At 36.9% G+C, this 57671-nt stretch carries 59 protein-coding genes and 4 tRNA genes (1 of these 63 cut by a window edge); 54 read left to right on the top strand and 9 right to left on the bottom strand.

Going from position 1 to position 57671, the window contains the following annotated elements; translation table 11 throughout:
* The 10 genes from GPK90_RS04815 to GPK90_RS04770 form a co-directional block, all read left to right on the top strand.
* Positions 1-134, top strand: the 3' portion of a protein-coding gene (locus GPK90_RS04815) for a hypothetical protein (protein ID WP_215702315.1). The gene continues 58 nt to the left of window position 1, outside the view; only the last 134 of its 192 coding nucleotides appear in the window; its start codon lies off the left edge, out of view; its stop codon occupies positions 132-134.
* Between the two features lie 54 nt (positions 135-188).
* Positions 189-437, top strand: coding sequence for a GIY-YIG nuclease family protein (locus GPK90_RS04810; protein WP_215702314.1), 249 nt, complete (start codon positions 189-191; stop codon positions 435-437).
* A gap of 40 nt (positions 438-477) precedes the next feature.
* Positions 478-1113 carry a helix-turn-helix domain-containing protein gene (locus GPK90_RS04805; RefSeq protein WP_215702313.1) on the top strand — a complete coding sequence of 212 codons (636 nt, stop codon included), beginning with the start codon at positions 478-480 and terminating at the stop codon, positions 1111-1113.
* Positions 1114-1123: 10 nt separating this feature from the next.
* On the top strand, positions 1124-1768 hold the full coding sequence (locus tag GPK90_RS04800; protein ID WP_215702312.1) for a ClpP family protease: 645 nt from the start codon (positions 1124-1126) through the stop codon (positions 1766-1768).
* A 48-nt stretch (positions 1769-1816) separates the two neighbouring features.
* Positions 1817-2080 (top strand): hypothetical protein, encoded by a 264-nt coding sequence (locus GPK90_RS04795; RefSeq protein WP_215702311.1) that lies wholly within the window; start codon positions 1817-1819, stop codon positions 2078-2080.
* A gap of 17 nt (positions 2081-2097) precedes the next feature.
* Positions 2098-3291: a metallophosphoesterase gene (locus GPK90_RS04790; RefSeq protein ID WP_215702310.1), complete on the top strand. Its 1194-nt coding sequence runs from the start codon at positions 2098-2100 to the stop codon at positions 3289-3291.
* A 518-nt stretch (positions 3292-3809) separates the two neighbouring features.
* Positions 3810-4133, top strand: a complete 324-nt coding sequence (locus GPK90_RS04785) for an HU family DNA-binding protein (protein WP_215702309.1) — start codon at positions 3810-3812, stop codon at positions 4131-4133.
* Positions 4134-4150: 17 nt separating this feature from the next.
* Entirely contained in the window at positions 4151-4786 is a 636-nt protein-coding gene (locus GPK90_RS04780; RefSeq protein WP_215702308.1) for a hypothetical protein, read from the top strand.
* Between the two features lie 142 nt (positions 4787-4928).
* On the top strand, positions 4929-5882 hold the full coding sequence (locus GPK90_RS04775) for a tyrosine-type recombinase/integrase (RefSeq protein WP_215702307.1): 954 nt from the start codon (positions 4929-4931) through the stop codon (positions 5880-5882).
* Between the two features lie 95 nt (positions 5883-5977).
* Positions 5978-6062, top strand: a tRNA-Ser gene (locus GPK90_RS04770).
* Between the two features lie 58 nt (positions 6063-6120).
* Here the strand turns inward: GPK90_RS04770 and GPK90_RS04765 are convergent.
* Positions 6121-6393, bottom strand: a complete 273-nt coding sequence (locus GPK90_RS04765) for a hypothetical protein (protein WP_215702306.1) — start codon at positions 6391-6393, stop codon at positions 6121-6123.
* A 47-nt stretch (positions 6394-6440) separates the two neighbouring features.
* Here GPK90_RS04765 and GPK90_RS04760 point away from each other — a divergent pair.
* The 22 genes from GPK90_RS04760 to GPK90_RS04655 all read left to right on the top strand — a co-directional run bounded on the left by GPK90_RS04760 (position 6441) and on the right by GPK90_RS04655 (position 28779).
* Positions 6441-6527, top strand: a tRNA-Ser gene (locus GPK90_RS04760).
* A 195-nt stretch (positions 6528-6722) separates the two neighbouring features.
* A complete protein-coding gene (locus GPK90_RS04755; protein ID WP_215702305.1) occupies positions 6723-7694 on the top strand; it encodes a GIY-YIG nuclease family protein in 972 nt (323 codons plus the stop codon).
* A gap of 58 nt (positions 7695-7752) precedes the next feature.
* Entirely contained in the window at positions 7753-9018 is a 1266-nt protein-coding gene (locus tag GPK90_RS04750) for a hypothetical protein (protein WP_215702304.1), read from the top strand.
* Positions 9005-11059: a hypothetical protein gene (locus GPK90_RS04745; RefSeq protein WP_215702303.1), complete on the top strand. Its 2055-nt coding sequence runs from the start codon at positions 9005-9007 to the stop codon at positions 11057-11059. Before GPK90_RS04750 ends, GPK90_RS04745 begins: the two co-directional genes overlap by 14 nt.
* A gap of 12 nt (positions 11060-11071) precedes the next feature.
* Complete coding sequence (locus GPK90_RS04740; protein WP_215702302.1) at positions 11072-12643, top strand: hypothetical protein; 1572 nt, start codon at positions 11072-11074, stop codon at positions 12641-12643.
* 238 nt (positions 12644-12881) lie between these two features.
* A complete protein-coding gene (locus tag GPK90_RS04735; protein ID WP_215702301.1) occupies positions 12882-14516 on the top strand; it encodes a hypothetical protein in 1635 nt (544 codons plus the stop codon).
* A gap of 80 nt (positions 14517-14596) precedes the next feature.
* A complete protein-coding gene (locus GPK90_RS04730) occupies positions 14597-15070 on the top strand; it encodes a hypothetical protein (protein WP_215702300.1) in 474 nt (157 codons plus the stop codon).
* 26 nt (positions 15071-15096) lie between these two features.
* On the top strand, positions 15097-16152 hold the full coding sequence (locus tag GPK90_RS04725) for a hypothetical protein (RefSeq protein ID WP_215702299.1): 1056 nt from the start codon (positions 15097-15099) through the stop codon (positions 16150-16152).
* A 71-nt stretch (positions 16153-16223) separates the two neighbouring features.
* Positions 16224-16766 (top strand): hypothetical protein, encoded by a 543-nt coding sequence (locus GPK90_RS04720; RefSeq protein ID WP_215702298.1) that lies wholly within the window; start codon positions 16224-16226, stop codon positions 16764-16766.
* 15 nt (positions 16767-16781) lie between these two features.
* Positions 16782-17237 (top strand): hypothetical protein, encoded by a 456-nt coding sequence (locus tag GPK90_RS04715; RefSeq protein WP_215702297.1) that lies wholly within the window; start codon positions 16782-16784, stop codon positions 17235-17237.
* Positions 17238-17239: 2 nt separating this feature from the next.
* On the top strand, positions 17240-17611 hold the full coding sequence (locus GPK90_RS04710) for a hypothetical protein (protein ID WP_215702296.1): 372 nt from the start codon (positions 17240-17242) through the stop codon (positions 17609-17611).
* Positions 17589-18839, top strand: coding sequence for a hypothetical protein (locus GPK90_RS04705; protein WP_215702295.1), 1251 nt, complete (start codon positions 17589-17591; stop codon positions 18837-18839). Before GPK90_RS04710 ends, GPK90_RS04705 begins: the two co-directional genes overlap by 23 nt.
* A 10-nt stretch (positions 18840-18849) precedes the next feature.
* Positions 18850-19488, top strand: a complete 639-nt coding sequence (locus GPK90_RS04700; RefSeq protein ID WP_215702294.1) for a hypothetical protein — start codon at positions 18850-18852, stop codon at positions 19486-19488.
* 4 nt (positions 19489-19492) lie between these two features.
* Positions 19493-20320 (top strand): hypothetical protein, encoded by an 828-nt coding sequence (locus tag GPK90_RS04695; protein WP_215702293.1) that lies wholly within the window; start codon positions 19493-19495, stop codon positions 20318-20320.
* 68 nt (positions 20321-20388) lie between these two features.
* Entirely contained in the window at positions 20389-21180 is a 792-nt protein-coding gene (locus GPK90_RS04690; protein ID WP_215702292.1) for a hypothetical protein, read from the top strand.
* 58 nt (positions 21181-21238) lie between these two features.
* Complete coding sequence (locus tag GPK90_RS04685; protein ID WP_215702291.1) at positions 21239-21613, top strand: hypothetical protein; 375 nt, start codon at positions 21239-21241, stop codon at positions 21611-21613.
* 323 nt (positions 21614-21936) lie between these two features.
* The gene (locus GPK90_RS04680; protein WP_215702290.1) at positions 21937-22233 is read left to right on the top strand and encodes a phage holin family protein; all 297 of its coding nucleotides are present in this window, start codon (positions 21937-21939) and stop codon (positions 22231-22233) included.
* The gene (locus tag GPK90_RS04675) at positions 22234-22686 is read left to right on the top strand and encodes a DUF1064 domain-containing protein (protein ID WP_215702289.1); all 453 of its coding nucleotides are present in this window, start codon (positions 22234-22236) and stop codon (positions 22684-22686) included.
* Positions 22686-23300, top strand: a complete 615-nt coding sequence (locus GPK90_RS04670; RefSeq protein WP_215702288.1) for a hypothetical protein — start codon at positions 22686-22688, stop codon at positions 23298-23300. The genes GPK90_RS04675 and GPK90_RS04670 overlap by 1 nt, the downstream gene beginning before the upstream one ends.
* A 10-nt stretch (positions 23301-23310) precedes the next feature.
* Positions 23311-23490, top strand: coding sequence for a hypothetical protein (locus tag GPK90_RS04665; RefSeq protein WP_215702287.1), 180 nt, complete (start codon positions 23311-23313; stop codon positions 23488-23490).
* Positions 23491-23951: 461 nt separating this feature from the next.
* Entirely contained in the window at positions 23952-24557 is a 606-nt protein-coding gene (locus tag GPK90_RS04660; protein ID WP_215702286.1) for a hypothetical protein, read from the top strand.
* A gap of 10 nt (positions 24558-24567) precedes the next feature.
* Complete coding sequence (locus GPK90_RS04655) at positions 24568-28779, top strand: phage tail tape measure protein (RefSeq protein ID WP_215702285.1); 4212 nt, start codon at positions 24568-24570, stop codon at positions 28777-28779.
* A gap of 554 nt (positions 28780-29333) precedes the next feature.
* Here the strand turns inward: GPK90_RS04655 and GPK90_RS04650 are convergent.
* Entirely contained in the window at positions 29334-29504 is a 171-nt protein-coding gene (locus GPK90_RS04650; protein WP_215702284.1) for a hypothetical protein, read from the bottom strand.
* A 357-nt stretch (positions 29505-29861) separates the two neighbouring features.
* Between GPK90_RS04650 and GPK90_RS04645 the strand changes: the two genes are divergently transcribed.
* From GPK90_RS04645 to GPK90_RS04635, 3 genes are all read left to right on the top strand, one after another.
* On the top strand, positions 29862-30107 hold the full coding sequence (locus tag GPK90_RS04645; protein ID WP_215702283.1) for a flagellar export protein FliJ: 246 nt from the start codon (positions 29862-29864) through the stop codon (positions 30105-30107).
* A 116-nt stretch (positions 30108-30223) separates the two neighbouring features.
* On the top strand, positions 30224-30424 hold the full coding sequence (locus GPK90_RS04640) for a hypothetical protein (protein WP_215702282.1): 201 nt from the start codon (positions 30224-30226) through the stop codon (positions 30422-30424).
* A 310-nt stretch (positions 30425-30734) separates the two neighbouring features.
* Positions 30735-31013: a hypothetical protein gene (locus GPK90_RS04635; protein WP_215702281.1), complete on the top strand. Its 279-nt coding sequence runs from the start codon at positions 30735-30737 to the stop codon at positions 31011-31013.
* On the opposite strand, the gene GPK90_RS04630 is transcribed toward GPK90_RS04635, so the two are convergent.
* The 3 genes from GPK90_RS04630 to GPK90_RS04620 all read right to left on the bottom strand — a co-directional run bounded on the left by GPK90_RS04630 (position 30997) and on the right by GPK90_RS04620 (position 32077).
* On the bottom strand, positions 30997-31299 hold the full coding sequence (locus tag GPK90_RS04630) for a hypothetical protein (RefSeq protein ID WP_215702280.1): 303 nt from the start codon (positions 31297-31299) through the stop codon (positions 30997-30999). The genes GPK90_RS04635 and GPK90_RS04630 overlap by 17 nt on opposite strands.
* A 77-nt stretch (positions 31300-31376) precedes the next feature.
* Positions 31377-31703 carry a hypothetical protein gene (locus tag GPK90_RS04625; protein WP_215702279.1) on the bottom strand — a complete coding sequence of 109 codons (327 nt, stop codon included), beginning with the start codon at positions 31701-31703 and terminating at the stop codon, positions 31377-31379.
* Between the two features lie 23 nt (positions 31704-31726).
* Positions 31727-32077: a hypothetical protein gene (locus GPK90_RS04620; RefSeq protein WP_215702278.1), complete on the bottom strand. Its 351-nt coding sequence runs from the start codon at positions 32075-32077 to the stop codon at positions 31727-31729.
* Between the two features lie 97 nt (positions 32078-32174).
* Here GPK90_RS04620 and GPK90_RS04615 point away from each other — a divergent pair, with 97 nt between their 5' ends.
* From GPK90_RS04615 to GPK90_RS04575, 9 genes are all read left to right on the top strand, one after another.
* On the top strand, positions 32175-37568 hold the full coding sequence (locus tag GPK90_RS04615) for a hypothetical protein (protein ID WP_215702277.1): 5394 nt from the start codon (positions 32175-32177) through the stop codon (positions 37566-37568).
* Positions 37569-37777: 209 nt separating this feature from the next.
* Positions 37778-38563, top strand: a complete 786-nt coding sequence (locus tag GPK90_RS04610; protein WP_215702276.1) for a phage tail domain-containing protein — start codon at positions 37778-37780, stop codon at positions 38561-38563.
* Positions 38563-41583: a phage tail family protein gene (locus tag GPK90_RS04605; protein WP_215702275.1), complete on the top strand. Its 3021-nt coding sequence runs from the start codon at positions 38563-38565 to the stop codon at positions 41581-41583. The genes GPK90_RS04610 and GPK90_RS04605 overlap by 1 nt, the downstream gene beginning before the upstream one ends.
* Positions 41584-41590: 7 nt before the next feature.
* Positions 41591-42220 (top strand): hypothetical protein, encoded by a 630-nt coding sequence (locus GPK90_RS04600; RefSeq protein ID WP_215702274.1) that lies wholly within the window; start codon positions 41591-41593, stop codon positions 42218-42220.
* Positions 42221-42281: 61 nt separating this feature from the next.
* Positions 42282-43334 carry a BppU family phage baseplate upper protein gene (locus GPK90_RS04595; RefSeq protein WP_215702273.1) on the top strand — a complete coding sequence of 351 codons (1053 nt, stop codon included), beginning with the start codon at positions 42282-42284 and terminating at the stop codon, positions 43332-43334.
* Positions 43335-43365: 31 nt separating this feature from the next.
* Complete coding sequence (locus GPK90_RS04590; RefSeq protein ID WP_215702272.1) at positions 43366-44424, top strand: hypothetical protein; 1059 nt, start codon at positions 43366-43368, stop codon at positions 44422-44424.
* A 433-nt stretch (positions 44425-44857) separates the two neighbouring features.
* The gene (gene xerA / locus GPK90_RS04585; RefSeq protein WP_215702271.1) at positions 44858-45865 is read left to right on the top strand and encodes a site-specific tyrosine recombinase/integron integrase; all 1008 of its coding nucleotides are present in this window, start codon (positions 44858-44860) and stop codon (positions 45863-45865) included.
* Positions 45866-45894: 29 nt separating this feature from the next.
* Positions 45895-46749 (top strand): DUF3849 domain-containing protein, encoded by an 855-nt coding sequence (locus GPK90_RS04580; protein WP_215702270.1) that lies wholly within the window; start codon positions 45895-45897, stop codon positions 46747-46749.
* Between the two features lie 95 nt (positions 46750-46844).
* The gene (locus tag GPK90_RS04575) at positions 46845-47111 is read left to right on the top strand and encodes a hypothetical protein (protein ID WP_215702269.1); all 267 of its coding nucleotides are present in this window, start codon (positions 46845-46847) and stop codon (positions 47109-47111) included.
* Between the two features lie 2 nt (positions 47112-47113).
* Here GPK90_RS04575 and GPK90_RS04570 read toward each other — a convergent pair whose 3' ends face one another.
* Entirely contained in the window at positions 47114-47686 is a 573-nt protein-coding gene (locus tag GPK90_RS04570; protein WP_215702268.1) for a hypothetical protein, read from the bottom strand.
* A gap of 47 nt (positions 47687-47733) precedes the next feature.
* On the opposite strand from GPK90_RS04570, the gene GPK90_RS04565 reads away from it, so the two are divergent.
* The 9 genes from GPK90_RS04565 to GPK90_RS04525 all read left to right on the top strand — a co-directional run bounded on the left by GPK90_RS04565 (position 47734) and on the right by GPK90_RS04525 (position 55457).
* The gene (locus GPK90_RS04565) at positions 47734-48162 is read left to right on the top strand and encodes a putative ABC transporter permease (protein WP_215702267.1); all 429 of its coding nucleotides are present in this window, start codon (positions 47734-47736) and stop codon (positions 48160-48162) included.
* 15 nt (positions 48163-48177) lie between these two features.
* Positions 48178-49101, top strand: a complete 924-nt coding sequence (locus tag GPK90_RS04560; RefSeq protein WP_215702266.1) for a peptidoglycan recognition protein family protein — start codon at positions 48178-48180, stop codon at positions 49099-49101.
* Between the two features lie 605 nt (positions 49102-49706).
* Positions 49707-50597, top strand: coding sequence for a ComEC/Rec2 family competence protein (locus tag GPK90_RS04555; RefSeq protein ID WP_215702265.1), 891 nt, complete (start codon positions 49707-49709; stop codon positions 50595-50597).
* Between the two features lie 123 nt (positions 50598-50720).
* A complete protein-coding gene (locus GPK90_RS04550; protein WP_215702264.1) occupies positions 50721-51362 on the top strand; it encodes a hypothetical protein in 642 nt (213 codons plus the stop codon).
* 37 nt (positions 51363-51399) lie between these two features.
* Complete coding sequence (locus GPK90_RS04545) at positions 51400-52242, top strand: hypothetical protein (RefSeq protein WP_215702263.1); 843 nt, start codon at positions 51400-51402, stop codon at positions 52240-52242.
* Positions 52243-52320: 78 nt separating this feature from the next.
* A complete protein-coding gene (locus GPK90_RS04540) occupies positions 52321-53733 on the top strand; it encodes a hypothetical protein (protein WP_215702262.1) in 1413 nt (470 codons plus the stop codon).
* A gap of 57 nt (positions 53734-53790) precedes the next feature.
* Positions 53791-54342 carry a hypothetical protein gene (locus tag GPK90_RS04535; protein WP_215702261.1) on the top strand — a complete coding sequence of 184 codons (552 nt, stop codon included), beginning with the start codon at positions 53791-53793 and terminating at the stop codon, positions 54340-54342.
* A gap of 10 nt (positions 54343-54352) precedes the next feature.
* On the top strand, positions 54353-54739 hold the full coding sequence (locus GPK90_RS04530; RefSeq protein WP_215702260.1) for a hypothetical protein: 387 nt from the start codon (positions 54353-54355) through the stop codon (positions 54737-54739).
* 121 nt (positions 54740-54860) lie between these two features.
* The gene (locus GPK90_RS04525; RefSeq protein WP_215702259.1) at positions 54861-55457 is read left to right on the top strand and encodes a hypothetical protein; all 597 of its coding nucleotides are present in this window, start codon (positions 54861-54863) and stop codon (positions 55455-55457) included.
* Between the two features lie 3 nt (positions 55458-55460).
* Here the strand turns inward: GPK90_RS04525 and GPK90_RS04520 are convergent, their stop codons facing one another.
* Positions 55461-55730, bottom strand: a complete 270-nt coding sequence (locus GPK90_RS04520; RefSeq protein WP_215702258.1) for a hypothetical protein — start codon at positions 55728-55730, stop codon at positions 55461-55463.
* Positions 55731-55923: 193 nt separating this feature from the next.
* Here GPK90_RS04520 and GPK90_RS04515 point away from each other — a divergent pair, with 193 nt between their 5' ends.
* Complete coding sequence (locus tag GPK90_RS04515) at positions 55924-57201, top strand: site-specific integrase (RefSeq protein WP_215702257.1); 1278 nt, start codon at positions 55924-55926, stop codon at positions 57199-57201.
* A gap of 301 nt (positions 57202-57502) precedes the next feature.
* On the opposite strand, the gene GPK90_RS04510 is transcribed toward GPK90_RS04515, so the two are convergent.
* A tRNA-Met gene (locus GPK90_RS04510) sits at positions 57503-57576 on the bottom strand.
* A 4-nt stretch (positions 57577-57580) separates the two neighbouring features.
* A tRNA-Met gene (locus GPK90_RS04505) sits at positions 57581-57654 on the bottom strand.
* Between the last annotated feature and the right edge of the window lie 17 nt (positions 57655-57671).

Raw genomic sequence — 57671 nt, 5'->3', positions numbered from 1 at the left:
CGAAGCAGCTTTTACATAAAGGCAATCCTATTGTAGATCTTCAGAAAAACAAAAAGTTGCAAAATGCCTCTATCTTCTATTTTGAGGAAACAGAAAAATTCAAAAAAGATTTAACTGAATTGACCGCCGAGTAATTGGTGGTCTTTTTATATTCATTAAAAATTCAACGAAAGGACAAAGTGAATAAAATGAAAAAAGAGAAGTTAATAGGTGTTTATCAAATTAAAAATGTTGCGAATGGGAAAATATATATTGGTAGCTCAAAAGACATTTTTACACGTTGGAAACAACATAAAGCTAAGTTAAACAAAAATGCCCATGTAAATGAACATCTTCAAAAGGCGTGGAACAAATACGGTGAAAACAATTTTATATTTTCTATTGTAGAATTATGTGATTTAAATAATCTAAGAAAAAAAAGAACAATATTATATTGATAAATTCAATTGCGTCAACCATGAAATCGGATATAATATTATGCCAACTACTGACATGTCCTTATTATCGGCAGAAACAAAATCAAAAATCTCTAATACATTAAAAGGTAAATATATTGGAGAAAATTGTTTTTACTCAAAGTTATCAGAGCAACAAGTAAAAGATATAATTAACGATTTAATAAGTGGCGAACTATCTTATACTGAAATATCTCAAAAGTATAATATTAACAAAAGTGTTGTTTCAAGTATAAAAATCGGTCATTCATGGAATTATTTGACGAGAAATATTGACTTTCCAGATACAAAGGGGAAATGTAATGGTCTAAATAAACTTAGCAATGAGAATATATTTGATGTAATTAATTGCATAAAAAAAGGATTTAGTGACACAGAGATAGCTAATAAATTCAATGTGAATCGGAAAACTATTTCTGATATTAGAAATCACAAAACATGGGTAAAATTCACGAAAGATTTAATTTTCCAAAAATCAAACGGTATGACAAAAGGAGAAAATAATAACAAATCAAAACTCACTTTGAAACAAGTTGAAGAAATTAAAAAGAAATTATTATCTTCTTGTATATCTATGACTTCTCTTGCTCGTGAATACAATGTAAGTTCGACAACCATTTCAAATATTAAAAACAATAAAATATATAAATATATCTGAGGAACATCATATGACGAATAAAAAAAATCTGGAATCAACTTATCTTGATATTTCAATCCCCACCAATGTAGAAAATTTACAGTTACCAGATCCAAGCTTACTTCAATTTTATAAAAATTACGAGGACCGAATCATTTGGATCGATGACGAAATTACAACTATGACTCTTGAATACGCAAAGATGATTATGCAGTGGAATTTAGAAGACAAAAAAGCTAACTTACCAGCAGAAAAGAGAAAACCGATTAAAGTTATTTTCTTTAGTCCTGGCGGTGATCTTGAAGTCAATAATTGCCTTGTTGATACAATTTCTTTAAGCGCAACAAAAGTTATTGGAATTAATGTTGGTATGGCTGCATCCAGCGGATGCTTTATCTATCTTTCATGCCATGAGCGTTTGACTTTTCCGACTGCCGAATTCTTATTACATAAAGGGGCTGGGCAGTTCAGTGGAGATTATAATAACGTCGTTGCCGCCATTTTAAATTATCAGCGCCAGATTGATGAACTCGGAAAATTTGTTTTATCGAGAACAAAAATTCCAGAGGATATTTTCAATGAAAATTTTGAAAATGACTGGTATCTTTCTGCAAAGGAAGCTATCGAATACGGCGTAGCAGATAGAATCATCAATAGTTTGGACGAAATCATTTAAGAAGAGCGCCGCTCTTCTATTTTTATTGGACAAAAAGGAGTAAATAAAATGAGTAAAAGTAAACTTAACTTTACAAGAACGACCACAGATAAATTAACAGTAAAAGCCGGTGTATTATCTGAGGATTGCACAGAAATTGCTTATACTGATGAAAACGATTGCGAGCAGGTTGTGCGCGTAGCCGATCTTCTTGCAGCGTTCAAGAATCAGGTAATTGATTTCTCTGTTGCGCTTAAGACAGATGAAGATCTTGAGGTTCTTGGATCAGATTCCGAATATGACTCTGAAATCGATGACTCTGATGACATGTAAAGAGAGTTGGTGAATGATTGGACGTAAAGAGGCAACCAACTGAAACGGAGTCGGCATATATCTGGCGGCTCGGTCAGGCAAAAGATAACGGAATTCTTGATCTGACATGGACAGAAATTGCTAATCTTATTAACAAAGAGTTTCGAGAGGATGTATCCGAATACAGATCCGAAAGCGCATACCGAAAAAAGTATGCGATTGCAAAGGAATTTGCCGAGGGAAATGTGTTTAAATCGACAAGCTCTTCTTCTGATATTTCGCAGCAAATTCAAGAATTACAGAAAGAACGAATCAAGTTATCCGACGCAAGAACTGATTATAACAGATTAGTACGTCGAGAAGCAAGAAAAGAATCTTATGCTGATATGGTGAAAAATATTATCTGCGAAAATGTCAATCCAATTAAAATTGGCACACAAAGCAGAGATCAATATTATGGACACGGTGACAATGATCTTTTAATTCATATTAGTGACATTCATACCGGTATTGAGATCCATAATTGGAAAAACGATTTTGATGAGAATATTCTAAAAACACGTCTTGAGAAATATGTCTCTGAAATTATTAAAATCCAGCAAAGACATTATTCAGAAAACGCTTTTGTAGTAATCGGTGAAATCATTTCTGGTATTATTCATAACAATCTGCGTCTCCAGAACAATATGGATATGATGGAGCAATTTAAGTATATTTCTGAGTTGCTATCAAGTGTACTTGTAGAGTTGTCTGGTCGTTTTAAGCAGGTTTATGTATATGTAACACCTGGCAATCACTCTCGTATTTCCCCTAAAAAAGAAGATGCTTTAGATGGAGAAAATATGGATGTATTGTTAGGGTTCTATCTCAGAGCAAGATTACAGAACTATAAAAATATTTCTATTTGCGAAAATATTATTGATCCGGAAATTGCGAGTTTTGTAATTCGCGGACAAAAGGTATTTGCGGCACATGGTCATAAAGATTCTCCTCAAAATGTTGTGCAGAATTTTACATTGATGTTCGGAATGCGACCAGACATTGTATTGCTTGGCCACCGACACACAAATGGCATGATTACGGTATCCGATGTAAAAGTAATTGAGTCCGGATGTTGTTCAGGATCCGACCAATATGCCGTATCAATTAGAAAAACAAATAGACCAGAGCAGACTGTATCTGTTGTTGACGATAATGGATTAGTTTGTCTATACGATATCCAACTGGACTGAGGTATTATATGCCGGAACCAACAATAATGGATATGGAACTTTGTGCGGACTTCATTGTGAATCGCACAGGAATAGATAAAGAAATAGTAAAACAGGTCCTTAAAACCGAGACCGATTATTGGATGGAGTTGGATCCATCTTATTAAGATGATGGCTGCTAGTCACAAGAAATGCAGGATTTTCATGAGAGTTTGATCCTGACTTCAAGATGAACGATTATAGACTACCTACAAGGCAATCTCCGCCAATGCGAACGAACGTGTTCGAATCTTCCGAAACGAAAACGCCAGTACGCCCTGACATGCACTACGAATGGGTATATGCACTCAAACATAGCACCACCGTCCTTCCTTTAGACTTATCTAACATCTTTGGGAAAACTGGTAGCCGAGAATGTGGGAGAACCCCACAAAAATTATTATAACAGAATAATACAAATATAACAAGCATGAGGGATATGATCGATCCGGCATATACCCTCTTTTACTATTTTTATGATTAAAAGGAGTATTTAAAATATGTTAAAAGATGAATTATTAAAGAATGTTGCAGAATTAACCACTGATATTCTTGTAGAACAGGCAGAAACCGATGAGGCGAAGGCTAAGGTAAAGGTGTCCAGAAAGTTTGTAGCAGCCGTTTTAGAGGCTTTTGAGGGTGTTATTGTAGATTCTATCAGTGCTGATATTACAGATACTATTACCTTTGGCAAGCTTGGTAAATTTATTGGCAAGGAAGTTCCAGAGAAACATGGAGTTACTGCGCTTAATGGCAAGGAATGGGTAAAACCGGCACATCGGGAAATTGGTTTCCGTGTAGGCAGTGCGGTTAAAGATCTGTAATGTTGGGTGGTGATTTTGTGAATAAGAAGAAAAATATTTATGAAGATCTTGACATTATTGAGCTTGAAAATATGGACGATATGGCAGACATTTTCTTTGAATCTTGGTATGATGCGCCAAAGAGAAAATCTATTGCTCTGGTGGCTGACAAAGAGCTTGTGACTTACGTGATGGATGTCATGATGGATTCTGATGAAACTGCTGTTAAGTTTATTGATTTAACTGCAGAGCCAGAAGATTACGAAAAATATGAAGAGTGGATGATTCTGATAGATCAGGACGGTAACCTCACTGTCAAAGAGGTTGAATGGTACGGAGACGTTACTCAGGCCGATGTAATCTATATTTCCATGGAAGGCGAGGTAAGCCAGTTCTGTATTGATTATTGCCTTGACTCTGATAAGGAAGTTCATCTTTTTGGATACGAAGACGACGAGGATCTTCCGGAAGCCGATTGGTGTCTACATGAATGCTGCAAGGACTGCGATCGCAAGGAAGATTGTAAAGATACTGATGACTGTGGCGACGATGACATGCATGGTTTTACGGCATCTAAATCTACCAGTAATGGCACTGTAACCTATTCTTTCTACTCTTCTGAGAAATTATCTCAGGACGACATTGGAAAAATGTTAAAGAATTTTGGATTTTAATATTTTCACGCACATACAGAAATGTGTGTGCGTGTTTATTATCGCGCTCGTAGTGTAGCTGGTTCAGCACCTGGATCTCCAGAATCTATAACCTCCGTTCGAATCGGGGCGAGCGTGTTCTATATGGGAAGGAAGTGAATAAATGGCAGAGAAGAGCAAAAGAATTTTAATGCATGATGAAGAAAAATTAAAACATATTAATCCGGAAACATTAAGGTTATTTCAGAAATATCAGGTTGATATGTCATTAAGAGATTTATCTAAAAATACAGTAGAGCAATATAATTCAGATTTACAACAGTGGTTTATATATATGTATGATAAGCAATTCAATCTGTCTGTACTCGAAGCAACAGAAGATGACATTACTGAATATTATTACTGGAGAAAACAACAGGGAAATAATGTAAACCGGCAGAAAAGAGTTATGGCATCAGTTTCTGCCTTTTATAAATTTCTTAGAAAAAAGAGATTGATTCAAGAATCTCCTGTTGAATTTATTGACCGTCCAAAAGCTGGGCAACCAATTACGGTACAGACATATTTGACAAAAGAACAAGTTCAGTTAATGAGAGAAAAATTGGAAGAATATGGTGATATTCAGTTACAAGCATATGCCTTTATGTCACTTACTACTATGGCTCGCGTTCATGCTATTGCCAATTTACGTTGGGAACAAGTAGATCTTGAAGAGAGAATTTGTTCTAATGTACTCGAAAAAGAAGGGAAAATTGTTGAATTAAGTTTTAGCGAGGAAACCAGAGATTATCTTAAGAAACTCATCGAATACCGAAAAGAAAAAGAAATTGACGATCATGGATGGTTGTTTGTGTCGGCATTTGTTACCGATGATAAGCCTATTAAAGATAGTACATTAAATGAATGGTGTAAGAAAATCGGGAAAATGATTGGCGCTCCAACATTACATCCGCATGATTTTAGACATAGTTATGCAACATTATTGAAGAACGAAAATGTACCGTTAGAGGATATTTCAACCATGCTAAATCATTCCGGAACTGACGTTACACGCAAGTTCTATATTAAAATCGACACTTCAAAGGTAAGAAAAATTAAAGACAGTATTGTTATTTGATATCTGTCTATAAACTTGTGCTTCGCTACGTCAATGCGAACCTTTACTTAGGACTGGCTGCTGGGCGGCCTGGCAGCCGGAAAGACGGCGAATCTGCAGAGATACCCAAGTGGTAAAGGGAGCTGTTTGCTAAACAGCCAGGGTATAACAGCCGCACAGGTTCGAATCCTGTTCTCTGCGCTTCTTGCGGAGCGACCGCGCAATTTGTGATCACATATAAGGAGGAAATCATTATTTCCTACTGTTTAACACGTCTTACTTTCCCATCGCGGTATTCAAGACCTGTTGCTGGACCAGTACATTCTACCGGATCAACGATGTTTCCATCCTCGTCTTCGCACCAACCCTTTGCGATGCAAAGCTTTCTGTCACCAGCATTCCACCAAAGACCAGTCTCAGGTCCTGTATATTCTGCAATAAGGTCGATTGTTTCATCAGAGTCTACACCAGAATCGTCGATAGCGGCATTAATTTCAGCAGTGTATTTTTCGATATCTTTTACGTTTAACATAATGATTTTATCAGGAGAGTGGTTTTGCGCTACTCTCCTATTTTATTGGAGAGATATCGAAGTTGGTCATAACGAGGCGGTCTTGAAAACCGTTTGTCCATAAGGGCGCGTGGGTTCGAATCCCACTCTCTCCGCTATAATTATGGATTGCTCTGATAAAGAGAATAATTATATGGTCATAGCAATATTGCTGAATTCTGTTAAAGGAATATGACTAATTTAAAGAGGGAAATAATAGAGAGTTGCAAACTCTATGAATGGTTGTACTCCATATCCGACCGCTTCCCTCTTCTATTATTTTAGATATGGAGGGAATAGAGAACTGATAGATGATTGGAATTTACAAAATTCAAAATATTGTTAATAATAAAATTTATATTGGGCAAAGTATTGATATTATTACTCGATGGTACAATCATAAAAACGAACTTAATGGCAATAGACATTGCAATTCTCATCTTCAAGGTGCATGGAACAAATATGGGGAATCTAATTTTACATTTGAAGTAATTGAAGAATGTACGGTTGAAGAAATTGATAATCGTGAAACATATTGGATAGATCTTTATAAAAGTATAGATCCAAATTTTGGTTATAATTTAACAGCAGGAGGACAAGGAATACATGGATATGCTTGGAGCAATGAGAAGAAATTATTCTTATCAAAGTTGCGAAACCCAAGACCTGTTTTACAGTTGAATTTATCCGGTGAACTTGTAGAGAGATGGAGAAGCGCTTCTTATGCTGCCAGAGAATTAAATATACCAATAAGCGGTATTATGAATTGCCTCAAACCAGATGGAGATCAATATCAATGTCATGGATACATATGGATATATGAAAACACATACCATGATGAATCTTTTGATATCGAGACTTATATAGAAAAGCATATTACACCAAGACCTAAAATTGTAGAATATGATTTATATGGAAATGTAGTAAAAATTTGGAATAATGCTGCTGATATTATGTATGAATTTGGTGAAAAGTCTGTCATCTATAAGAGCTTAACTTGTGTTTTAAACCATACAAGAAGATCAATTAAAGGTAAAATATTTTTGTACGAGAATGACAATTTTAAATTAACAGAGGACTACTTGCGAAACATACGAATTAAAACAGCTACATACAAAGTAAATCAATTTGATAAATTTAGAAATCTTGTGAAAACTTGGAGTCAAGAAGAGTTAAAAAATAGCAACTATAAATTTTCTTCTATAAGACATTTTTGTACGCAAGCATATGTTGGAAATTTCATAAATAAGCCTTTGTATAATTATATATGGGAATATGAATAAATAGAAGCCTTATTATATTTGGCTTCTATTTTTTTTGATCAAAAGGAGGTGACTGCCTTTGGCAGCCGAAATAAAAGAACCTGTCAAAATGACAGCATCCCAATTAAAAATAAAAGTTGCTAATTTAGAAGATAAGTTAGAAAAACTCAAAAATGGAGCTTGGTGCTATTTATGTGATAAACATAAGGCGCGAGATAATTTTTATATGACAACAGATCCGATGAGCAAAAGTGGACTAACTCCAATTTGCAAAGATTGTGCTCGTAAAATTGCTTTAAAAATTGATAAAAAGGGCATTGAACACGAACCTGATAAAGACTCGGTGCGTTTAGCATTGAGGTATTTGAATAAGCCATTTCTCGAAAGTGTTTGGGATTCCAGTATTGAAGAAGTTCAAAATTTAGCATCAGGAAAGATGAAATCAAATGTCTGGAACGCATATATTCGGCAGATTTCTATGGGGCAATATAATGGGAAAACTTATTTTGATAGTGATGGGCTTATTCCCAATGCACCGGAAGAAAATTCCAAATCAGAAACTACTCGTAAAGAAATTGTCTTACATGATGATTTTAAAAAAAATAAAGCAGACGTTATTAAGTTACTCAATTACGATCCTTTTGAAAAAGAAGATGTATCTGATCAGCCATTTCTTTATTCTCAACTATTAGGTCTTCTTGACGCAAGCAAGGACGCAAACGAAGATATGATGAGAACAGCTTCTGCAATTTCCGTCGTCAGAGGTTTTTTGCAACAATCAAAGCTGGACGATGCAATTGCGAAACTTATGTCTGACGTATCTAATATCGAAAGAAATTCAGCAACAATAAAATCTCTTCAAGATAGTAAAAATAAAATTTCTTCAGTAATTACATCTTTGGCTCAAGACAGTTGTATATCGCTTAGATATAACAAAAACGCCAAAAAAGGCGAAAATACTTGGACAGGGAAAATTAAGCGAATTAAGGGTCTCAACCTACGTGAAAGTGAAGTCAACGGATTTGATATCGATACGTGTAGAGGTATGCGCCAAGTACAAGAAATTAGCGATGCATCTATTATGAAGCAACTGGCATTAGACGAATCAGAATGGTCTGATATGGTTGCAGAAATGCGAAAAGCAAATACTACTCTCCGAAGAGAAAAAGATGCATATCAGGAAATTAACAGAATACTTCTTCGAGAAAATTTAGATTTAAGGGATACGTTAAAGGAAGAAAACTTACTTGATGAATCTCAGCTAAAAAATCTTAAAGATTTGTATTCCGTATTTGGTGATACAGACGATTCTTCCAAAAAGGAGGAATCTGATGATAAACAGTAAACAGATAATTTTAAATTATTATTCTCAGGAGTTATTAAATTACGATAAAGATGTTTATGATCAATATGGCATTTATGTAAAACCTCATGGCTATTCAATTTCTTCAAGGAAAATCGATTCTTATATTCAAATCGCCAATATTCAAAAGTATTTACAGTGCAATCCGGTACGAGCAATAGATTTATTTTTTAATATAGAACTTCTTGATGGGCAATCATTGTTAGTAGAACGTAGTTGGATTTGCCCAAATGTTCTTGCAGTATGTACTCGTGGTTATGGTAAGAGTACCGTAATTGATCTTGAGATTATGGCAAAAGATATGTGCTTTTGCAACGTATGGACATATATTGCAAGTGGAACCGGCGGACAGGCAGAACAGACTTTCACTACTCTTGAACGTCTTGCAAATGATAGTATAGATACTTTTTACGGATCAACAGGATCTATTTTTAAAAATGAAATCGAGATAAAAAATGCTGCCGGTGATGGATTTTCTCATTCGTCCAATGGCTTTTCCTATTCTTGTTATAACGGTGCAATGACGAAGACTTTAAACAGCAATATAGATGCAAAAAGAGGTAGTCGTGGTTCTGTTCTATTTGATGAGAGCGGGTTCTTGTCTGATGAAATGATGAATGTATATGGAGCATTCGCAGCGGTAAATAGGAGTTTGAAAACAGGTAAGGATGCAAACGGTAATTCTATTGACCCTATTCGACAAAGATGTATTCCGCGTGATCTTTCTTATCAAAAATTCTATATAAGTTCTGCATCATCAACTGACACACAGTTTTGGCGCTTATACAGAGACTTTGCAAAACGACAAATTATGGGGGATCCTGATTATTGCGTTTTACACATCGATTGTGAGCAAGCGTTTAAACCCACATTAAAAGGTGAACTGGTCACTCCTCTTCTGTCTCGCAGCACGGTTGAGACAGAAATGAGGACAAATCCAGAGAAGGCAAGGCGTGAATATTATTGCCAATTCAGTACCGACGCTGGCAACGATGCGATCATAAAACGCGGTGTTATTACCAGAAATGAGGAAGTTCGGAAACCGCTTTTATATAACGATACCGGTGATAAAAAATTTGTTATTACATATGATCCAGCCAGAAGCAGAGATAATTCTGTAATTCTTGTCGGAGAAATTTATGATTTTGAACAAGTTGATGGTAGTCTTGATACACGTATGCGTTTGGTTAATTGTATTAACCTAATAGACGTTGGAAAGAAAATCAAATCTCCAATGCAAACACCAGACCAAATAGAATATCTTAAAAAGGTTATTTTAGATTATAACGCTGGTGCTGATGCTTATGGAAATATTGTTGGAATATACATCGACGCAGGATCAGGGGGCGGCGGAGTAAATATCGCTGACTATTTGATGCCGGATTGGACTGACGCAGCAGGTATTGTTCATAGGGGATTGATTGATAAAGAGTATTCGGAAGAATATGTAAAAAAGTTTCCAAATGCTGTTGATAAAGTTCATTTAATGTCTCCATCTGCTTATAAATCAGAAATGTATGAAGCAATGATCGAGTTAATGAATCAGGACAAAATCAGCTTTACTGCTTCATATGATAACAAAGATTATTTAACAGTGTTCGATGTTGATGAAGACCTTTTAAAAAAAGAGCGAGATCGTATTTCAAAGGAATTAAAAGGCGAAAATCTCAATGAAAAAGAATTCGAGAAAAAACTTTCGGAGAAAATGGATAACATTCAATCTATTAAGACAAAAATGATAAAACTTGATTGGCAAGACAAGATTGCTTTGGCAAATATGGATGCATTAAAAGAAGAACTTGTAAACATGGTGAGAAAAAAGAGAGATTCTGGAAAAGACTCTTTTGAGCTTACCCCAGAAAAATCAAACAAGCTTCATGATGACAGATCGTACACATGCTGTATGGCCTCTTTCGCTTTAATGTGCGAACGTAGAAAAAATATCACACAGCGTAAACGTCCGCAATCTGATGCGTCTGATTTTGTCAACTCTCTCACTATCCGTAAAGCCCGTTATAACTAAGGAGGTGCATTAATGCCCAGAACAAAAAAGACAACGGCAGGTGCTAATGCACCTACTACTACAAAAAATACTTCTCCTTCTACCACCGAAAAAAAACAGCCAACAGCGAATCAAATACGCGAGTGGTACGAGAAAAATAAAACAAAATTAGAACGCTACGAAGACGCCACGAGCGCAATTACGAATCTTCGTGACATTCAAAAATCCACGCGATATACTACCATCAATAACTATTCAAAGGAAGATGTAAAGAGTTATATTCAAAGCATTTCTTCTAATGAAAAGAATTTACGTAGCTTATCTCGTTATCTATATTATAGATCAGAAATCTATTATCGTCTTTGTAAATATTATGCAAATCAGATTGATCTTTCCATTCGGAATGTAATCCCCAAATTTGATATTACGGAAGATAACGATGTTGATTCGACATTAAAAAATTATCAGGAAACACTCGATGTTCTTGAGACTTTGAGTCTTAATTATGAATTCAGAAAAGCCGCATCCATTTCATTGCGCGAAGATGTATTTTATGGTTGCTGTTATTATACGGAAGGCGAAGGGATGTTTATCCTCCCACTGGATCCTGATTATATGAAAATCGCCGGATGGTATGCAAAAGGCGATTACGCCCCAGCTATGGACATGTCTTATTTCAGAAGTAGACAGGAACTTTTGGAATATTGGGGCGAGCCATTTCAAAGCATGTATAACACAAGCCAAAGTACCGGTGAAAAATATCAAGTATTCCCAGAAGAGTATGGTGTATGTATTAAATTCAGATCTGAGGATTGGGAAACAGTTGTTCCGGTTCTTACACCAATTTTTCTATCTGTTATCGATCTTTTAGACATGGCAGATTATCAGGCTGTACAAGAGGCTGCATCTATTTACAAAATGATTTGGCTTGAAATGAAAACCCTTGGAAACGATGTGGACGACTGGGCCGTAAACCCAGAAATTATGATTAAGTATTTTAATCGTATGCTGGACGATGCTCTACCCCCATACATTTCAGCAGCCATTGTTCCTGGCCAACTGCATGAGATTAGTTTCCCAGACGATTCCAGTTCCGATGTTACAAAGATTGAAAAGGCAACCAAGGAAATTTTAAACACCGCCGGGGGAGCACAGATTCTTAACCTCAATTCAGCTTCCAACTCTACGGCATTCACATACGGTGTTCTTGCAGACTCTACATTCTCCATTTCAACATTAATTCCACAGATTCAGGCAATTGTAAATAGATTACTATCCAGTTGGATTAGTGATTCATGCATGGTTAAATTTTTTGACGTGTCGATTTATCAGAAAGACGATTTTAGAAAGGCTATTTTGGAATCTTGTCAAAATGGACTTCCAAACAAAATTTTATATAACACACTAAATGGAGTTTCCGAAAAAGAAACATTGGCAATGAACTTCCTCGAAGAAGATTGTTTACAGCTCAGTTCCAAGCTCAAAGCTTTATCTACCTCTTATACCCAATCTGGAAATAATGATAATGGAAAACCTGAGAAGAACCAGTCTGAATTATCTGATGAAGGGCTAAAAACCAGAGACCAGGATAAAAACAATAAATAACAGGAGGTACGTATGAATTATAACTTCCTAAAAACTTCAGATCAGGAGACTATCACTATTCTCTTATCTCAAGGATATAAATTACTTCAAAAAGATGGAGACGTAGCAACATTTCTAAATGACCATACGCTCCGTTTTGATGATAAAAATTATAAGGTACAGTATTCCAATATACTGACATTTTAGTCGTCCTCCTGGGCGGCTTTTATTATGCAAAGGAAGGAGGAAACGACAAAAAATGAATCGAAAAATAATGACGATTGATGAATTATATTCATCTTGCTTAAAAGAAAATTTTGTAAAATTCGATAGTAATGATTCTGGGAAAGAATTATTGGTTCAAATGCTGGGCAGTTTTTCAAAATCAGATGATGATCAAGATAAACTCACAGAGGGTATGACACCCTTTGTAAGTAAAGCGTTTCATGACCATGTGAACCTGAACAAGTCTCAAATCAAAACAAAAGCATTTAAGGATAATGTTCCATCATCTCATCTTCGTCCAATTTTAGCAAATATAAAAAAAGATGAAGAAACAGGAGAACTTGATTTTGGTTCTCATGATTTTCATATTGAAAAAGTCACTGAAACAGATGAAAACGGCAATATAGTCGAAAAAGATAAAGTAGTTTATGATGAGCGTCCTATTGGGGTTATTGATGGTTCAAAGACCACAATCGAATACGATAAGGAAGCAAAAGTAAACCGCGCAGTATTACATGGTTTTTTATACAACGAATACTGTCAGGATGCTATTGATATTCTAAATAGACGCGGAACGGTCGATTGTTCTGTGGAACTTGCTATTCGATCAATGAGTTTTGACACATCTTCAAAAACACTTGTATTAGACGATTTTTATGTATCAGGTCTGACACTTCTTTCAGCTAATACAAAACCAGGCATGGCTGGTTCGAACTTCAAAATTGAAGATTTTAGTGTTGATGAAGGTTGTGCAAAATTTGACAAAGATGAAAAAATCATTGAATTACTGGAAAACATGAATAAACTACTTACTAATTTCAGTGATGATAAAAACAATCAGAAAGGAGGAACTACAGGAAAAATGTTTGAAGAACTTTTAAAGAAATATAATAAAACAGTTAAAGATATTACTTTCGAATATGAAAACTTATCTGATGAAGAATTAGAAGCAAAATTTGCGGAAATATTTGAAAACGACAATACTGGAACTGACAATGGTGATGAACCATCTGGCGAAGGGGATAACGGTGACAATTCTGATCCAGAAGGAAATTCTAACGGTGAAGGACAGACATTTGAAAAAATGACTCGTACATATGAGATTTCCCATGAAGATATAAAGTATGCACTTTATCAGCTTTTATCCAGCTACGAGAGCGTTGATGGAGATTGGTATTTTATCAACTCTGTTTTCGACGATTACTTTACTTATGAAAATTGGAACGGAGATAAAATCTTCGGTCAGAAATACACCAAAGACGGCGATAATGTAGCTTTTGATGGTGAAAGATATAATCTTCATAGAGAGCTTTTAACTGATTCAGAATTCGCAGAATTACAGTCCATGCGTTCCAATTATGCTGCTCTTAAGGAATTCAAAGAAACTGCCGAAAAGAATGAACTTCGCAATCAACGCGAAGCAATTCTTTCAGACGAGAAGTATTCCGTATTAGCCGATAATTACGCATTTTCAGAACTAAAGAATAATATGGATAACTACTCTCTTACTGATCTTGAAAAAGAGGCAAAAGTTATTTTTGCTGATTATGTGGCATCTGTCGGAGAATTTTCTGCAAAGGAAAATAAAGCAAGCGGTATTAAGATGTTTGGAAATCCAAATAGCGGAAAGAGAAAAACAGGTCGTTATGGCGATCTTTTCACAAAGTAAAAATAAAAAAAATTATTTCAATGTGCAAACACTCACAGAGAGTGTTTTTTTATTGCACAAAAAAATAGGAGGTAAATTAAATGGCGATTAAGTTAAATATTGAAAAATTCCCAGTTGCTTATCCGAGTAAAGTAGTTGCTCGTGAAGGCGGCGCACATATGTACTCACTTCAGCACACAGATGATGCATGGAACGGCGCAGTTGTAGCAAAGGGTGATTATGTAAGCCTTGATCTTTATAAGGCAAAAGATGCGGTAAAGGTAAATGCAAAGATTGTTGATGTTGCGGCAAACGGAAACTTTTATGTAGAAATTCAGGAAGATATTCCTGCGACAGAAGCACTTATCGTTTACAACCCACCGGTTATTGAAGAGGAATATTCTAATGCATTTAAGGTAGAGTCTAACTTCTATATTCCAAAGGAAATGGAAGAAAGAGCATACCCGCTTCGTGAAGGTGATATTTGGGAGCTTTCTAAAGAAGCGTTTACTGGCACACCGGCAGTTGGTTCTACGATTACAACTATCACAGAAAAGAAATGGGTTATCGCCTAATTTTACGAAAGGAGTAAATACATACTATGGAAAGCACAGTAAGAAATTTAATGTTTGATTTAGCTACCGGTCGTAAAATTTTCGACGATAGCGTAAATAGAGAAATTGGCAAAGATGAAGCTAATGACAAATTAAGAAGTATTATGTTTGAAAAGCTCGGTTTAAATGAGTATTCTACTGAAAAACAGATCAATAAAGCTTTAAAAACTGAAAGAGCCACAGAATTCTTCGATGTTATCGAGGAAGTAATTGAGAAGGAAATTGAGTACGGCTGGAAGGATAACGAGTTCTTCAACGATTTTGTTGAAACAAGAAATCTTGCAGACGGCGATAGAACTGACTTCTGGACAGATGAGGATATTATCCTTAATGTCGCTAAAGTTAGCGGAGATCATCATGATTATACCGCTCAGCGCCTTGCTTCTGGTTCCAGCTATACGGTTCCAACAAGTAGATATGCTGTAAAGGTTGGTAGCGATATCCGTCTTTTCTTAACTGGCAGAAAGAACTGGTCTGATTTTATCGATGCGGTTGCAAAAGCATATAGAAAGAAAATTCAGGATGAGCTTTATGCTGAATTTATGAATGCTGCAGCTAAGCTTCCGGTAACAACTGGTTTTACTGGAACTGGCGCCCTTTCCAAAGACAAGAAAGATGACTTTGATAACATTATCTCTAATGTCGCAATGGCTAACGATGTAAGTTCTGTTGTTATTATGGGTACAAAAGCAGCACTCAAGAAGCTTAATGCTCTTTGTGAAGTTGACTGGGCTTCCGACGCTCAGAAACAGCAGATTAATGAAACTGGTATCCTTGGTACATATGAAGGAACAACTCTGTTAGAAATCCCGCAGAGATTCAAGGACAATAAGCTCGCTGAGAAGCTTGTAGACTCCAATGTTCTGCTCATTTTCCCGGTAATTGATTACAAACCAGTTAAGTTTATCGATGGCGGAGAGACAACTCTTGAACGTTCTCAGGCTGGTGACAACATGGATGATCAGCAGACATGGGAGGCTCAGAGACGTATGGGTGTTGCAACAATCATTACCCGTCAATTCGGTCAGTGGAAATTTGCTTAATCTATATTATATTGAGGAGAAGTGCTTCGGCATGTTCTCCTCTTTTTTGAATGGAAGAAAAGGAGTCTGTAATGGCATATACAAAAAAAAATGTTAAACCGGCAGATACAGTAATTGAAGTATCCGAGTCGGTCGAAACAAAACCAGAAAAGAAAAAATTTGATAAAGAAGAGACGATTACTTGTAAATCAATCACAGATGGTCTCTTACTCGTAACCGGTGACAAATCAGGAATTCTTTATAGATGGCCAGATTATGGCGCTACCGAAGAGGTTGAATACCAAGACCTTGTTTATATGGTTAGAGCAAAAAATCCAGCGGTTTTTAAGCCGAGATTTGTTATTGAAAACGAGGATTTTATTGCGGAGTATCCGGAACTCAATAAACTGTACGATACTCTTTATTCTGTTGATGATCTCAAGGATGTTTTAAAACTCCCAGTATCTCAGATGAGAAAAATGATCACAGAACAGCTTCCAGTTGGCGCCGTTGACGCTATTAAGGGTTTGGCTGCATCCATGATTATGGACGGTAGTCTTGATTCTACAGCAAAAATTAAGGCACTCGATGAGATCTTTGGTACTCATCTTCTGCTAACATTAGCACAGGGTTAATAAAGGAGGTGCTTTATGACACTCTCCTATGAAAAAATATTCTCTGCCGCTCGTGGGCTTTATACTGATCCAAAAGAGTTATCTTTGTCCACTGATGATTTAACTGAGATTTATACAGAGCGCCTCAATCGAGTTGTGGGTGATGCTCGTGTTGAAAATACGTTTTTGACGCTTGAAATGGATGATGAAGTTCAGAGAATGGAATTTGCTTTAAATCATCCTGTAAGTGACGGATCAGATATGCGTTTTGTTGTAAGATTACTCTCTCTTGGTATGGAGATTGAATGGTTACAGCCACAGGTTGATTCCATCTTATATTCAGCTCCATTTATTGGGTCTGCTCAGGAAAAGAAAATTTTAGACGGGCATTCTAATATGATTAATCGTCTGGATAGTCTTAAACTACAGTTTAACAAAATGATTCGAGATCATGGATATGTCCATAATTCCTATCTTAAGCAGGAGGGCTGATTATGGATTATCTATATGGTAAGTTTGCAGACCATCAGATTGATGTTGCTGTGTCTATTATGCATGGAGAAATCCATAAATTGCTACTTTACAAGGATAAAAATACCGAAGATACCATCTTTGAAGATAATGAAGATTTTTTTAAATATTTTAAAAATCTGCTTGTACGGTATGGCGCTTTAAATACCCTTATGGGCGAACCGGAACAGATGGTAGCCTTTATGTCTACGCTTGAGGCCGCCTATGAGGAAGTTTTAAAGCCTAAAAACGAATACAGGTTTCGGAGATTTAGAAAACTGATTCTTGATGCACATGGTTATCTTAAAATGATGTTCGAGGAGGTGGACAAAAATGCCGAGTCTATCAACTTCTAAACGAGCATCTTCCATAATCACAAATGGTGCTAAAACGCTGGGGCAAATTCATAAAGAAAATGCGGACTGGGCGATGGAATACACATGGGATACAGACCCACAGAGTAAAGTTTGTTATATTTATGATTATTTTCACGATGATCAGCCACGTCTCAAAGATCATATGACATATCGAAACACAACAAAGACTCGCATCGATGCAAAGTTTATTGTAAAGTCACATCAGTCAATTGATAAGGATCAAGTTGAATATTACCTGCAATTTAAGCCGTCGCAGCCGGTTGAATTTGATCAGAATGATGAACTATATTATTTCGAGACAGAGTATCGGCAGCGCTATGGAGTTGAATTCCCGATAGGCTGTTACGTGGATATTCCTGATGATAAAATGGTATATCGGAAGTGGTTGATTTGTTCTTCTGAGCCAGCTAACCAATTTCCAAAATATTTGATTCTTCCATGTAATTATAATTTAATGTGGGTAGAAAAGAATAAGGATCAGAGAATTAAAAGAAATATGTGGGCGGTTTTACGTCAGCAGAATTCGTATAATTCTGGTCTCTGGAGAGACTATTATTTTCAGACTCAGCAGAATCAGCAAAAATGCTGGTTGCCACTCAATCCAATTTCCGAAAAAATTTGGTACACGACTGATGATAACAAGAATATGCGAGTGCTTCTTGGTGCTCTAACCGAACATCCTGTGGCATGGGTTATTTCCAAATGCGAAAACGCTGCTCCTATTGGAATTCAAAAGCTTACGTTGTATCAGGATACATTTGATCAAACAAGAGATCTGATTGAAAAAGATTCTAAAGGGAATGTCATTGGAATGTATGCTGATTGGTATGATTCTTCTATTGAACCAATTGAGCAACCAAGAATTGATATTCCGACACAAGAAATATATGCAAAAATTTCTGCAAGTACAGCAAAACTGAAAGTCGGAAGTCCATCTTACAAAATGCTTACAGTAAATATTTTTGACAAATCCAATTTGAATATTTCAAAAAATTATTCTACTGCTGTATTTAAATGGACATGTTGTGTTGATGATGAGGATATGACTGATAAAGTAACATGGTTGAAAAATACATCGGACTACAATCAGATAAAGGTTAAGTTCCCAGCAGAAAAAACCTATCTTACTAAGATATTTACAGTAAAGTGTACAATAACTATGGACACAGAGATTGTTAGCTCCATGGCTGATTTCGAACTTTATTAGGAGGCGAGTTATGACTGAACTCATTACAAAGAAAGATCTTCTTAAAAAGCTTGGAGTATATTCGCTCACCCCCGACGATGAAGGAATTCAGTATAAGGCAAAAATCAAAAAAACATTTATGGGGTGTCCTGAGTTATTATACGCATTAAATAATAAAAAGTTTGAGTCCGAATTATTCACGGATAATGGCGATATAAATTGGGACCCACAGACTCATGAACCACATGGCGAATGGGAATTATATTTTGGCGACAATTCTAATATTCGACCATTTTTGTATTTTCCAGAAACTCAGGATTTGGTTATGAACTATCTTTGCTATCAAGTTAATTTTGATGAACTTGCGAGATATAATGATAGGTTAAAGTATACACAAATCACTTTTACAATTTTCGTGAACGGCAAGAATGCAATTGATAAAGAAACAGATATTCCACGTCATGATTTAATTGCTTCTATCATTCGAGAACGATTCAATTGGTCTAATATTTTTGGGATGCAAACACATATCATTTCTTCTAAGGAATCTCTTACTGATAATAATTTTATTACTAAAACCCTCGTCTTCCAGCTTGTTGATACAAATGGTCTGGTTAATACTCCGCATGGAGGAAAGCCGTCTATGAATAACTATCAGTTAAGAAGGTGATTCAATGAATTCTTCCGAAACATTAGATAAACTTCAAGCGGCAGTTATTCAGGAACAAGTTTCAAAAAATTCCTCAAAAGAAGACAAATATCATTTTGACGAGCTAAAGCTATTCTTCGGCGAGGATTATTTTGTCCACGGCATCAAAATATGTCAGCCAACAATCGGTGACATTATTGATATTGGTGAATCCAGGATCTATTCCGCACTTTCTCCCTTTACGAATAATTCTACATCCATTCGACTTTCTCTCTGGAATATGGGTATAAAAAACTGGTGCAGAGTAAAAGACATTGAAGTCTTTGGACTGCTGTCCAATATACCCACTACTGATTTTTCTCCATTAAAAATTGTTTTCCCTGATACGAATATAACAGAATATAAGTTAATTTCATACGCAGGGAACGATGGCGAGAAAACCTTTGGACTTTTTAATAAAAGGACTAAGGATCTGATCGCAGAGGACGAATATATGGAAATTGCAGAGTACATACGAACGTTCATGAATATGCATCCAAAAGTGGAAAAGGCGAAAGGGAAGACGGTTAGGGCTTGGATGATTCAAGAGGATCAGATGAAACTTGCCGCAGAAGATCTCAACAAACAATATAAATCCAGTTTGCTGCCGGTGATTTCAGCGATGATAAATCATCCTGGCTTCAAATATAGATTAAACGAATTAAGGCAAGTAAAAATATATCAGTTCTATGATGCGGTGAAACGTGTCCAAATTTATGAACAAACTCGTGCTTTATTGTCTGGAAGTTATTCCGGATTCTGCGACACGAGCAAGATCGACAAAGAGCTGTTTAACTTCATGAGAAGTGAATAGAAAACGAAAACTTAGAGCGGCGTAATGCCGTTCTTTTTATTTTAATAAACCAATAAGGAGGACTTAAAATGGCATTTAAGTTAGGTGACGTTATCGTCGATAGACTACAGTTTGGCTATGGTGCTACATCCAAAGGTAAGCCACTTTACGCTTTAACACAGCTTTCAGAAGCATCCATTGAGATTACGGCTGATTCTACAGATATCACAGACAAAGATGGTAATCTCGTATATAGAAAGTATTCTGGTAAGCAGGGTACGGTTACTGCAACAAACGCATTCTTAAACCTTGCAGTACTTGAGGCAATTTCCGCAACTGATGCTGAGATTGCAACAGCAGAAAAAGGTATTGTTATGCCAATTTTCACAACTGTCGAAGCTGGAAAAACACTCGACATTGAGGACTATGTAGAAGGATCCGTTGTTGTAAATGCACTTTCAGTAAAGGGATCTATGGGCAAGGAGTATACTCTTGGCACAAGTGAATCCGCAAGTGAATTTAAGGTTGACAAGGAGTCTCATACTCTTACTCCTCCGACAGACACAGAGGAAGTTCAGTATATCGTTAGATATAACAAGACTGTAAAGAGTGGTGCAAAGATTACTATTTCCGGCAATAAGTATCCGAAGGCACACGAGTTATTCTTCAAGGCAATTGTTGTTGACAAGTGTGATACAGAAAACTACAAGGCTGCAGTTATTCATATTCCGTCCTTCATGCCAAGTCCAGAAGTTACTATTGCCCTTCAGGGTGGTGACTCTCAGACAATGGATTACACAGGTGCGATCCTCACAGATACATGCTCTGTTAATCAGACTATGGTTGAAATCTATTACATCGACGAAGAGGAAGACGTTTAATAGAACGATTTTGGCCGTGGGATGAGAAATTGTCCCACGGTTATTTTAGGAGGTCCAATTGAAAGATTATAGAACCTGTGCAGTATGTAGAAAGCAGTATTCTTTTTGTCCGAAATGTGGAAAAGATAAGGATAAGCCATTATGGTTGTTCACTTTTTGCTCTGAAGAGTGTAAAAACATTTATGAAACAATGTCCTTATATGAGAATAATGAGATTTCTGCGAATGATGCGAAAGATAAACTTGATAAATTAAAGCTTGATGATAAATCCTTAGTAGGCAGCTACAGAGAAACATTCAAGAAAATTAAATCATCTCTTGAAAAAGAAGAGATGAAAAAAGAGAATAATGTTGAGTCCGACAATTTATCGGATTCTAAGAAAATTAAAGCTTTTAGAGTTTCCAAAAAGGAACTTAACGATGTTGAACAGTGATTTTTTAATTCCAAATATTTAGGGAATATAACATTACTGTTTGATGTTGTATTCCCTATTTTTTACGACGGAAAGGATTGAGTGGATTATTGATTGAAACTAATTTAAAATCTCGAAATTATGATTATCACGAGGTTGTAAGAATAGTTAATCCAAAACAATATTTGTTATATATAAAGAACGGTGTATTCCCAATCGACTTGTATACAAGTGTTGACGGAGAAACAGGCAATATTATTTTGGCAATGATTTTTCTAAAAGCTGATACCATTGAAGTTTATAAAAAGTGGTGTAGTTATGATTTGAAATAGAGGTAAATTATTATGGATTTTTTACAGAATTATATGATGCCGGTAGTTGTTGGCATTTGTTTATGTGTGGGTTTTGTTTTAAAGAAATGGGTAAAGGACGTAGATAATAAGTATATTCCAACTATTTGTGCTTTACTTGGCGTTATCATCGCAGCCTGGATCCAGGGATGGACGCTTACTCCGGAGGTTGTGCTGTCTGGTCTCATTTCTGGTTTGGCAAGTACAGGTCTTCATCAGGTATTTAAACAGTATCTCGAAAAAGATTCTACTACAGCGATTACTGAAGATAAGATGGAAAAGAGTGAGTAAGTGCAGAAACGTTCTAAATACCATGTAGATATTTCCGAAAAAGGAAAGGAAAAACGTACATACAAGGGTATTCTTTACGATAGTTTAACTGAGATGCAGTTTGTCAAGGAATTTATTGAACCACGTCTCGAAAGTGGAGAAATAAAATCATATGAACGTCAGGTAGAATATGTTTTGCAGGATAAATTTAAATATAACGATAAAACAATTCTACCAATTAAGTATCGATCAGACTTTAATGTAGTCTGGGCAGACGATACTTTACAGGTCTTCGACGTGAAGGGAAATCCTGACCAAATGAGTTTGTTGAAGCGAAAACTGGTATGGGCAAAATATCCTGAAATCAATCTTACATTTATTTGCCGTAATCTTAAATATGGCGGTTGGATTGAATACGATACGCTAAAAAAACTTCGTAAAGAAGATAAAAAGAAAAAGGAGAAAAAGGATTAATGGAAAAAATTGGAATTAAAGCGTTTGTAGAAAGATACGAAAACTGCGCAACAGAAAAAATAAAGCACGATTGTTTAAAGGATTATCTTGAAGTCAAAAAATATATTCCTTTTAATTTAAAAGTAGCACTGGCGGAAAGACTTGTAAACGTTACATGCTTTGAAACTATCGAGAAGAAAGATCTTGATGGAAAATTGATTAAAAAGAAAACCGGTAGAATTAAAAACAATTCTGTTGGAAGAACACTTCTCTTCTATCGCATTGTTGTGGAACAGTATACGAATCTAACTGTAGAGACCACAGGATTTTATGAGGAATATGATATGCTCAGATCTTCTGGGATTCTCGAATATATTCTCGCGTTAATTCCAGAAGATGAACGTGCGGAATTTTCTCATATCGTTGATATGAAAGTATCTGATACACTCTCCTATTATGATTCCCCACAGAAATTTGTAAGTGATCAGGTAGAACGTTTCGGAACTCTCATCGGAGTAACACTGAATCCATTTCTTGAAAAACTGGCAGATCAACTTGGAGAGCTTGATGAGGAACATATTGATAAGCTTGCAAAAATCGTGGCTGCCGGTGCGAAACTGAAAATTTTAAAATAGGTGAAGAAATATGGACAAAAGAATTTTTATCGAAGAGCTTATTTCAACAATTGAATCAGAATTTGAAAAAGCGAATTCCACGCATTATTACTGTGAGGATGGGACTGATATTCATACAGATGTCGGCTATGCTTATTCATGGTTCGAAGAATACAAAGAAGTTTTAAGGAAGAAATATTGTAATAAATAAAATTCGAGTTTCAACGGAAAATAAAATGGGTGTCGTACCTGGTTTAGCACGAACACCCATTTTATATCTTTCATAATTCTTCCCTCTTGTGCCATTAGTCCTTAAAAAAGGAACAATGGATTTTTAAAAAGCCAATCTTTACTTCTAAGTCTTTCATACAGTGGTGTCGTACATAAAGACAAATCGGAAGACCGACCATTAGTAATATAATGACGATAAAGACGAACGTCGCCATTTATATACTCCTTTCTGGCGCAAGAGCCATAGACCTTCGATGGCGTGTCATGTGCATGACATTACCATATTCACTCCCGTGATCCCCACGGGTCCAAGTGCATAGGGCGGAAGTCTGAACAATATTATTATACACTTAAAATGTCGAAATTTGCAACCTCTCATGCGGTCAAATGTATGAGGGGTATTTTTATGAAGAAATGATGACTATTATAAGGGGTGATTTTATGTCAAGCAGTCAAAATAAATTCTATCAATCATATATGAGTAAGTTGCAAGAAAAAGCAAAAGAGGCTGTAAAAGAAGCTCAAAAAAAATCCTTCTCAGAGTATTTTACTGTTGCTGAAAAAAAAATAAAAAATATTTATAAGGAAACAATTGATGACTTTTATAGTAGTTATCCTAATCCATTTTATCAACGACGTGGTAGTTTGTACAACCTAATTAAAACAAAGAAAACTGATGACTATTTGAGTATTTGGTTTGAACCATCATTGATCTCTTACAGAAATGGGTATGCGGGTGAAGATGGTCTATATGATCAAATATTCAGGCAAGGTTGGCATGGTGGTGCAGATGTTAAACATAGAGGGAGAATGTTAGTTCCTTGGTCATATCCGACTTTAGAATATAATGGTAAAACATCACCTTGGGAGCCTGAAATATGGAACAGTAAAAGTATTTTATCAGGTTGGGAACTGGCAGAAAGAGCACCGATATCACCGCTTCAAGATTTTAATAATAGATTAGATCGATATCAAAGTGACGAGTATCAAAAAGATTATGAAGCTATATGGAACAAAAACAAGTCAAATATAAAGATAGATATATAGGAGATATATAATGGCTGACGAAAGGAAATTAAAAGCACCTACAGTTGAGCAACAAGTAGTTGTTAATATTAGTGGTGAAGAAAAATTAAAGGCATTTTCAGATACTCTTGATAAAATTTCCAATAATAAAAATCTTCAGAAATATTGGAAAACCCAACAGGAATTAATTAACGCAACATCTGAGGCATACGGTAATTTTCAAAAAAAAGCATCTCAGGATAATGCTTCAGAATTAATCAAGATTGTAAATGCATTAAAAGCAGTATCTGGAACTGACTTATCAAATGTATTACCTAACTTTGATAAAATTTCAAAAGGATTAACGGATGCTCAAAAAATAGTTGGAAGCATCGATAGTGCGTTTTCTGTAAAGAGTTTTAAAGAGGCATTTGATTCGTTTGAAGCTTTAGAAGCATACGGCACAGATGTTACCAAAGTATTGCAGCGCCTTGGCACTTCTGCAGATGTAGATGCGTTAAGAAATCAAATCGATGATCTATCAGAAAGCCTCGAAAATGCAGGAAAAAAAATTGAAAGATTACGAGACAGAAATTCAAGTCTTTCGGATGAATTATATGAAGTAAAATCCGGCTCAAGAGTAACGGAGCTTGAAGAGCAATTAGAAGAATTGCGTAGTCTAAAAGATAGGACCGTTGAAGAATTCAAACAGTCATTAGGATATTTTGGCTTTGATGAGCATCAATTTGACCTTGACCCTTATATCACAAATATTGAAGAGGGTGTTTATTCTGCAAAAGGAGCATTGGCTGATTTTAAATCAGATTATAAATATTTGTTCGAAGATGCTTTCAACAATAAACAGAATATCGGTACTGACCAGTTCGACAAGCTTGAATCCAGTTTAACCGAAGTGTTAAAAGTGGTTCAAGAAACATCAGCAGGAATTAAGGAACTACAAAATCAAATTGATATGTTTTCTGCTCCAGGAATCGAAGATGATTTCAAAGGTTCTGACGAGTCATTAAAACAAATTATAAATCTTTTTGGACAAATCAATAACAGTCTCTCTTCTCTTCGTTCTATTATTTCTGATGTTGGTGATGGAGAAGAATTCTCACCGCTTCTGAAGACAATCAAAGAAATTACTACCGCCGTTGACACTCTTAGTAAGTCAGTTTCTAACATTGGACTTAATGTAAATATTGAGAGCGGCGGTATGGATCAGAAACTCCTCTCCTCTCTCGATGCAAAAAAACAGTCTTTATTAAGTGCATATAAAACACAGTTCGATGCAATGCGGGCGTTTAAACCGTCTGGTGCGACTGTTGCAATGGCAAATCCGGAAAATCGTAGTCGAATCGCCGCACTTAACAAGCAAATTAACAACTTTGATGGTGGTGCAAGTACAGACAACATAGACCAAAGAATAACTGCCTATAAAGAAATCATTAAACTGATGAAGGAAGTATCCCAGCTTTCTTATGGAGAAGATATTTATTCCGATATGGATTCTTCTTTCAAAAATGCAGTTAGTTCTGCAACAGGTCAGGTCACAAGAGTTCAGAATGAATTAAAGAAAGCAAATACAGATGGAGCCGGTTTAGAGAATCTTTTTGGGTCTCAGGATCTTAGTAAGGTTGTCGAGCAACTTGGTCGTATTGCAGATCAGTTCGAGAACATTGCAAAGGCAGCCAGCGAATTTAAGGCGAAGTTTGCTGATGGCATAAAGGTTGAATCTTCTGTACAAGAGGTCGAGACTCTTACGAAAAAGGTAAAGGAACTCGAAGAAGAAATCAGTAAATTAAAAGCTGGTTCTGAAACGAATATTTCAACGCCAAAGAATACCACTTCTGACACTGCAGGAGCCTCTGCAAAGGATTCTAAAGTTTCTATTGAAGGAGAAGCGGACAAGCTAAAAGAAACCGCCCAAAATGCTACTGAAGCCGCAAACGCGAAGCTGAAATTCGTTGATGCAAACAAAAAGGTAAAGGATAGCGCAAAAGATTCTGCTGATGCGGTTCAGGGTGAATCAGATTCTTTTAAGAATGTTAATACCGATCCTTATTCTACTTATGTTCAGAACGTTTATAAGGCGTGGCAGCAAGCGGATAAAATCAATGATGCCTTATCAGAAACACAGCAGAAATTTCAAAGCATAGAAAATACATTTGGAAAGTCTGCTACCGGCGGAAGTCGGTTCGAAGAATTATTCCCTGGCGTGACCGATGCAGTTAAAGAGCTTGACAATAAACTTCAACAAAGCAAGATATCTGTTGCAAGTTATAAATCCCAAATAAAAGACTTACTCGAAACAAAGCCAAATAATTTGGTAAATAGTAATCAGCTTTATTCAGAAGCAAATCAAATCAATACTGCTTTAAACAATGTTGAAAAAACCATCAATGGATTAACAGTTCCATCTAATTTTCAAAATGATTTTGTCAATGTTAAAACAGAAGTTGAGCAGTTAAATGAAAAATTAAAAGAGGGTAAAATCTCTGTTTCTGAATATAACACTGCTATTGATAATTCTCTTGGATCACTTTCAGATTCAATTCAGAATCAGCTTATGTCCCAGAGTCAATTGCTCTCTTCTGTTCGGTCTGCAATTAACTCTGCAAATAAAAATGTAGAGAAACAAGAATTAAAACCGTCAGAGGTTAATCGAAGTGATACCTTTGGTAAACAGATTGCGGAATATAAAAATGCAATTTCTGAATTGTCGGCTGCCTATGATTCAATAAAAGGGAAAGATTTTATTTCTGATGAAGAGGCTGCGAAAATTTCTCAATTGCAAAACAAAGTAGAAGCTCTTGGTTCGGCATTTAAAAGCTTAGATTCTTCACAAAAGGGTTCTACTGAAATTTCTCGTTCCAAGCTTTATGATAAAATCGGAGAATATCTCCAGAAGAACACTCGTATTAGTGCAGAATTTCGTTCTCAATTAATAGCGCTTCAAGAAGAATTGAAATTTAAAGGTGCAGATGCCAATGTGAATAAAATTGCCACTGCATTTTTTAATTTAAAAGGTAATATTAAAGACGCCGGTCAAGAAGGCCGCCGCCTACTTGATATAATTAATGATAAAGCTTTTTATGGATTCGCGGCTCAAATCGCCGGAATGTTCAGTGTTCAAGACGGTTTAAGATTAGCTCAAAATGCAATTAATACAGTTGTTGAACTCGACACTGCTTTGGTAGATCTTAAAAAGACCACATCTATGACATCTACGGAGTTGAATAAGTTCTATTATGACGCAAATGATGTCGCTAAACAAATGGGCGTAACAACTCAAGAGATTATAGAACAAGCAAGCGCATGGTCAAGATTAGGTTACTCATCCAAAGAAGCCAGCACGGAGATGGCAAGGCTGAGTTCCAAATTTGCCGCAATTTCTCCTGGTATGGATACCACGGAAGCACAAGAAGGTCTCGTTTCTATTATGAAAGCTTTCGATGTGGAAACGAGTGAAGTTGAGTCAAAAATAATTAATAAAATCAATGTTCTTGGTAACAAATTTGCCGAAAATAACCAAGATGTTGTTGAGGGATTAAAACGTTCATCTGCGGCTATGGCTGCGATGAATCAGAGTTTTGAAGATACGGCAGCTCTGTTTACAGGTGGTATGGAAATTCTCCAAGACGCAGAATCCATGGGTACTGCCCTTCGTACACTATCTATGCGTATGAGAGGGTACTCAGAAGAAACTGGCGAACTTGATAACGAACTTGTTAATTTAAAGGGTGATGTTCTTGATCTCACAAAAACTGCAAATAACGCACAGGGTATTTCCATTTTTACTGATGCTACTCAGCAGCATTACAAATCAATGGTTCAGTATCTTGGAGAGATCGCAGATGAATGGGATCAAATTTCAGAAGTTAATCAAACAGCATTACTTCAAAAGTTATTCGGAAAGAATAGAGCACAGGCCGGTGCTGCAATTTTAGGAAACTTTGATCAAGTTAGAAAAGCCATTCAAGAAATGGAAGATAGTGCAGGTTCGGCAGATCGAGAAATGGAAGCTATCGAGTCTTCTCTCGAATTTAAGATTAACCGACTGAAGGAAACGTGGGTCGGCACGGCGCAACAGATTGCTGATCGCGGAGACATCGGAAAGGGCATAGATGCCTTATATGAGGTTTCTGAAGCTATTGGCTTTATCATTGATAAAGTTGGAATTTTAAATATCGGAATTGTCGGCCTAACAGCGGCACTTGGTAGAGGTAGATCACAAGAACGATTTTGCCCTATATGGTAGTGATACCATATGGCAACGCCAAGTAAAATAATGATTAAGGGTGTCAAATTGCGGGAAATATTTATAACAACATCATTGCAAAAGCTCGTACTATAATGGTACGATGTGATCGAGTTGAAAAACGGGAAAAGTATGATGTTTGGTCATATGCCAACCAATAATGCTAAGTGACCTGTTTGTCATGGGTTGTGATAAACGCAATTAAATAAAATCCGCAGCCAAGCTATAGATAGTGTGGAAAACTATCTTCCTACTCTTCTATTTTAGAAGAAAGGGTGAAGGTTCAACGACCAGAAGGCACGATATCTCTATGAGATATGGAAGTATGGTCTGGTTTCTACCGAAAGGTAGTTTATGCTCGCTGGTATTCAGACCAGCTCGGAAGTAGCATAAAATGTAATTGAATGTGATATGCTTAGTTAAGGCATATAAAAATATATTATTATTCGTCCCAATTTACGATGCAATGGCACAAAAGAAAAAGGAGACCACCTGCTTGTATCAGGCAGTCTCCAATTTAGGAGATCATAAATGGCATATTAAATACATTGAAATTATTCCTCTTTATGCTTTGACTTTTTGAAGAATTTTCCAACAAGGTTCAATTTTCCTGCAAGCAGGTCAACGTCAAGTCTAAAAGACTCTACACCGGATGAGAAAATTCCATGGACTATGTAGAAGCAAAGTGCTAATAGTCCTAAAATAATAATCGTTGAATTCTCCATTTTTCACCTCCCTTTCTGCACGTAGTACATAGAAGGGGATTATTATACGGAGAACCCGTAGATGTGTTTCTAACACAAAGATTTGTCCTTTCTTTTGTATTTATGCCTTTCTTTTCGCGCAATGCGCTCCCACAGGCGCTTTTGCCAAGCATATCATCGTGGAACACAAATCGCAATGTGGTCATACGGTTATGGTATGCTTGCTGTCATTGTATCATAAATTGGGATGAATTACTACAAAATGGATTATTTTTCGATCTTCATTTTCCGTAGATTTTTAAATCTTCTCTTGACAAAACATTCTCAGTAATATACAGTGATTATATAAAATCTATTATTTGGAAAGGATGATATATTATGCCAAGAGGAAGAAAGAAAAAAGAAGATATTACATTAGAACAGCAGCTTGAAAATATTGCTACTGAAATTGCAAATAAAGAAGCTGAATTAAAAGAATTAAAGGCAAAACAGAAAGAATTAAAGAAGCAGCTTGAAGCTCAGAAGGTAAACGAATTACTCGCAATTGTCGAAGAAAAAGGAATGTCTATTCAGGAAGCAATCGATCTTTTTGCGGATAAAAAAGAAGAAAACAACGAACAGTAATTAAAAGGAGTCGGCAACGGCTCCTTTTTACTATGTCTGCCACTCATATCTTTCCAGTAATCTCCTAATGAATATTATAAAAATAATGGTATGATATTCTTCGAGGAGGTGAAAAATTGGATAAGACAAATGATAGTTTCTTTAAAATTATTTGTGAAGAAGTTACTCCATTCGAGAAAGTAATCCACGAAGATCGAAACTTCGGGACTTTCGAGGAAGTGAATGCTTTTGTCGCAAATAAGTTACATAAATATCCAAATGCAAAATGGGAACTTTATGTAATCGAGAAAGTCAATTTTGTTGTCTTAAAGAAATGACAACGGCTGCCCTTATGGGCGGTCGTTTTTGTATTATATGAATATATTCAGAGAATATTATTTTAGAAGAATGGCATAAATGGGTCTAATAAGGGAACGTGTAACAAGTAGGCTTATATAAGACCTAAAGTTGGATATAAAGTGTATGCGATTGAGACCGACTTTTATGCTGTTCAACGATAAAGCTCTGGCAGAGTTTCATGAGCAATTAGATGCCTGGAAACATAGTCAATCCAAAATGCTTATCTTAAACAAAACTCCCGAACTCAATGCTGAAATTAGTATCGAGTAAAAACAAGAAGGTGATTAAATGTACAAAAACTATAATCTCGATCATTGGATTTCTACATATGATTTTAACTACTATGTTTCAGAATTCCATCCATTATTTTTAAAGATATTTGAAACCATTGAAAAAAGTGGAATTGATATTGAAGACGATGAATATCTTAAAGACTTTTTTCAGTATTGTTATCATGTCGTTAAAAACCCACAAAGCCTGATCCGTACACCATGGAATAGCTTTAAAGAATTTGTAGAGGAAACTAAAAAGCTTCCTCTACATGATGATACTAATGATTCTGAATAAATTCCATTCCAAGAGGTGTGATCTCACCTATTGAACTTGCAGCACATTTAATGGTGGATCCGGAATACTTAAACTCAATCTGTGCCAATCCCATATTTTTGCATTGAATAAGATTGTATGCGACCTCTTCGAGAGAGTATTTTTCTTTACTGAGAGAGTCTAAAAGTTCTGTGACGCCAGGTGTTCTTATGTCGATGTCATGATAACCATACTTCTCGACTTTAACAGATGTGTTTTCATTGATATATACCAGAATATCCTTTATGCAATTGTCGTTCTTTACCATACTCTTACCCTCCTGTGTATTTTGTATAAATACATCATACCACTCGTACTGTTTCTTGTGCAGTCTGAACATTTGTTCTAAAACATACTCTGCACAAACACCTTGTAAAACTTGTCATCAAGACAGATCAGAGACTTCTCACCGTTTTTCCATTCTACTGCGATCAGATACTCAGAAGTCTTTTTGCCACCAATTCCGGCAACAGCACCAACACCGCCAAGCAAAGCCACACCTAATGCTCCCTTCCAGAACGAATACTGACTTTTGTTGTTTTCGTTGATGAGGGTGTAAGAAGTTACATAAGGTTTTTGCAACGAATATACGTCTGTAAGCAAATATGATTTATATTGTGAAATATTACTGCCTTTTCCTGAACCTTCAAGAATCACGTTTACACTTTTCATATTAATCGCCTCATAATATTGGTTTAAAATTTTATGAGCATTGATTTTATAAGTGTTTCGTAGTTATCCTTATCGATGCAGATTACAGAATCATAACCGTTTTTCCAGTTTATTACGATTAGGTACGTCGTTTTTTTCTTTCCGTCAATACCTGCAACCGCACCAAAACCACCTAAAAAAGCTACTCCCAACGCTCCTTTTAAAAAAGAATACTCTTTTTTATCTTCTTCCGTTAATACCGTATACGATTTTACCGTTTTGGTATAGATCGTATCCATATCTAATCCACTTTTGCTATGAATACTCAAAAAATTTCCTCTTTTGATTTTGCATCCGTTATATAATCCTTGAACAACCGTATTTATTTCTGACATATTCGTCCTCGCTTTCATTTTTATATACAGTTATTATAACAAATATTCATTTCACATTCAATTACATAAACAGAAAATCTCGACTGTAATAAAAGATTTGAACGATGTCGAAGATGCGCTTAAGAATTTAACTGCAATAGGTCTTGATTCTTCACTTGTATCGGCAAAGCAATTAAAAGTTCTGGGAACCATGATCCCAAGTGGTGATACATCTTTTGTTGAAGAGTATATTGCAAAAATTCAAGAAATACGCGATGCTCAAAATCTTACTGGTATAGCTGACGATTTATTCAACTCTGAACAACTTATAGGTTATACGAACGCTCTTAAGAATCTTACTCCTGTACAGCAAGCTGCAATCCTCTCAACCCAAGGATTATCAAATGCTCAAATACAACAAGTTCTTTCAGCTAAAAAGGCAGAAGACGGTTCAGTAGCTCTTACAGCACAAGCCCAATACGAGGCTATGGCAGATGCTGGGCTTCTTACTTCTAAAAAAGCTCTTACGGCGGCGCAGATGGAACAGGTGGTTCAGACGGCTCTCGGAACAGATGCCGATGTCGCTGCTATCGCTACGAAGCTTGGTCTTAAGACTACCATTGATGCAGAAGGTAACACGATCTACAAGGTAACTGCCGCGAAGATTGCAGATGCTATTGCATCCGGAACTCTTACCAAAGAGGAAGGTCTTTTACTTGCGAGCGCGGCGGGTGTTAATACACAGCTGATTTTACAAGCTAAAAGCGTTCTCCCGGCACTTATCAAAAAGTTAGGGCTTACCGCTACTGCTATTTCTACTGTCGTTAAAGAAACCGCGAAATGGCTCATAATGACTCCTGCAGGTTGGGCAACTCTCGCAGTTGGTGCTCTTGCGGGCGTAGCATTTGGTTTTAAGAAATACCAGGAAGCTGTCGAGGAAGCTCGAAAAGAGACTGAACTTGCAGCTGATCAGCACAAGGAAACTGCTGATAACCTCAACAATGCAGAGGAGAAATATAAAGAGTACGGTCAAGCTCTTAAAGATGCTGGCGATGACGAAGAAAAGATCTATGCGGCTAAGAAAAATCTTCTCGACTTACAAAATGATCTGAACGAAAAGTACGGCGATGCTTACGGCAAGATAAATCTTGTGACAGAGGCCTATGATGAACAGGCAACCGCAATCAGAAATCTCAATAAAGCAGCCGCAAATGAATTTCTGAACGATAAAGACAATCGTAAGTCTATTAACCGCGCCGAGAAAAAGATGACCGAGAAGAAGACTTATACTCTCACACCATATGATTTGAGTTATGGTTCTGAGTATAATGCCGAACTTCGTAAGATTGCAGAGAAATACAAAGATCAGGGAATGCAAATTTCCGATAATTCTTTTGATGACACATTCAACATCAAGCTTGTAGATGTAGACCCGACTCAGGCATACCAAACAATCCAGCAGTTTGAGACTGATGTTCGTGCAAAAGCAAAAGAGCTTGGAAACGAACATCTTTTTGATAATGTATTAAATATTTCCGGTGACGCATCGGATAAGGCAAAGGATATCATCGACAAATGGAAGTCTATTCGTGAAGAAGGTCAGATGGCTAATATAGCCGAAGATGATACTCTTACAAAGCAAATGGACGAGGCTTCTGACGCAGTTGAAAAATACAATAACGCCTTGTTAAAGAGCAAGAACCCTTACGAGGATGAAAACGTTAAAGCGGCTTATGATGATATTCAGAAGATTAAGGCAAGTCTTCAAGATGATAATGGCAATTGGATTGAAAACTGGCAGAAATATGGAAACATTATTGCCGACGTTTTCGATAAGGCTGACACAAAAGTATATGATTTCGCACAACAGTTAAAATCTGATAATGGTCTGAAAGAATATACTGATCAACTCAAGGGCATGTCCGATGTTGATGTAAAGGCGCTTCTTGATTCTGATGATAAGAGCATTGCGAGTCTGAAACAATCTGCGAATGAAGCAGGTATTGGTATTGAACAGTTAATCTCGGTTCTCAAACTGCTTGGGGTTATTGAAGAAACAGCCTCCACACAAGCAGACGAGGTTACAAAGCCATTCACAAAATCTGAGATGATCTCTGAAATCAATGGGCTTTCTGAGGGATTTGAAGAACTCGATAAGATTATGTCCTCCATCATTGATAAGGATAAGGCCTTCGACTTCTCTCTGCTTGACGATAAGAAGTTTAAAGAAAATTTCCAAGATTATACAACAGAGTATAATAATTTCATCAACACAGTTACTAAGAATCCGAAAGATATTAAGGCTTGCCAGAGTGCGTTCGACGATCTCGCAACAGCCTATATTTACAACTCTAATGTAATGAAAGGTCTGAGCGAGGACACGGCTGATGTCGCGGCTCAGTATCTGAAACTCATGGGAGTTTCCAACTCTGCTGAGGTCATCGCGGCGGGACTTGCGAAAGAACATGTTGATGCGGCATTAGCATCAAAAGATCTTAGTAATGCAACATACGAAGAAATTGAAGCTCTTGCGAATGAAACAGAAGCGACCGATGCGGGTCAAAGGGCGTTTAAGATCTATGCAGCACAGAAACTGTTAGCTCAGGACGGATTCGATGTTTCCGGTGATATTACTGCTCTCGCTAATATCGTAAATTCATTGGGAATTGCTACTACTGCATGGGTAACTTACTATCGTGCAAAACGAGAATTGGATGCAATTAATGCCTCCAGTACGGGGAATTATTATACAGATAGAAATGGCAATTATCTTACTGAGAAAAATGGTAAATATTATCTCGATAGCGGTGCGGAATATAGTGGTCAAAAGATAAACCATATCATTGATGATGGATATAAGAAACGTTTACAGAATCAAGCAGCTCGCGATAATAAAAAGCTATTTGATGATCTTACAGAACAGGCTAAAGTAACCGTTAAGGAAACCGGTGGAAATAAGACTGCGAACACCGGTGCGTCAAACGCTAAGAGTTCTAAGGATTCCGAAAAAGCCCCAACCACCTTCGATTGGATGGAACGCAAGCTCACGATCCTTGATAAACAGACTTCCACCCTTCAAGACAAGATCGACAACCTTGTAGGTTATAAAGCGAAGAACCAAGTAACCGATACGGTTCTTGATCTGTTAGGTGATAAGCTCACAACTCTTGAGAAGATGTCTGCCCGTTACCAAGAACAACTTAATTCTATCGACCTGCCGGAAGAATGGATTGAGAAGATTCAGAGCGGCGCATATGACATAGACTCTCTTGATTCCGACAAGGATAAGGCTCTCATCAAGAAGATCCAGGACTACCAGACATGGTACGATAAGATTCAGGACTGTAAAGATAAGATAGACGAAACTACAAAATCCATCAAGGAAATGAATCTTTCCAAGCTGGATAACATCATCGATCAGTTCGACCAGACTAAAGATATCCTTTCTCAGATTATCGACACAGAGAAAGATCTACTTGACCTGCGTGAACAACAGGGTGAAAAAATCAGCGCCAACGATTATATTTCTCTGGCGAATAAACAATATGAAGCTACCAAGCAAAATATTGAAGAGTATAACCGTCTCTCTGCAGAGATGTCCAAACTGAATCTGGAACATGGTTCTGAGGAATGGAAGAAGTATAACGATCAGCTCCAAGATCTGAAGAATAACATGATTGCCGCCGCTGATGCAGTTGAATCTTATAAGGATGCGATGACAGAACTTGTCTACAAAGATCTGGATGATTATAAGAGTAAACTGGATTCTCTGAATGGTACAATAAGCACGATGAGTGGTTTAATCGGTGACACGAACCTTGTGGATGATAATGGTGAACTTACTGATCGTGGACTCGCACAGTTAGCATTATACGCACAGCAGCTATCCAATGCAAAGCACGAAGCGGCTGAGTATGATAATGCGATTGATTCTCTGAATGATGCGCTCCGCACAGGACTTATCACACAGGATGAGTACAACTCCATGCTCTATGAGTACAAGTCTGCACAGGAGTCTGCCGTTTCTTCTGTGAAGGATGCAAGAGATTCTATTTTGGCACTTGTGAAGGATGGAATCCAAGCAGAAATTGATGCGAAGAAGGAACTGATTGATCAGACCAAGGCAGAGCTTGAAGCTGAAGAAGATCTTCATGATTACCAGGAATCCATCGCAGACAAGCAGAGTAATATCGCTAAACTTCAGCGACAAATTGCAGCATTGTCTGGTTCTACTGACCGTAAGGACATTGCACAGAAGTTGCAGCTTCAGCAGGATCTTTATGATGCCCAGAAGGATTTGTATAAGACTCAGCGTGATCATGAACTTGATGAACGCAAGAAAGCTTTGGACGACGAGTATAACACTTTCGAAGAGTCCAAGCAAAAAGAGATGGAAGAACTGGAAACCGATCTGGATAAGCAGGAAGCTGCTATCAGCAAATATCTGGATAAGGTTAAAAACGACCACTCTACTGCTTATGATGTTCTGAAGCAGTACGGAGAGAATTATAATCTGACGGCAACTGATGATTTAACAGAACCGTGGGAGTCTGCAAGTTCAGCAGCCGATACTTGCTCTGATGCGATTGGAAACGTGACTGCGAACATTCAATATCAGATCAACAGTCTTGATTTTAGTTCGCTTTATGAACTTATCAACCTGTTAAATACGATTAAGGGACTTGGCTATGGTGACAGTGATGCTACTAATTCCCAATGGGAAGATATTTCCGGAACTGGCACATGGCACAAGAGTACCGCGAGTGGACGTTGGTGGTATGGAGCTGATGAAGATAACTATGCTTCTGATGGAATCTATACGATTGATGGTAAGCAGTACGGCTTCAACGGCAAGGGACAGATGGTAACCGGTTGGAGAAATGATATTGGCGATGATGGTACATGGAAGTATTTCGAGCCGAGCAACGGTCAGATGGTTCGTTCCGAATGGAGGAAATCCAAAGATGGAACATGGTATTATCTCGATCATAACGGTAAGATGGCTACTGATATGGCTGTTAAAGCAAAGGACGGTAACGGTTACTATTATGTAGACAATGATGGTAAATGGGATGGTACTACTCTTTCCAGTGAAGATGTAAATCGTCTTAAGTACAAGATTGGCTACAAGAATGGCACGAATAATGCGACCCGTGGATATCATCCGGTATTCGAAGATGGTTCAGAAATCATCACACTAAAAGATGGTACAGTTCTGTATCCATTTGAAGGCGGTGAAACTGTTCTGGATCATGCGAAGACGGAGAAGTTTATGAACTCGCTTAGAACTACGATGCCGAGGTTCACGGACGGATTTAAGAACTCTACATTGGATAATGTCAAGGTGAAAGATGTTGTTCAGACAATTAACATTGATATGCCGATTGGCGGAGTGCTTGATGAAGCGGCAGCAAAAGTTCTGAGTAAGGAATTACCAGGATATCTGGAAAAGAACGGCAAAGTAATTTGCAATATGGTTGCGAAAGACATGACAAAATCTACACGTTGGTAAATAATTAAGGGCGGTTTCGCGCCGCCCTTATGAGCTAAAGGAATTGTGCTGTGGCATTTTGCACAAAAAAGACGAGCCTAATTTACAGGTTCGTCTTTTCTTATATTGGGGAAAATGACTTGTTACGCCATTATTATAATTTTTGCATAAAAAAATTGTAAAGGCGAAATAAGTGTACATGAAAATATTTTTTAAAAAGGAGGAAATCTGTGTTTGAAAAATTTGTATATGATGGAACAATGTGTAGCGAGTATGGGATCATCTGTGCATATTTTGGAAAAGAAGGCCTAATTACTCCAGAAGCGCAAAAAACCGATTTAAAAACAGAACAAGCGCTTCGCGGGAACACATTTAACATTATCTCTCAGGATTATTCTGAACCATTATCTTATACAATGCAAATCGTAAATAAGGACTTCTCTCCTATTACTTCTATTCAAGAACGAGCTTTAAAAAAATGGCTTTGTCAAAGAGGAAAATACAACTGGTTTTGTATTCTTAATGAACGCTATGCAGATACATGGTTCTATGCAAATATAAGTAATCCTAAGATGGAATATTTTTATGGCAGTTATGGCATGGAACTTACGATCAATACCGATGCTCCATACGCCTATTCTGATCCAAGAACCGTAACTGCAAACTTTAAAGCAGGTGAAATTCTTGAATCGCTTTATGTGGACAATGACGAAGAAATGCCAATTTATCCGGTTTTAACAATTACTTCTGCAAACGCTGGAACTATTACATTAAAAAATCTTTCTCTCCCAGAAAAAGATAATACTTTGATTATTAAAAACTGCACCGCAGGAGAAGTAATTACTTTAGACTGCAATATGCCATTAGCGATCTCATCAAATCAAAATCACAATATCTATAATGATTTTAATCTTTGGTGGCCGTATCTTATTGATGGATATAATCGAATTACGGTAGATAAAGATTGTGTTGTAAAGTTAGCGTACCGTGAATATAGGAAGGTAGGGATTGTCTGATGGGAATGTTTTCTTATAATTATTATAAAAACCTTAAGCGCCCAGAAGTATATCTCTCCTATCCTGATAAACGAAAAATTGGTCCTATACAAGTTCGTGAGTTGCAGACAGATATTATTGCTAATTCCTGTTGTACCGGAAGCTTTAAAATTTATAGTCATGAGAATAATGTGCCATTAGAATTTTATACCGATGTCGAAATTGGAAAGTACATACTCGTCTTAGGTGTAAATTGGTTTAGAATCAACGAGATTAATATTCAAAACGAGGGCACTGATAATGAATATAAGGAAGTCTCTTTTGAATCATTAGAATCCGAGCTATCACAAACTTATCTCACGTCTTTTGGATCCATGGGAACCGATGACGATGAGCAAGGTGGACTTGATAGATACTGTCTTTATAGTCTAACTGATCAAGAACATTCTATTCTACATATCTTTCTTCAAACAAATCCAGGCTGGTCAATTTATTATGTCGATCCAGAAATCTCGAAAGAATATAGAAACTTCCAAGAAGACAGTGTATCGTCATATTCTTTCTTGACTGATACTGTTTCTGATGTTTATGAATGTATTTTCATCTTTGATAGTTTTAATAAAACTGTATCAGCTTATAAGCTTGAAAATCTTGGTAAGGACACTGGAATCACTCTGCAGTATAGGAACCTGATAAAGTCGATTAAAAAGTCTTCTTCCGAAGATGACGTTAAAACTGTATTGACTGTATGCGGTGGAAATGATGATAGAACGAATACTACTCTCGGTATTATTGAGGTAAACATTGGAGGATCTAATCAGATTTATGATTTTAGTCATTATTATCCAATGATGTCAGACGAGCTGAAAAATGCACTGATCGCATATAAGAAAAAATGTGCCGATAACGAAGCAGTTTATCAAGAAAAGCTTTCCGGTCTAAAGGAAAAATACGAAGAACTTGGAACATTACAAAATCATGTTCCTGATGACCACGATACGACAGATTGGACGCAATATGGTTTGGCTGAGTTAAATGAAAAAGAAGCTATTTACAAGACAAATATGAAGCTTTACATGAACGACTCTGACCAAACATTATATTCCAAAAATCAGAAACTTCATGCTGCAGTCGAAGCAGAAATCGGTGTTCGCAAATCGCAAGTTACAGCTAAAGAAAACGAGATTAGTGAATATATAAAGACCATTAATGCCTTAATTGTCAATCTCCGCGATTTTATTGGTGACAATTTATATCAGCAACTTGGTCCATTTATTCGCGAAGATACTTTAACTGATGATTCGTTCATTGTGACAAACACAATGGCTGACGCAGAAGTGCTTGAGATGCAGAAAGCATTACTCTCTCACGCCTACGAAGAACTGGCAAAAGTATCATCTCCGCAATACACGCTTGATGTTGATCTTGTAAATTTCACAGTAAATTATGATTATAAGGCATTTACCGATCAGCTCGAAATGTTCAATATTGTCCACATCTCTATGGATGATCCTAATGAAGTTATGGACGTGCGACTACTTAAGCTTCACATTAACTGGGATGATCCAAGTGATTTTAGTGCGACTTTCAGCAATAAAGATACTCTTTCTGAAAAGTGGAATACTTTCCAGACGGTAAAAAAGCAAGCTGAAGATACTGCGTCAAAAGTAGATTTCTCTACCGGTGCTTGGAACAAGGCTGCTTCTACATCTGTCACCATGGATAAGTATATGAACAGTGTTCTGGATGCAGCAAAGCAACAAATTGTTTCGAATGAAAACAATGAAATTATCATTGATCAAACCGGTATTCTTGCAAAGAAATGGTTGCTGGAGAAACAGTCTTATGATCCGGCGCAGCTCTGGATCACAAATAACTGCATCGGTATTACAACGGATAACTGGGAAACAGTTGGAATGGCGCTGGGGTATGTAAAAGTCGGAAATGACTATTTTTATGGAGTAGTTGCGGATAAAATTTTTGGCCGCCTCATCATGTCCAAGGGATTATATGTAGAAAACGCCTCTGGCACTTATACAATCAATGATTTAGGTCTTACCGCACAGAACGGCTCTTATAAAGTCGGAATTAATCCAAACACTCCGTCGGACATTTTTACAATCTCCATTGACAATAAGAAGCTCCTCTACGTCGATGCTGATAATAAAAAGCTCAAATTCGAAGGTGACATTGAGAGTAAATCTGGGCATATTGCAAGCTATGTAATATCAGAGAACGATCTCACTTCTGGTAAAGTCGGTATAAGTTCCACTACCACCGCCGGAGCGATTTCATTCTGGGCTGGAAGCACTGATAGAAATAACGCAGCGTTCAGAGTTGATAATAATGGAAAACTTGTGTGCTCGAATGCAGTGATTACTGGTGGAAGTCTAAAGGTTGGAGATAATTTTTCTGTAACATCCGATGGAAAATTGAAAGCTGCCGGTGCAGACGTATCTGGGAAAATCACTGCTTCTTCTGGTAAAATTGCAGGATGGACGATTAATGGCAATAAACTGGTTGGAACGTCAGGAAATTCCTATATTGAAGGTGGGCGTATTGATATTGGAGATAGCTTTTTTAGTGTTGACTCTGATACTATTAGCCTTGGAGATTTCAAAGTTAATTATACAACTCGTGGATTACTGCAAAGCTATGATGAAGTTACCGGTATGTCTACAGGAGATCTTAATCATGGTGAGTGGTTACTTTGGGCCGGTTGGGAGTTTGGCGGTCTAACAGACCTCCCTCTTTTTGGCGTAAACACAGGACAAGTTCACTGCAATTGTGATTTATATATAAAAGGTCAAAAAGTCGATTTAAGTGCTATTAGCGGTGCTTCTAAACCTGGATCGTGGCAACATGGATGGAAACGTAATGATGCCGACATAGCCTATGACTGGATTCAAGTAACTCCTTCGCGATTCCCTGGCAATGGTAAGCAAGGGGTTTATGACGACCGATATTATCAGGCAAAATATGTTTGGTGGAATGTAAACATTCATTACAGTGACGGGTCGGACTTAGGACCAGATGCATAGGAGCGAAATGGAATATATTACTTTTAGCACGGAAAACATAGAAAAAATGGAATTATTATTGAGCAGGATTGATGGAAAATATAATTCAAACATTGTTAAAGAATTATATGAAATTCTTGATTCTGGCGAGCATTCAAAAGAGTTTGAAGACGGAATTATTTCCTTTAGAAAGGGAGCAAACCCATCTGAACAATCTGCACAGCTTAAGGAGAAAAAGGAATTGAAAACATCACTAAGTAAAGTTGTTGGAGCTTATTATATTCTTGATAAGTTAAATAATGATCCGACATTATCATTTAAAATACACTATTGGTGTATGCGAAACAATCAGGTATTTAATGACTCTGTGTCTTTCTTTCAAGAGGAAAGAAATAAGTTATATAAAGAATATGCAAAACCTGATGAAGATATTTTTGTAAAATCAAAAGACAATCCTGATATTGTTATTTTTAATATTAAGGATGAAAGTCTTACACAGGAATTTGCAGATAAATTCAATGAACTTCAGAATATGGAGTGCGATATCGAGCCGTATAAAATTGATGCTGAATATTTATTCTCTCAGCCAACATTCAATGTTTCTGGGCAAGATATTTTTCAGATTGATTTCCTCATTGACGATCCAACAACAAAATAATTCGACACTAAGAAGGGTTTCTACTGCCCTTTTTTTTAATGCAAAGAAAGGAGGGAAATAAGTGGAACTGATAAATGATTTTACGATAGACGTTGGAAAACAGCAGTCATTTAAGTATTTATGGGCAAAACAATATGATCACAATTCCAGACGATATCGCCTTGTAATTACGAACCAAAATGTACCTCTTGCACTGACTGGCAAAGAGTACATTGTTCTTTCTCTTGAGGATAGCGGCGGAAACAACTATTCCAATACATCTTGTCCGTTTGGAGATGACGGATATCCATACATCACATTCACTGATTCAATGCTTTCTCGTGAAGGTGATATTAAATGTGAGATACGTGTCTATGACCAAAAAGGCGATTCTATTGCAACAACTTTCACTTTTAACATGGAAGTATCTCGAAGTCTTTTAAGCCAAAGCCGTATGGTCGAATCGAGTGAATTTAACATTCTCAACGATCTAATTTCTCAGGCAATTCAGGTCACGGCACTCTTGGAAGATTTCAAGGAAAATAAGGCCGAAATTGAAAAGCTGATTGCTCAGATAAATGCTGACATCACATCTTATCGTTCAGATTATAATTCTCTATCTCAACAGACACAAGAACTGATCGATCAGATACAGACATTCCTGACAACGGTACAGCAATCTGAAAATGATCGTGTTGCGGCTGAGAATGCCCGTGCACAGGCAGAGCAGTTACGACAGTCTGGCTATGAATCTAAGGTCGCTGAAGTCGAACAGCGAACAGCAGCGGCTATTGCAGATGTTAAATCTCAAACTGCTACTGCTATTTCGGATATGCAGACCGCTTATGATCAAAAAACGCAAGACATTGAAACGAGGGTTTCAGACGCCATTTCTGACGCCACAGAAGCCACAGGACGGGCAAATACGGCTACTGAAAGAGCAAATTCTGCAACAGATAGTGCAAAAGCGGCTACAGAGGCTGCTACGACCAGTGCTGTCAGCGCAAATTCTGCCAGAGACGCATGTCTGGCTGCAATTGAAACACTAAAATACACAATGGTTGATCTGGACGGTGGGGAACCGGACAGTGATGCCAGCTTATATGTAAATGACTACAATGGCGGGGAGCCGTAATCCCCGTCTTTTTATATGAAAGGAGACAATCATGGATTTTGCAAAAATCAGACCAAGAGGTGGCACTAAAGCGCAATGGGAAACAGCAAACCCAGTTTTGGGGAAGCGCGAAATGGGTATTCAATGGGAATCTGAGATTGGTGTCGGAAAAGTAGTAATTAAATTTGGCAACGGAGTTACAGCATGGAACAATCTTGACACTGCAGTTGAGGTCGAAAACGATCTCGTTAATAAGATCATTTCAAGTATTGTAACTGTGTCTGATGAGTACCCGATTCTTAACGACGGAGATTCTCTTAGTACATTGGTTGGCAAAATTAAAAAATATATTCAAGACCTTAAAGACAAGAAACTGGACAAGTCTGCACGTTATGATGGTACGGATTCTACTTCTACAGAACTCGTTCCGACAGCTAATGCACTTAGAGGAGTTAATGCAAAAGCAGACAAGAATGCGTCCGATATCACGACCCTAAATAACAATTTGAGTAACAGTCGCAAAACGGTGCGAACTCCCACGAACATTACGACAGGAACCAATATTTTAAAATTAGATCCCGGAATTTATAGTTATGAGGATAGCAATGCAAGTGATGAGCAAAAACTTGCTATGGGATTTCCCAAAGCTATGTGGCACTCCGAGATCACAGTCACTGGGTACTGGGCTGACAATAATAAATCGACTGGTTACATCAATATTGTGGTTCGTGATTGCAATAGCGATACTCCGCGTATATATGAAAACCTTTTCAGTTGGAATGAATGGAGAGGCTGGCAAGCTTATGCTTTAAAGAGTGATTTGTGGCCACAAAATTCAGGTGTTGAAATTACAGCCGGAACAGATATGCAAACAATAACAACTCCAGGGCATTACTATTGTGGTAATAATAGTACGACTGTTTCATTGAAAAATTGCCCGATTTCAGATGCTTTTACACTTGTAGTCTATAGATCTACCGGTGGCACAGGGGATAATATTTATTATGTGGCGCAAGAATATACTTCTTATCTTTGTAATAAGCGTGTCATTCAAACATATAACAAGGATAGCAAAAAATGGACAACACACGAGATTCAGTTCAAATCTTAAATGCGATTACTGTTTTTTCGACAAAGGAACGCTATTCCATCCAGTCCACCCCGCACTATCACCGCTATATCCATTATAAAAATTCACGTATATAGTGTCTGCTGAAGTCGGAATAAATATTATAAAAATCCACTTGCCTGGCTGATTCTGACATACTAACGCCATTCCATATGTGCTAACTGGTAGGTTTTTTAAGTTTGGTCCACAGGAATAAAATCCATGAACAGTGTTGTCCACATACATAATACTATCGAACGGATAATCTTTTAAAATAAACAAATTACTCAAATTGTTACTCGGAAATTTCAGAGTAATACCTGTCTTCAGTTCTACCATTGCTCTGTAGCTCTTCTACTTTATGTTGTGTTTTCCATATTTTTCCAATTTAACAAGAGAATAAATCCATATCAAATGATATATGGAGGAATTAATTATGATGACAACGGAGATTAGAAACAGAGTGATGGTGGAACTTGGAGATACGTTCACGATTGAGGAATTACATATGATTGACCTTGCGGTGGCAAAAGCATTACAGGGTGTTCGAATTGAAAAGGAAGAAACTCTACCAATGTTGGTTGGTTCATCGCAGAGTATGTTTGTCCGGGAATTTATGGCACGGAAAAGAATTAAAGGGTGTAGACCACGAACGATTGAAGCGTATGAAGGATTATTAAGAGAATTTTCAGATTGGGCAGATGCTGCACGGAGACCTTTAGATCAGGTTAAGGATATAGACATCTTGATTTATTTAGACTGGGTAAAAACAAAAAATAAAGTAAGTGACAGAACATTGGAAAATAAGAGGCTGATCTTGTCTTCGTTTTATGCGTTCATGCATAACACAGGGAAGATGGCCTGGAATCCTACTCGTACTGTCGATCCAGTTAAATATGCAGCGAAAGTAAGGCATCCACTTACAGATATGGAATTGGAGAAGGTAAGAAATACATGTGAGACACCAAGGGAACATGCATTATTCGAGATGTTGTATTCAACTGGCTGTCGTGTATCCGAACTTGTACAGATTAACATTTCAGATATTGATTTTCAGAAACGGTCTCTTGTGGTTGTTGGTAAAGGTAATAAGGAACGCTATGTATTCTTAAATGCAAAGGCGATTTATGCTATCCAGAAATATATGACTTCAAGAGATGATGATAATCCAGCATTGTTTGTGTGGAATAATAAACCACACAATCGATGCAGTAAAGCTGCTGTTGAAGCAGTTATTAGGGATCTTGGAAAACGATCAGGTATTGGTCGTCCATTATTCCCACATTTACTGCGCCATACTTTTGCAACAGATTTACTCGCTCATGGCGCAAAGATTTATGAGGTATCTCAGATGTTGGGACACGCTCAGATTGAAACCACGAAAATTTATGCCAAGTTGGGCAGCAATGCTCTTAGTAATGCTCATGCTCAGTATTTGGCATAATACATATTTTATAAAGGAGATAAACTTTTATGAATATTACTTTAAAAGAAAAGGTGTTTAAGATTTATGACAGCGTTGAAAATACGGCAGAAGGCACTCTCACGCTTCGGTTTTTAGCAGAAAAATATGGTATTGATGCTGTTAAAAATTATTTTGGTTCTGCCACAAAGGATGACCTCGATGAGATTGTAAAGACGACTGATGAAGGTGTTCATGTTGTAACATACAATCATTATACAAAAGTTCTGGTCAAGGCAGCTTCTAAGACTATTTCCATCGAAAAGGATTCTACTAAGATTGTTAAGAGTCAGAATGAGAATGGCGAAGAAATCGAAGTTGAGGTTCCAACAACTGTTACAGAGGAAATTGATGTTGTAGAAGTTATTCTTGGATATGAAAATCCGACAGATCGCCTTGTAAAAGAGCTTGATGAGAAAATCAATCCAACAATTGACGTTGAGGAATGTTCACTTGACGAGTTAAAAGCTTGGCAGAAAAAGCAGGTAAACGTAGCTTGTAAGGAAGCTATCGAAGCCGGTGTTGATGTTGAGTTATCAGACGGAAAGACATATCATTTCTCCTACAAGGCAGAGGATCAGATCAATTATGTAGAAATGCGTCAGGAAATCGAACATGATGGTTACACAACTGTCCCATATCATCCAGACAATGGAGACTGCACTATTTATTCCTCTGACGATATGAAGAAGATTATCAAGGCACAGATTGCCAATAAATTTGTACTGACAACTAAGTGCAATGCTTATCATGGAATGATTAAAGATGCTGAAGATAAAGCTGCAGTTTCTGCTATTGTATGGGGATCTAATCTATCAGAAAAGAGACAGGCTGATTTTAATAAGATCGTAGCTGCGATGCAGTAATTATTGTTATGCGGGGAGAAATCTCCGCATAATATTCAGATGTTTGTATTGATATACAATGTCGATTTTTGTTTTCGTTCATGTGCGGTAACAATTTGAGTAATGTTCAGCAAAGTATTACTCAATTAAACGGCTATAAAGTATCATATTATGGAATTTTTAATAAAACACTGGAAGAGCTTTATGATTTATCAAAAACAAATACTGCCTGTTATATTGGATTCATCGATTGGAGACAGTCTGAAATTACTATATCAAATGGTACAATTATTTGGTTCGCATGTAACTGGGTTGTCTTTGCAATATCAAATTCTGGTCTGTATGTATTAGAAGGTTCTCCTATGGCATGGAAGAAAATATAATATTAAGCGACACAATACACCGCGAAACCATTTAATGGGCTACCGGATGGAGTTGTGTTGGAACTATCCGATGACCAGTTCCATAAATTGATATCGCCATATGTTGTGAATGAAACAATTCTCGACTCAAGGCTTTGCTGCATAAGAACGACGCATCTGCATTCATACAATGGTTTGAATCCATTCGGGGCAACTCCCACTTTTAGCGTATCGTATCCAGATAAATTCGATGTTGTTGTTATTGAAATATGCGCAACGACAATCTTTCCGTATTTATAAAATTTAATGTTTGAGCTGTCAGTAATGTTTTGTTTTGACTGTATATCAGAAGAGGAAACAACGAGATCTGACTTAGGAACATAATCGGACAACATTGACGTTGTCGCAAAGCGATATTGCTCTGTCCATACATTATTTCTTAAAATGGTAACAACCGCCGTGTCCTTTAAGAGTAATAATTGATTTATTGTTCCGTCACTAAAACGCATAGATAACGTGCCAAATCGTTCAGCAGGGTTATCATTTAAGAGATCAGCGGATGCGATATCGTTTCCAATTAATAATCTCTTACTCAAATTGTTACAAATAGTTTTTTATACCTCTAATCATCAGGAGGTGATCTATGAATAAATATACGTCATTCTTCCTGAAAGAACTAATATTATATCTGATTGGAGGAACACTCTACTATTCTATCGAGATTCTTTGGCGAGGATATTCGCATTGGTCTATGTATATTCTTGGTGGACTATGCTTTTTATACGCTGGTCTGCAAAATGAATATATTGTTTGGGATTATCCGTTTTGGAAACAAATTGGAAGAGTTGAAGCCTTTGTTCTTTGTGCAGAATTTATTACGGGATGTGTTGTAAATATTATACTGGGTTGGAATATATGGGATTACTCTTCTCTCCCATTTAATATTTTAGGTCAGGTGTGTTTGCCATACGCAATTTTGTGGATTCCGCTCTGTGCTATCGCCATAATATTCGACGATTACATCAGATATATTTTCTTTCACGAAGAAAAGCCACACTATAAATTTTATTAAAAAGGAAGTGATATTTTGAACGATATTCTTTCTAATGTACATAAACTATTGACACCTTATAACTATAATTCTGGAGCTACTTCCAGAGTCAAATATATTGTAATTCATTATGTCGGTGGAACCGGAAGTGCAGAACAAAACTGCAAATATTATGCTCAGGCTAAACGTGGTGCAAGCGCTCATTATTATGTTGATTTTGACGGTTCTATTTGGCAGTCAGTCGAAGATAAAGATATTGCTTGGCATTGCGGAGCAAAGAAATATGTCCACCCTGAGTGTCGCAATAAAAATTCCATCGGTATAGAATTGTGTGTTCACAACATAGGAAATAAATCTGCAACATCTCGTGATTGGTACTTTGAAGATGCGACCGTAAAAGCAGCAATAGAACTTACAAAATCCTTAATGAAAAAATACAATATTTCTGCTGATCATGTGATCCGTCACTACGACGTAACAGGAAAAATTTGTCCAAATCCTTTCGTCTATAACCAAGGTAAATATTCTTGGAATGACTTCAAAAATGCAATTTCTGCAACAACTGAACCGGCAGTAAAATCTGGTTGGACAAAAGAGTCTGATGGTTGGCATTATTATTTCGATAACGGCGTGGATATTAAAAACGATTGGTATAAAGATGCTACTGGGAAATGGGCATGGTTCAACGGATCAGGAGTTGCCATTTCTAATGACTGGTATCAGTATGAAAATGCGTGGTATTACTTTGGTGCTGACTGCTATATGTACGAAAGCAGATGGTTGTTTTATAAGGAACAATATTATTATTTTGATGCAGATGGAAAAATGGCTACTGGTGCTTATATAAGATCAAAAGATCCAACTTCGGAATTGTATTATTGGATTGATGAAAATGGAATTTATCAATCGAAATGGGACACAAAATCACCAGACCTGAATAACTATAGACTTGTCGAATAACGAGTAACAATTTGAGTAATTTATTTGTAAATAACTGGATAGTTGATCCGAATACGTGTAAGTCGTTGTTTTCTATTGTAAACGGATGGAGTCCTGATATTTTAAATGTTCCGGATGACGCAAGAAACACTTGGAATAGCTTGCAAACCACCTGGACCTATCCTGTGGATATCGGTGATTTAACAAAAACTAGATTTCAGGCTCTTATAACAGGTAAGGGTACTGTGCATACGAGAACGTATGAAGGCGGTAAGTTCTCAAATTGGTCATAATTATGTCCAGTCTAACCATACAGAGTTGTCGTATACTCGAGCAAAAGTTCCTCCGCCTTGCTCTACAATTAGTACTTGCATACGCGTGGATGTCAAATTCCCTATACTTACTCTATAAACCCATATTGTAAGTAGTATTGAGTATCTGTTCTTTGCGGCATCTGGGATATTGGTGGTTTTAGAGTCCCATCCATTTACGAGTGAAAACGGCAACTTACACGTATTGGGATCTCTTGTCCAGCCGTTTGCAAACAAATCATCCTTTAGTGCATAGCTTGACAAGGACGTCTTGTCAGCTTTGTTACTCAAATTGTTATTCTAACATAGAATTTTATGAATTACAAAAATTTATTTTTATCTTTTCTTATATCATGTCTTCTTGTGTTTATCATTCCGTGTATGTCCACTTCTTCTCAACAAAAATTATCTGATTCTGTGTTGTATATGTTGGCATCTGAAGGTGAAACACAAATGCTCTCTTCTGTTATTGTAACACCAGAAAATAAAATTATTGTTATAGACGGTGGCTGGACTTATGACGCTGAAAGGCTAATTTCAACGGTGAAAAAATACGGAAATAGAATAGATGCATGGTTCATCACACACCCTGATCCTGACCACTCAGGAGCCTTATATCGGGTCTTACAAGGCGGATATGGCGTCGGGATAGGAACAATTTATTACTCCTTCGCAACGGACGACTGGTACGCCGCAAATTCTCCAGATATAGCCAATTTTGTAAAATTATTAAAAAATACTTTGCAGCAATATAATACACACGAGACAAGAAAAAATGATATCTATCACGTAGGATCGGCAAAAATTTATGTATTAAATGATAGATATACATTCTCTCAAAATCCAGTGAACAATTCCAGTATCGTCTATAAAATATTTATTAACGACACATCAATATTATACCTTGGAGATCTTGGATATGAAGGTGGAGAAAAGCTTTTATCCGAAACTCCGCCTTATTTATTATCTTCTGATATTGTACAGATGGCACATCATGGACAAGCCGGTGTTGGTGAAGATGTTTATAAAGCGATTAGCCCCAAAATTGCTCTGTGGTCTACTCCGCAATGGTTATGGACAAATCAGAATGGTACTGGTCATTTTAAAACTCTTGAAACACGGCAATGGATTCAAAAGATAGGAAGTAAAAACTATGTCACAGCAGATGGCGACATCTGTTTGGACTTAAATAGAATTAAACCGTGACTTCAGCGCCCAATTTTCTTTAATATTATTAAGTTTATATTAATTATACTTTGTATCATTTTGTTTTTATTTAATATTATAAAGTATAGTTTTGTAATTATTATCCTTAGAAAGGAAGTTCGCATGTATACATTCTACTTAACAGACAAGAAGGAATTAAGAGCCACCAACCGTTGTACGATTCATCAGCGAGAAAAGCTGGTGGATAATTTTCAGTTTCTTATTCCAAAAACGTATGAAAATATTGATTTAACTGGTGCAAAAATCGAACTCCAGTATCTTAACCCAGGAAACGAATCATGTCGTGAGACTTTAACTCAAAGTGAGGACATCGAAGGTCGTGATGATTATATGAGCTATATTCTCCCAATTGATACAAATTTTACGCGATTTGCAGGAGATGTTAAGTTAAAACTCGCGGTTCAAAAAGTTAATATTGAAGAAAAAATTTTTTACTATCTTGAATCTTCTGAATCAATTGTAACTATTGCACCTATGTCCGATTATTTTGCTTTTGTTTCTGACGACGTGATTAATCCGATTAATGAAAAAATCGCAGAGCTTGACGCAAGATTTCAGGCATTAGATAAGCTTGCAGAAGCTTATGACACAACTAAGGCAGACAATATTAATCTCGATTCTGAAACATCTGAATTATATCTAACAGCAAACGGAAAAGCAATTGGAGATAAGATTTCAATTAATACTCTTGGAGACGCTATTGCCGATGATACTGAGGATGGTTTAATTAAGGTTATTCTGTAAAAGATAACATAAAATTCTTCAGAAAGGAGGGCTAATAATGGCTGCTGATAAAACGAAAAACAGAGCCAAATGGGGTTATTTAAATTATGATGATATTCAGGCACGTATTGATGAAAATAAACTCGATGCTTATGACATTATTTATACAAAAGATACGCACGAATGTTATATATTAACAGAAGATTTAACTCCTGTTTCTGTACATTCAAGGATTTACAGATTTAATGGAATTGCTGCTGCAATAACATATTTAAATGCCGCCAGTGATACATATGAAGGACAGATTGTAGCAATTCGGTCTGGTGAAAAATACCGTGCTTATATTGTAAATCTGGTCGATGATCAATATGACGTTGAATTGCTAATGGATGCCAATCAAGAAATCGATTATAACACATTAGGAAACAGACCGATCATAAATTTGTCTGGAACATTATCTGAACCGGTAACGGTCGGTAATCTTGATGTTGGAATTTATTCCATTACAGGACAGTATAAAATTTTTGACTCTGTTGATACAGTTTTCTCATGTTCTGCAAATCATATCTTTTTGGTCGATAAATCTGAGACCGAAACCCTTGTAAGAGATATATCTGCAAGAAAAATTATTTCTTATTTGTCTGATGGATCTGCCGTCAAGGAAAATGAAATAATCACAGCAGATTATCTTAAAGAAAACAATTACGCAACCAACAGTTCAGTAGATCAAAAGTTGCAAGCTTTGGATATTTTAACCAAGGTGGAAGCAAAAGAATATATCGAATCTACGGTAACTGAATATTTGGATGCAAAACTAAATGACGCCATCGATAAAAAGCTTGATGAAAAACTTACTGAAGCTCAGGATTCTGCGATTGATGGAATGTTCATAGCCGATTAAATGACGATGCTTATGGCATCGTTTTTTTAATATACAAACCTATTAATTTTTTATTTATCCTTAAGGAGGAAATGCATTATGGCAACAAAATCTTACACAATTATCACCCTTGAAAGACTGCAGAAATATGACAGCCTTATTAAACCGTTTATTACTGGTAAAGTATCTGATGCAGTTGCAAAGACTTTCAAAGCAGTTAGCATCGACGGCTTCACATTAAAGTTTTATACAGTAGAAAAACCAGTTGCAGACACAACACCGGCATTTACAATCGATCTTCCAGAGACAGATATTAGCGGTCTCATCTCTAAAATTCAGAATGCTACTGCTGGCGATGTAGTAATTGCAAACGCAGACGGTACGGTTGCCGACGGTGGCGTTAAGCTCGCTGATCTTGCAAAATCTGCCGATGTAACTAAGGAGATTGGTACGGCTAAGACTGAGCTTGAAAGCGAAATTAAGGTTAATACCGATGCTATTGCAAAGTTAAATGGAGCAGAAGACGCAGAAGGTTCTGTGGCTAATGCAGTTAAAACAGCAAAAGACGCTCTTCAGGAGCAGATTACATCAAACAAAAAAGTTCTTGACAAACTTGATGGTGCTGTTACTGTAGACGGCTCTGTTAAAAAGCAGATTAAAGATGCCAGTGATGCTTTAGATGCAAAGATTGGTACTCTTGATGATCTCACAACAACCAATAAAGGCAACATCGTAGAGGCTCTTGAGGAAGTCAAGTCAGCAGTAGGCAATGCTCAGACGGCCGGCGAAGTAACAGTTGACACAACAACTACTACTGCTGGTATGGCTAAGTCTTACACAATCAAACAGGGTGAAAAGATCGTAGCTACAATTGATATTCCAAAGGATATGGTTGTTAAGTCTGGTGCTGTCGAGAAGGATCCGAAAGGTCAGCCAGCAGGTACATACCTTGTTCTTACATTAGCCAATGCCACAGAGGATAAGGTATATGTAAATGTCGGCACTCTTATCGATATTTATACTGCTAAGGCAAGTGCAACACAGGTACAGATTGCAATCGATTCTGCTACAAGAGAAATTTCTGCTACAATCGTTGCTGGTTCTGTAACAGCTACTGAGTTAGCCGATGCTGCAGTTGTGACTGCGAAGATTGCTGATGGCAACGTTACAAAAGCAAAGCTTTCCAAAGAGGTTCAGACTTCTCTTGACAAGGCTGACACTGCACTTCAGGAGGCTGACATTGCTACACTTAAAACCGATGTTTCTGATGTTAAGACATCTCTGGCTGAAGGTGGTGCTACTGCAAATGCAATCGTTGCTGCTAAGAAGGCCGGTACTGATGCTGCGGCTGCCGTAGGTGCTCTTGAGAAAGGTCAGGTTACTACAAACAAGACTAATATCGAGACGAACACATCTGATATCACAGCTATTAAGGGCAGACTCGACACAATCGAGGGTGTTACTTATGTAGAAGCTACTGACGAGCAGATTGCTGCGATGTTCACAGAATAATTTCATAATGGCGGTAGGGTGTAATATCTCTACCGCTCATCTTCTTTGGAGGTAAGGATGAAAAAAGAAATTGTAGTTGTCAGCCTTCAAAGGTTGAAAACGTTTTTAGCGCAATGTGTGGAAAAATTTGCTTTAAAAGACCATTTACATACTGTGGCAACAGAGCAAAAAGATGGATTTATGTCATCTAATTCAGTAAAAGACATTGAGGCTATTATTGCAAAACTTAATAACTTTGGAAAACTGGTTGATTTTGATGGAGGTGAACCAGATAATACAGAATATAATATTGACCTCGATGGTGGAGAACCAGATTCTATTTATGCTTTGGAAGATCCGGATTTTATCGTAATACTTGCGGCCGCTAATTGGAAATATGAAGAGGCTTCTGGGCGGTATGTGCAAACAATTATGGATACCAGGATTTCTGGTTTAAATAATTATTATGTCGGTAGCACACTTAACGGCACGGAGACTGCTACGATGGCCAGCGAGTACAATAGCAACTTTAAATATATTGTTGGCGGAGAATCTTCGGGATCGACATTGAAACTTAATGCAGTCTCTGCTCCTGCGATTAATCTGTCTGTGAAGATTTGCAAGATGTAGGAGGTGTAATATGGGAAAAGTATATACTGTTTTTGATGGAAACGGTTATGCCACAAAAGATTATGTAGATGCATTGGTAAAAAATTCTATCGAAATAACAACGAAAACAGCTTTAGTTCCATCTATGTTGCTTTTGACAACCTCTAATCCTAAGAAAATTGCGACTATAAACATTGATATTCCAACAGGAGAATATCTTATTGGAATTGTGTCAGCGGGAACCACACCGTCAGAAGATGGTAGTTTAATACTTTGTAGCAATCCTGTTTTAGATTATGGCACAAAGACAAGCGCTGGTATTACATATGTTGCAAAAATGAATTGTTATTTAGTGGGTAGCGGGTCGGTTTCTATAATGCCTCACATACGGTATACTACCGCAAAAATAAATTCATAATTATGAATTTGGCTGTAATATAGTGGCGTAAATCGTGTATAGAAGGTATATTGAGGAAAAATCTGTGTAGACAATTAAAATGCTCTACATCGGCTTCTGGAAGCTTATAGAAGGGATTGGTGTGTATGTAATGATTGGCGAAACTGAACAACTTATAAATATGAATTTTGATTGGAAAAGCGGAATCATTGTATTTCTTTTGATTGTTGTATTGCTACCGAAATGGGGGCAAGCATGGAAAGCTCTTTGCGATTTTATTGGTTACGAGCCTAAGTCCTTACGAAAAGAACGAGAACAGAAAGAAAAAACCAAGAAACTATTTGAAAAACAAGAAGAATATCACCAGCAATCTATTCGGATCAGGGATGGGCTGGAGAAAAATCAGCAAAAACTGGATAAGAATCAGCAAAATCTCGAAATGCACCAGGAGGAAATGAAACAAGATTTGTTTGAGATTAGGACCACCCTATCGTGCATTCAGAAAATGCTATTGAAGAATACGATAGAAACAAAGCGAAAAAACATTTTAGACTTCTGTGCTACATTATCAAACAAGCAAAAGCAAAATAAAGAGGCCTTTAATGAGATATTCAGAACCTATGAAGATTATGAAAAAATCTTAAAGGATAATGACATGGAAAATGGGCAAACCGAAGAAAGTATGAAATTTATTTCCGAGATCTATCAGCAGATGCTCAGAGATGGAGACCTGATCTGAATGTCAGATACCAATAAGTTGTGTTACATTCAGCTTCCAGATAGTGCTTTTGGCATCATACATAACAGTTAGTTCGTGCTTGCGACCATTATGTTCACAGATGGTCTTATACGTTTTGCCTGGTGATATATAGAATTCATCTCGTTCTACTTCTTTGGAATACAACACCTTGAGTGTAATATCAACGTCGTGATGGCGGAGTTTAAAATAAAGCGGTTGAACTTCGCCGTGCTCATTGAAACTGGCGATAGCTTTGATCGTCTGATATTCCATCGTGATTCCCCCTCTCTCATGATTGTGATTTAATTTTAGCAGAACAAATGTTTGGAGTCAATGGAAAGATATAACAAAACGTAATAGGGACAGTTGAGTCTTGTGGATAACCACTACTCTTCTGTCCCTATTTTTTTCTTAGCAACTAAAAATTGGATTTTTATAATATAATATGAGGATTTTGCAAATAAGTATGAATGATCAAGAATTATTGCAATTCGCTATCGCCCAAGGTATAATCAAGTTGGATGATGTGCGAGAAGATATGGAAAATAAACAACGCGCAGATATTTTAAGTAAACACAAGTATAGTATTTCTCAAGGAACTGATGGGAGGTGGCGTACAACTCTTCCGGACAAAACTAAGAAGAATGGGCGGCGTCTGGTGGCAAAAACAACAAAAAAGGCTCTCGAAGATGCGGTTATTGCGTTTTATAAAGAGCAGGATGAACCGGAGATTAAGCACGATTTGACGCTTACCGATGTATATCCAGATTGGATCATGTACCGTAGCAAGCTCACAAAGGCCTCCTCGACCATTAAGCGATACAAGTCAGTGTGGAATACTTGGTTCGCAGAAAAACCCGTTTCTGGGCTTCCTGTGAGCCAATTAAGCTATCTGTATCTAAATGAATGGGCAAACACCATTGTGAAAAATAATGATCTAACTCCTAAAGCCTACTGGTTGATTTCCAGCTTAATGATGCAAATCATGGATTATTCTGTTGAGCGTGGATATATTTCTTCGAATCCTTTTGGCAGGGTTAAAGTATCGGAGAAAATGTTTCGTTATGAGAAAAAGCCAGAAAGTGAAACCCAAGTGTTTCTTGAAGACGAGCAGGAACTTATCGCAAAGGCGGCAAAGGAAAAATTTCAGATGAGACCATGGTGCATTACTCCCCTGTTTGTTCTTTTGAATTTCCAACTGGGACTACGTATAGGAGAACTCGTTGCTTTAAAATGGGAAGACATCGATGGTGACTATTTAAATATCCAGCGAATGGAAACTACAACATTCCGGGTTGAAGAAGATGGCAATGTTGTTCCTGATGGATATAAAATTGTGCCATATTTGAAATCAAAATCTGGATCCCGGCAAGTTTATCTTAATCACATCGCAAAGGAGCTAATCTCCGATATCCGTAAAATAAGTCTAAAAAACGGTTATCAAGATGATGGATTCATGTTTATCGCAAGCAGATCAAAGAAACGAGGAACAAGCAGGACACTCACAAAGTACCTCGAAAGTCTGTGTAAGTACGCCAATGTAAACAACAAGAGTAATCACAAGATTCGTAAGACGTTTATTTCTACTCTTATTGAGAAAAAAATTAACATTGACACGGTAAGAGAACAGGCTGGACATAGCAGCGAGAAAACCACTCTTCGCAGTTACTGCTTTGATACAAGTGTCAAGAAAGTAAAGGAAAATGCTTTGGAATCAGCAGCAAATACTAAGATGGCTTTGTAGATCCAAAAGTGTAAACAAAAAAAGTGTAAACATTTTTGAGGACTCTTTATTACAGCCGGTTATTTGGTCATTTTGAGGTAAAAAATGGCTCTCATGTTTATATTTTAAAAAGTGTAAACAAAGAAAGTGTAAACAAAATCGTCTTAAAAGTTATATCAAAACGAGATTATATAACAGTAAGATATAATACCAAATAATGAGTAAACAAAAATGCAAAAATGTAAACAAAAGCAAACGTAGGTTCGAAAAAATAAAAGAGCCATAACGCCGTAGTTATAGGCATTTATGACCCTTGGGAAAGTAGCGGAAGGGAGATTTGAACTCTCGACACCACGGGTATGAACCGTGTGCTCTAGCCAACTGAGCTATTCCGCCATAGTAGCGGAAGGGAGATTTGAACTCTCGACACCACGGGTATGAACCGTGTGCTCTAGCCAACTGAGCTATTCCGCCATGATCAATATGAAATT

Source organism: Clostridium sp. MCC344 (assembly GCF_018785365.1).
Lineage (GTDB): Bacteria > Bacillota > Clostridia > Lachnospirales > Lachnospiraceae > Pilosibacter.
Note: the sequence above shows the minus strand (reverse complement) of the source record. Positions and strands in the feature narration are given on the sequence as shown.

Excerpts from the sequence above, each read along its gene's own strand:
- GPK90_RS04810 (WP_215702314.1), top strand. The coding sequence starts at position 189 with ATGAAAAAAGAGAAGTTAATAGGTGTTTATCAAATTAAAAATGTTGCG.
- GPK90_RS04805 (WP_215702313.1), top strand. The coding sequence starts at position 478 with ATGCCAACTACTGACATGTCCTTATTATCGGCAGAAACAAAATCAAAA.
- GPK90_RS04800 (WP_215702312.1), top strand. The coding sequence starts at position 1,124 with ATGACGAATAAAAAAAATCTGGAATCAACTTATCTTGATATTTCAATC.
- GPK90_RS04795 (WP_215702311.1), top strand. The coding sequence starts at position 1,817 with ATGAGTAAAAGTAAACTTAACTTTACAAGAACGACCACAGATAAATTA.
- GPK90_RS04785 (WP_215702309.1), top strand. The coding sequence starts at position 3,810 with ATGTTAAAAGATGAATTATTAAAGAATGTTGCAGAATTAACCACTGAT.
- GPK90_RS04775 (WP_215702307.1), top strand. The coding sequence starts at position 4,929 with ATGGCAGAGAAGAGCAAAAGAATTTTAATGCATGATGAAGAAAAATTA.
- GPK90_RS04765 (WP_215702306.1), bottom strand. The coding sequence starts at position 6,393 with ATGTTAAACGTAAAAGATATCGAAAAATACACTGCTGAAATTAATGCC.
- GPK90_RS04755 (WP_215702305.1), top strand. The coding sequence starts at position 6,723 with ATGATTGGAATTTACAAAATTCAAAATATTGTTAATAATAAAATTTAT.
- GPK90_RS04745 (WP_215702303.1), top strand. The coding sequence starts at position 9,005 with ATGATAAACAGTAAACAGATAATTTTAAATTATTATTCTCAGGAGTTA.
- GPK90_RS04740 (WP_215702302.1), top strand. The coding sequence starts at position 11,072 with ATGCCCAGAACAAAAAAGACAACGGCAGGTGCTAATGCACCTACTACT.
- GPK90_RS04735 (WP_215702301.1), top strand. The coding sequence starts at position 12,882 with ATGAATCGAAAAATAATGACGATTGATGAATTATATTCATCTTGCTTA.
- GPK90_RS04730 (WP_215702300.1), top strand. The coding sequence starts at position 14,597 with ATGGCGATTAAGTTAAATATTGAAAAATTCCCAGTTGCTTATCCGAGT.
- GPK90_RS04725 (WP_215702299.1), top strand. The coding sequence starts at position 15,097 with ATGGAAAGCACAGTAAGAAATTTAATGTTTGATTTAGCTACCGGTCGT.
- GPK90_RS04720 (WP_215702298.1), top strand. The coding sequence starts at position 16,224 with ATGGCATATACAAAAAAAAATGTTAAACCGGCAGATACAGTAATTGAA.
- GPK90_RS04715 (WP_215702297.1), top strand. The coding sequence starts at position 16,782 with ATGACACTCTCCTATGAAAAAATATTCTCTGCCGCTCGTGGGCTTTAT.
- GPK90_RS04710 (WP_215702296.1), top strand. The coding sequence starts at position 17,240 with ATGGATTATCTATATGGTAAGTTTGCAGACCATCAGATTGATGTTGCT.
- GPK90_RS04705 (WP_215702295.1), top strand. The coding sequence starts at position 17,589 with ATGCCGAGTCTATCAACTTCTAAACGAGCATCTTCCATAATCACAAAT.
- GPK90_RS04700 (WP_215702294.1), top strand. The coding sequence starts at position 18,850 with ATGACTGAACTCATTACAAAGAAAGATCTTCTTAAAAAGCTTGGAGTA.
- GPK90_RS04695 (WP_215702293.1), top strand. The coding sequence starts at position 19,493 with ATGAATTCTTCCGAAACATTAGATAAACTTCAAGCGGCAGTTATTCAG.
- GPK90_RS04690 (WP_215702292.1), top strand. The coding sequence starts at position 20,389 with ATGGCATTTAAGTTAGGTGACGTTATCGTCGATAGACTACAGTTTGGC.
- GPK90_RS04680 (WP_215702290.1), top strand. The coding sequence starts at position 21,937 with ATGGATTTTTTACAGAATTATATGATGCCGGTAGTTGTTGGCATTTGT.
- GPK90_RS04670 (WP_215702288.1), top strand. The coding sequence starts at position 22,686 with ATGGAAAAAATTGGAATTAAAGCGTTTGTAGAAAGATACGAAAACTGC.
- GPK90_RS04665 (WP_215702287.1), top strand. The coding sequence starts at position 23,311 with ATGGACAAAAGAATTTTTATCGAAGAGCTTATTTCAACAATTGAATCA.
- GPK90_RS04660 (WP_215702286.1), top strand. The coding sequence starts at position 23,952 with ATGTCAAGCAGTCAAAATAAATTCTATCAATCATATATGAGTAAGTTG.
- GPK90_RS04655 (WP_215702285.1), top strand. The coding sequence starts at position 24,568 with ATGGCTGACGAAAGGAAATTAAAAGCACCTACAGTTGAGCAACAAGTA.
- GPK90_RS04650 (WP_215702284.1), bottom strand. The coding sequence starts at position 29,504 with ATGGAGAATTCAACGATTATTATTTTAGGACTATTAGCACTTTGCTTC.
- GPK90_RS04645 (WP_215702283.1), top strand. The coding sequence starts at position 29,862 with ATGCCAAGAGGAAGAAAGAAAAAAGAAGATATTACATTAGAACAGCAG.
- GPK90_RS04635 (WP_215702281.1), top strand. The coding sequence starts at position 30,735 with ATGTACAAAAACTATAATCTCGATCATTGGATTTCTACATATGATTTT.
- GPK90_RS04630 (WP_215702280.1), bottom strand. The coding sequence starts at position 31,299 with ATGGTAAAGAACGACAATTGCATAAAGGATATTCTGGTATATATCAAT.
- GPK90_RS04625 (WP_215702279.1), bottom strand. The coding sequence starts at position 31,703 with ATGAAAAGTGTAAACGTGATTCTTGAAGGTTCAGGAAAAGGCAGTAAT.
- GPK90_RS04620 (WP_215702278.1), bottom strand. The coding sequence starts at position 32,077 with ATGTCAGAAATAAATACGGTTGTTCAAGGATTATATAACGGATGCAAA.
- GPK90_RS04605 (WP_215702275.1), top strand. The coding sequence starts at position 38,563 with ATGGGAATGTTTTCTTATAATTATTATAAAAACCTTAAGCGCCCAGAA.
- GPK90_RS04600 (WP_215702274.1), top strand. The coding sequence starts at position 41,591 with ATGGAATATATTACTTTTAGCACGGAAAACATAGAAAAAATGGAATTA.
- GPK90_RS04590 (WP_215702272.1), top strand. The coding sequence starts at position 43,366 with ATGGATTTTGCAAAAATCAGACCAAGAGGTGGCACTAAAGCGCAATGG.
- xerA (WP_215702271.1), top strand. The coding sequence starts at position 44,858 with ATGATGACAACGGAGATTAGAAACAGAGTGATGGTGGAACTTGGAGAT.
- GPK90_RS04580 (WP_215702270.1), top strand. The coding sequence starts at position 45,895 with ATGAATATTACTTTAAAAGAAAAGGTGTTTAAGATTTATGACAGCGTT.
- GPK90_RS04565 (WP_215702267.1), top strand. The coding sequence starts at position 47,734 with ATGAATAAATATACGTCATTCTTCCTGAAAGAACTAATATTATATCTG.
- GPK90_RS04555 (WP_215702265.1), top strand. The coding sequence starts at position 49,707 with ATGAATTACAAAAATTTATTTTTATCTTTTCTTATATCATGTCTTCTT.
- GPK90_RS04550 (WP_215702264.1), top strand. The coding sequence starts at position 50,721 with ATGTATACATTCTACTTAACAGACAAGAAGGAATTAAGAGCCACCAAC.
- GPK90_RS04545 (WP_215702263.1), top strand. The coding sequence starts at position 51,400 with ATGGCTGCTGATAAAACGAAAAACAGAGCCAAATGGGGTTATTTAAAT.
- GPK90_RS04540 (WP_215702262.1), top strand. The coding sequence starts at position 52,321 with ATGGCAACAAAATCTTACACAATTATCACCCTTGAAAGACTGCAGAAA.
- GPK90_RS04535 (WP_215702261.1), top strand. The coding sequence starts at position 53,791 with ATGAAAAAAGAAATTGTAGTTGTCAGCCTTCAAAGGTTGAAAACGTTT.
- GPK90_RS04530 (WP_215702260.1), top strand. The coding sequence starts at position 54,353 with ATGGGAAAAGTATATACTGTTTTTGATGGAAACGGTTATGCCACAAAA.
- GPK90_RS04520 (WP_215702258.1), bottom strand. The coding sequence starts at position 55,730 with ATGGAATATCAGACGATCAAAGCTATCGCCAGTTTCAATGAGCACGGC.
- GPK90_RS04515 (WP_215702257.1), top strand. The coding sequence starts at position 55,924 with ATGAATGATCAAGAATTATTGCAATTCGCTATCGCCCAAGGTATAATC.